The sequence below is a fragment of the Pseudomonas chlororaphis genome (genome assembly GCA_001023535.1).
In the GTDB taxonomy this organism is placed as follows: domain Bacteria; phylum Pseudomonadota; class Gammaproteobacteria; order Pseudomonadales; family Pseudomonadaceae; genus Aquipseudomonas; species Aquipseudomonas chlororaphis_E.
Genome location: CP011020.1, coordinates 3,499,697 through 3,557,367, shown reverse-complemented (window position 1 = coordinate 3,557,367; position 57,671 = coordinate 3,499,697). Strand labels below are relative to the sequence as shown.

At 64.5% G+C, this 57,671-nt stretch carries 44 protein-coding genes (2 of these 44 running past the window's edge); 31 read left to right on the top strand and 13 right to left on the bottom strand.

The features are described from left to right. The 4 genes from VM99_15735 to VM99_15720 form a co-directional block, all read left to right on the top strand. Positions 1–11,589: the 3' portion of a peptide synthase gene (locus VM99_15735; protein AKJ99447.1), read on the top strand. Its footprint begins 1,398 nt before the window's first position; only the last 11,589 of its 12,987 coding nucleotides appear in the window; the start codon falls outside the window, past its left edge; it ends in the stop codon at positions 11,587–11,589. A gap of 193 nt (positions 11,590–11,782) precedes the next feature. After that, positions 11,783–12,589 carry a 2-succinyl-6-hydroxy-2,4-cyclohexadiene-1-carboxylate synthase gene (locus VM99_15730; protein AKJ99446.1) on the top strand — a complete coding sequence of 269 codons (807 nt, stop codon included), beginning with the start codon at positions 11,783–11,785 and terminating at the stop codon, positions 12,587–12,589. A 64-nt stretch (positions 12,590–12,653) separates the two neighbouring features. Continuing rightward, complete coding sequence (locus VM99_15725; GenBank protein AKJ99445.1) at positions 12,654–12,950, top strand: transposase; 297 nt, start codon at positions 12,654–12,656, stop codon at positions 12,948–12,950. Further along, positions 12,947–13,801 (top strand): integrase, encoded by an 855-nt coding sequence (locus VM99_15720; GenBank protein ID AKJ99444.1) that lies wholly within the window; start codon positions 12,947–12,949, stop codon positions 13,799–13,801. Before VM99_15725 ends, VM99_15720 begins: the two co-directional genes overlap by 4 nt. A 430-nt stretch (positions 13,802–14,231) precedes the next feature. Here VM99_15720 and VM99_15715 read toward each other — a convergent pair whose 3' ends face one another. Genes VM99_15715 through VM99_15705 form a run of 3 tightly spaced genes read right to left on the bottom strand, consistent with a single transcriptional unit; the run spans position 14,232 to position 17,574 of the window. Then, positions 14,232–14,999: a dihydroneopterin aldolase gene (locus tag VM99_15715; GenBank protein ID AKJ99443.1), complete on the bottom strand. Its 768-nt coding sequence runs from the start codon at positions 14,997–14,999 to the stop codon at positions 14,232–14,234. Then, positions 14,975–15,844 (bottom strand): peroxiredoxin, encoded by an 870-nt coding sequence (locus tag VM99_15710; GenBank protein AKJ99442.1) that lies wholly within the window; start codon positions 15,842–15,844, stop codon positions 14,975–14,977. Before VM99_15710 ends, VM99_15715 begins: the two co-directional genes overlap by 25 nt. Continuing rightward, positions 15,844–17,574: a thiol:disulfide interchange protein gene (locus tag VM99_15705; protein ID AKJ99441.1), complete on the bottom strand. Its 1,731-nt coding sequence runs from the start codon at positions 17,572–17,574 to the stop codon at positions 15,844–15,846. The genes VM99_15710 and VM99_15705 overlap by 1 nt, the downstream gene beginning before the upstream one ends. A gap of 178 nt (positions 17,575–17,752) precedes the next feature. Here VM99_15705 and VM99_15700 point away from each other — a divergent pair, with 178 nt between their 5' ends. From VM99_15700 to VM99_15685, 4 genes are all read left to right on the top strand, one after another. Further along, the gene (locus VM99_15700; protein ID AKJ99440.1) at positions 17,753–18,433 is read left to right on the top strand and encodes a transcriptional regulator; all 681 of its coding nucleotides are present in this window, start codon (positions 17,753–17,755) and stop codon (positions 18,431–18,433) included. Further along, positions 18,430–19,761 (top strand): histidine kinase, encoded by a 1,332-nt coding sequence (locus tag VM99_15695; GenBank protein AKJ99439.1) that lies wholly within the window; start codon positions 18,430–18,432, stop codon positions 19,759–19,761. The genes VM99_15700 and VM99_15695 overlap by 4 nt, the downstream gene beginning before the upstream one ends. Before the next feature lie 105 nt (positions 19,762–19,866). Next, a complete protein-coding gene (locus tag VM99_15690; protein ID AKJ99438.1) occupies positions 19,867–21,279 on the top strand; it encodes a 2,4-diaminobutyrate 4-aminotransferase in 1,413 nt (470 codons plus the stop codon). An 84-nt stretch (positions 21,280–21,363) separates the two neighbouring features. Further along, entirely contained in the window at positions 21,364–21,591 is a 228-nt protein-coding gene (locus VM99_15685; GenBank protein AKJ99437.1) for an antibiotic synthesis protein MbtH, read from the top strand. Positions 21,592–21,777: 186 nt separating this feature from the next. Here VM99_15685 and VM99_15680 read toward each other — a convergent pair whose 3' ends face one another. Further along, positions 21,778–22,596 (bottom strand): PEP synthetase regulatory protein, encoded by an 819-nt coding sequence (locus VM99_15680; protein ID AKJ99436.1) that lies wholly within the window; start codon positions 22,594–22,596, stop codon positions 21,778–21,780. A gap of 14 nt (positions 22,597–22,610) precedes the next feature. Beyond that, positions 22,611–22,817 (bottom strand): hypothetical protein, encoded by a 207-nt coding sequence (locus VM99_15675; protein AKJ99435.1) that lies wholly within the window; start codon positions 22,815–22,817, stop codon positions 22,611–22,613. Here VM99_15675 and VM99_15670 point away from each other — a divergent pair. From VM99_15670 to VM99_15635, 8 genes are all read left to right on the top strand, one after another. After that, positions 22,776–25,151 carry a phosphoenolpyruvate synthase gene (locus VM99_15670; protein AKJ99434.1) on the top strand — a complete coding sequence of 792 codons (2,376 nt, stop codon included), beginning with the start codon at positions 22,776–22,778 and terminating at the stop codon, positions 25,149–25,151. The genes VM99_15675 and VM99_15670 overlap by 42 nt on opposite strands. Before the next feature lie 157 nt (positions 25,152–25,308). Then, entirely contained in the window at positions 25,309–26,298 is a 990-nt protein-coding gene (locus VM99_15665) for an EstX protein (protein AKJ99433.1), read from the top strand. Between the two features lie 126 nt (positions 26,299–26,424). Beyond that, entirely contained in the window at positions 26,425–26,916 is a 492-nt protein-coding gene (locus VM99_15660; protein ID AKJ99432.1) for a ribonuclease activity regulator protein RraA, read from the top strand. A 25-nt stretch (positions 26,917–26,941) separates the two neighbouring features. Then, positions 26,942–27,937 carry a CmaX protein gene (locus VM99_15655; GenBank protein AKJ99431.1) on the top strand — a complete coding sequence of 332 codons (996 nt, stop codon included), beginning with the start codon at positions 26,942–26,944 and terminating at the stop codon, positions 27,935–27,937. 63 nt (positions 27,938–28,000) lie between these two features. Next, on the top strand, positions 28,001–28,246 hold the full coding sequence (locus VM99_15650; protein AKJ99430.1) for a CrfX protein: 246 nt from the start codon (positions 28,001–28,003) through the stop codon (positions 28,244–28,246). A gap of 2 nt (positions 28,247–28,248) precedes the next feature. Continuing rightward, a complete protein-coding gene (locus VM99_15645; protein AKJ99429.1) occupies positions 28,249–29,073 on the top strand; it encodes a transporter in 825 nt (274 codons plus the stop codon). Between the two features lie 91 nt (positions 29,074–29,164). Beyond that, positions 29,165–29,755, top strand: coding sequence for an RNA polymerase sigma factor SigX (locus VM99_15640; GenBank protein AKJ99428.1), 591 nt, complete (start codon positions 29,165–29,167; stop codon positions 29,753–29,755). 107 nt (positions 29,756–29,862) lie between these two features. Next, positions 29,863–30,897, top strand: a complete 1,035-nt coding sequence (locus VM99_15635; protein AKJ99427.1) for a porin — start codon at positions 29,863–29,865, stop codon at positions 30,895–30,897. A gap of 216 nt (positions 30,898–31,113) precedes the next feature. Here the strand turns inward: VM99_15635 and VM99_15630 are convergent, their stop codons facing one another. The 8 genes from VM99_15630 to VM99_15595 form a co-directional block, all read right to left on the bottom strand. Next, positions 31,114–31,869 (bottom strand): uroporphyrin-III methyltransferase, encoded by a 756-nt coding sequence (locus VM99_15630; protein AKJ99426.1) that lies wholly within the window; start codon positions 31,867–31,869, stop codon positions 31,114–31,116. Positions 31,870–31,879: 10 nt separating this feature from the next. Continuing rightward, complete coding sequence (locus tag VM99_15625) at positions 31,880–34,606, bottom strand: nitrate reductase (GenBank protein AKJ99425.1); 2,727 nt, start codon at positions 34,604–34,606, stop codon at positions 31,880–31,882. Beyond that, entirely contained in the window at positions 34,606–34,923 is a 318-nt protein-coding gene (locus VM99_15620; GenBank protein AKJ99424.1) for a nitrite reductase, read from the bottom strand. Before VM99_15620 ends, VM99_15625 begins: the two co-directional genes overlap by 1 nt. Then, positions 34,920–37,373: a nitrite reductase gene (locus VM99_15615; protein ID AKJ99423.1), complete on the bottom strand. Its 2,454-nt coding sequence runs from the start codon at positions 37,371–37,373 to the stop codon at positions 34,920–34,922. The genes VM99_15620 and VM99_15615 overlap by 4 nt, the downstream gene beginning before the upstream one ends. A 446-nt stretch (positions 37,374–37,819) precedes the next feature. Beyond that, entirely contained in the window at positions 37,820–39,490 is a 1,671-nt protein-coding gene (locus tag VM99_15610; GenBank protein ID AKJ99422.1) for a protein kinase, read from the bottom strand. Positions 39,491–39,499: 9 nt separating this feature from the next. After that, a complete protein-coding gene (locus VM99_15605) occupies positions 39,500–40,711 on the bottom strand; it encodes an MFS transporter (protein ID AKJ99421.1) in 1,212 nt (403 codons plus the stop codon). Positions 40,712–41,114: 403 nt separating this feature from the next. Continuing rightward, positions 41,115–41,690 carry a histidine kinase gene (locus tag VM99_15600; GenBank protein ID AKJ99420.1) on the bottom strand — a complete coding sequence of 192 codons (576 nt, stop codon included), beginning with the start codon at positions 41,688–41,690 and terminating at the stop codon, positions 41,115–41,117. Between the two features lie 14 nt (positions 41,691–41,704). Next, the gene (locus VM99_15595; protein AKJ99419.1) at positions 41,705–42,916 is read right to left on the bottom strand and encodes a nitrate transporter; all 1,212 of its coding nucleotides are present in this window, start codon (positions 42,914–42,916) and stop codon (positions 41,705–41,707) included. A gap of 225 nt (positions 42,917–43,141) precedes the next feature. Between VM99_15595 and VM99_15590 the strand changes: the two genes are divergently transcribed. The 15 genes from VM99_15590 to VM99_15520 all read left to right on the top strand — a co-directional run. Beyond that, positions 43,142–43,873, top strand: a complete 732-nt coding sequence (locus VM99_15590; GenBank protein ID AKJ99418.1) for a transcriptional regulator — start codon at positions 43,142–43,144, stop codon at positions 43,871–43,873. A gap of 4 nt (positions 43,874–43,877) precedes the next feature. After that, the gene (locus VM99_15585; protein ID AKJ99417.1) at positions 43,878–45,512 is read left to right on the top strand and encodes a protein InvG; all 1,635 of its coding nucleotides are present in this window, start codon (positions 43,878–43,880) and stop codon (positions 45,510–45,512) included. Beyond that, positions 45,509–46,615: a type III secretion regulator InvE gene (locus tag VM99_15580; GenBank protein AKJ99416.1), complete on the top strand. Its 1,107-nt coding sequence runs from the start codon at positions 45,509–45,511 to the stop codon at positions 46,613–46,615. Before VM99_15585 ends, VM99_15580 begins: the two co-directional genes overlap by 4 nt. A gap of 23 nt (positions 46,616–46,638) precedes the next feature. Next, positions 46,639–48,687: a type III secretion system protein InvA gene (locus tag VM99_15575; protein ID AKJ99415.1), complete on the top strand. Its 2,049-nt coding sequence runs from the start codon at positions 46,639–46,641 to the stop codon at positions 48,685–48,687. Positions 48,688–48,702: 15 nt separating this feature from the next. Next, positions 48,703–49,989 carry an ATP synthase gene (locus VM99_15570; protein AKJ99414.1) on the top strand — a complete coding sequence of 429 codons (1,287 nt, stop codon included), beginning with the start codon at positions 48,703–48,705 and terminating at the stop codon, positions 49,987–49,989. Further along, on the top strand, positions 49,973–50,428 hold the full coding sequence (locus VM99_15565; protein ID AKJ99413.1) for a type III secretion protein: 456 nt from the start codon (positions 49,973–49,975) through the stop codon (positions 50,426–50,428). The genes VM99_15570 and VM99_15565 overlap by 17 nt, the downstream gene beginning before the upstream one ends. Further along, positions 50,425–51,246, top strand: a complete 822-nt coding sequence (locus VM99_15560) for a hypothetical protein (protein ID AKJ99412.1) — start codon at positions 50,425–50,427, stop codon at positions 51,244–51,246. Before VM99_15565 ends, VM99_15560 begins: the two co-directional genes overlap by 4 nt. Further along, on the top strand, positions 51,243–52,166 hold the full coding sequence (locus tag VM99_15555) for a flagellar motor switch/type III secretory pathway protein (GenBank protein AKJ99411.1): 924 nt from the start codon (positions 51,243–51,245) through the stop codon (positions 52,164–52,166). Before VM99_15560 ends, VM99_15555 begins: the two co-directional genes overlap by 4 nt. Further along, the gene (locus tag VM99_15550; GenBank protein ID AKJ99410.1) at positions 52,159–52,818 is read left to right on the top strand and encodes a type III secretion system protein; all 660 of its coding nucleotides are present in this window, start codon (positions 52,159–52,161) and stop codon (positions 52,816–52,818) included. Before VM99_15555 ends, VM99_15550 begins: the two co-directional genes overlap by 8 nt. A 9-nt stretch (positions 52,819–52,827) precedes the next feature. Next, positions 52,828–53,082 carry a type III secretion system protein SpaQ gene (locus tag VM99_15545; GenBank protein ID AKJ99409.1) on the top strand — a complete coding sequence of 85 codons (255 nt, stop codon included), beginning with the start codon at positions 52,828–52,830 and terminating at the stop codon, positions 53,080–53,082. Between the two features lie 4 nt (positions 53,083–53,086). Beyond that, complete coding sequence (locus VM99_15540; protein ID AKJ99408.1) at positions 53,087–53,890, top strand: type III secretion system protein SpaR; 804 nt, start codon at positions 53,087–53,089, stop codon at positions 53,888–53,890. Continuing rightward, on the top strand, positions 53,865–54,899 hold the full coding sequence (locus tag VM99_15535; protein ID AKJ99407.1) for a type III secretion system protein SpaS: 1,035 nt from the start codon (positions 53,865–53,867) through the stop codon (positions 54,897–54,899). The genes VM99_15540 and VM99_15535 overlap by 26 nt, the downstream gene beginning before the upstream one ends. A gap of 287 nt (positions 54,900–55,186) precedes the next feature. Next, entirely contained in the window at positions 55,187–55,669 is a 483-nt protein-coding gene (locus tag VM99_15530; GenBank protein AKJ99406.1) for a chaperone protein SicA, read from the top strand. A gap of 2 nt (positions 55,670–55,671) precedes the next feature. Continuing rightward, complete coding sequence (locus VM99_15525; protein AKJ99405.1) at positions 55,672–57,432, top strand: cell invasion protein SipB; 1,761 nt, start codon at positions 55,672–55,674, stop codon at positions 57,430–57,432. A 28-nt stretch (positions 57,433–57,460) separates the two neighbouring features. Next, positions 57,461–57,671 carry the 5' end (the start) of a cell invasion protein gene (locus tag VM99_15520; protein AKJ99404.1) on the top strand. It continues 842 nt past the right edge of the window, so 211 of the gene's 1,053 nt are visible here — the first part of the coding sequence; the start codon lies at positions 57,461–57,463; its stop codon lies beyond the right edge, outside the window.

Genomic DNA, 57,671 nt, shown 5'->3' with positions numbered 1-57,671 from the left:
CGCGAGGTCGAGGCGGTGCGCAAAGGCCGGGTGGCAGCGTTCGCGGTCGATGACCACGGTGAGGAAGGCATTGGCATTGCCGTGGAAATCAGCCGCAGCGTGCAGAAACTCCTGGCGCCCGACACCTTGATCAAGGCCATTCGCCAAGCCGTGGCGGAGGCCTGCCAGCAAGCCCCGAGCGTGGTGGCGCTGCTCAACCCCGGCGCCTTGCCCAAGACGTCCAGCGGCAAGTTGCAGCGCTCGGCCTGCCGTGCCCGGTTGGCGGACGGCAGCCTCGACAGCTATGCGCGGTTTCCGTCGCAGGCCACGGAGGCGGTCGCCGAGGCCGGGCCGTCAACGTCCCTGCAAACGCGGATCGGCCAGCTCTGGTGCGAGCAGTTGCAGGTCGAACAGGTCCAGGCCGACGATCATTTCTTCCTGCTGGGCGGCAACTCCATCGCCGCGACCCAGGTGATTGCACGGTTGGGTGAAGCCCTGGGAATGGCACTGAACCTGCGGTTGCTGTTCGAGGCCCCGACCCTGGCCGCCTTCACCGCCGCGGTGGCCAGCCTGCCCTCGGCCAATGGTCGGGCCCAGGACCCCATCGGCACCTTGGCGCGCCACCACGCGCTGCCGCAGTCCCTGGCGCAGAACCGTTTGTGGATCACCTGGCAGCTCGATCCCGCGAGCAGCGCCTACAACATTCCCGGCGCCTTGCACCTGCGCGGTGAGCTGGATGAAGACGCCGTGCGTGGCAGCTTCCAGCACCTGATCGAGCGCCACGAATCGTTGCGCACGCGGTTCCTGGAACGTGACGGCGTCGCGCTGCAACAGATTGATCCGGCGGTGGAGTTCAACGTGCCGGTATTCGACCTGCGCGACCTGCCGAGGGACGCGCGCGACGCCCGCGCACGCCAGATCCGGGAGGAAGAAGCCAGCACCCCGTTCGACTTGGAAAAGGGCCCGTTGCTGCGGGTCCGCCTGGTGCGTCTGGACGACGAGGACCACCACCTGCTGGTGACGCTGCACCACATCATCGCCGACGGCTGGTCGATGAACATCCTGGTCGATGAGTTCTCGCGGCTGTACGCGGCGGCCTGCCAGGGGCAGGTTGCCGCGTTGGCGCCGCTGCCGTTGCAGTACGCCGACTACGGCAACTGGCAGCGCCAGTGGCTCGCCGAGGGCGAGGCCGAACGCCAATTGACCTACTGGCGGCAGCAACTGGGCGATGAGCACCCGACTCTTGCGCTGAGCACGGATCATCCCCGCCGCGCCCACTCTCGGCGCAGTGCCGCGCGGCATGGCTTGCGCCTGGAAAAGGCCCTGAGCGACGCAGTACGGCAAACGGCCCTGGCCCACGACGCGACGCCATTCATGTTGTTGCTGGCGGTTTTCCAGGTCCTGCTGCAGCGTTACACCGGCCAGGCCGACATCCGCATCGGCGTGCCCAATGCCAACCGGCCACGCCTGGAAACCCAGGGTCTGGTCGGCTTCTTCATCAACACCCAGGTGCTGCGCGGACAGGTGGATTCGCGGCAGCCGTTCGCCGCGTTGCTGGGCCAGGCGCGGGAGGCCACCCTGGGCGCCCAGGCCCACCAGGACCTGCCGTTCGAGCAACTGCTGGAAGCGTTTCCCCAGGCTCGGGAGCAGGGTCTGTTCCAGGTGATGTTCAACCATCAGCAACGCGACCTGGGCGCCTTGCGTCGCCTGCCGGGGCTGCTGGCCGATGAGTTGCCGTGGCACAGTCGCGAAGCCAAGTTCGACCTGCAATTGCACAGCGAAGAGGATCGCCACGGCCGGCTGACGCTGTCGTTCGACTACGCCGACGACCTGTTCGAGGCCTCGACCATCGCTCGCCTGGCCGAGCATTACGGCAACCTGTTGCGCGCGGTCTGTGCCGATGCGCAACAAGCCATCGGCGAACTGCCGTTGCTCGGCGCCGATGAATACGCCCAGCAACGGCAGTGGAGCGCGGCGCCGTGCGCGCCGGCCAGCCAGTGGTTGCCGGAGCTGTTGAACGAACAGGCCCGGCGCACGCCGCAGCACACAGCGTTGCTGTGGGACGGCGGTCGCCTGGACTTCGCCGAGCTGCACACCCAGGCCAATCGACTGGCGCACTACCTGCGCGACAAAGGCGTTGGCCCGGATGTCTGCGTGGCGATTGCCGCCGAGCGTTCGCCGCAGTTGCTCGTCGGCGTGCTGGCGATCATCAAGGCCGGCGGTGCCTATGTGCCGCTGGATGCCGATTACCCGGCCGAGCGCCTGGCCTACATGCTTGAGGACAGTGGTGTCGAACTGCTGCTGACCCAGAGCGCCTTGCTCGATCGTTTGCCCGCCTGCGCGGGCGTCAGCGTCATCGCCCTGGACGCCCTGCACCTGGAGCAATGGCCGAGCAACCCACCGGGCCTGCACCTGCATGGCGATCACCTGGCCTACGTGATCTACACCTCCGGCTCCACCGGCCAGCCCAAGGGCGTGGGCAACACTCACGCGGCCCTGGCGGAGCGCCTGCAATGGATGCAGGCCACCTATGGGCTGGATGAAACCGATGTGCTGATGCAAAAAGCGCCGATCAGCTTCGACGTGTCGGTGTGGGAATGCTTCTGGCCGCTGCTCACCGGCAGCCAATTGGTGCTTGCCGGCCCGGGGGAACACCGCGACCCGCACCGCATCGCCCAACTGGTGCAACAGTTTGGCGTGACCACGCTGCACTTCGTGCCGCCGCTGCTCAGCCTGTTCATCGACGAACCGCTGAGCACCCGTTGCACCAGCCTGCGTCGCGTCTTTTGCGGTGGCGAAGCCTTGTCGGCCGAGCTGCGCAACCGGGTGCTGGCGCACCTGCCGGCTGCGCAATTGCACAATCGCTACGGCCCGACTGAAACAGCCATCAACGTCACCCACTGGCACTGCACCGAGGCCGATGGCGAGCACTCGCCGATCGGTCGGCCACTGGGCAACGTGCTGTGCCGCATCCTCGATGACGAACTCAATCCCGTGCCGGCCGGTGTGCCGGGCGAATTGTGCATCGGTGGCCTGGGATTGGCCCGTGGTTACCTTGCCCGTCCCGGCCTGAGCGCCGAGCGCTTTGTCGCCGACCCGCTGGGCGAGGCGGGCACGCGGCTGTACCGCACCGGCGACCGGGCGCGCTGGAACGCCGAGGGCGTGATCGAGTACCTGGGTCGCCTCGACCAACAGGTCAAGCTACGAGGCTTTCGCGTCGAGCCCCAGGAAGTCGAAGCGCGGCTGTTGGCCCAGGCCGGTGTCGCCCAGGCTGCGGTGTTGGTGCGGGACACCTCGGTGGGCCCGCAACTGATCGGCTACTACACCGCCCCCGATGTCTCCGAAGACCAGGATGCCATCCACGCCCGGCTCAAGGCCGCCCTGGCCGCCGAGTTGCCGGACTACATGGTGCCGGCCCAACTGCTGCGCCTGGACGCCATGCCCCTGGGCCCGAGCGGCAAGCTCGACCGGCGCGCCTTGCCCGAGCCGCACTGGCAGGTGCGCGAACACGTCGAGCCGACCAGCGCCCTCGAACAACAGATCGCCGGAATCTGGCGCGACGTCCTGGGGCTTGCACGGATTGGCCTGCGGGATGATTTCTTTGCCTTGGGCGGCCATTCGCTGCTGGCGACCCAGATCATCTCCCGCACCCGCCAGGCCTGCGACGTCGAGCTGCCGTTGCGGGCCCTGTTCGAGGCCAGCGAGGTGGGGGCCTTCGCCGAGCAGGTGCGCTTGATCCAGGCCAGTGGCCAGACCAACCGCCAGCCCCCCATCGAGCAGGTCGACCGCGGCCAACCGGTGCCGCTGTCCTATTCCCAGCAACGCATGTGGTTCCTCTGGCAGATGGAACCGGACAGCCCGGCCTACAACGTCGGCGGCATGGCGCGCCTGCGCGGGGTGCTCGACGTCGGGCGCTTCGAGGCGGCGTTGCAGGCGTTGATCCTGCGCCACGAAACCTTGCGCACCACCTTCCCGAGCATCGACGGGGTTGCCCGGCAACAGGTGCACGCCGAGACAGGCCTGCGCATGGACTGGAAGGACTTCTCGACCCTGGCCGCCGACGTCCGTGAACAACGCGTGCAACAACTGGCGGACAGCGAGGCCCACCGGCCTTTCGACCTGGAAACCGGGCCATTGCTGCGCGCCTGCCTGGTCAAGACCGGCGAGCGTGAACATTACCTGGTGCTGACCCTGCACCACATCGTCACCGAAGGCTGGGCGATGGACATTTTCGCCCGCGAATTGAGCGCGTTGTACGAAGCGTTTGTCGATGACCGCGAGTCGCCCCTGGAGCCCTTGCCGGTACAGTACCTGGACTACAGCGTCTGGCAGCGCCAGTGGCTGGAGTCCGGCGAGCGGCAACGCCAACTGGACTACTGGACCGCGCAACTGGGCGACGAACACCCGCTGCTGGAGTTGCCCGGCGATCGTCCGCGCCCACCAGTGCAAAGCCATCGCGGCGAGCTGTTTCGTTTCGACCTCAGCGATGACCTGGCGGCGCGGGTGCGTGCCTTCAATGCCGAACACGGCCTGACCCTGTTCATGACCATGACCGCCGCCCTCGCGGTGCTGCTCTACCGCTACAGCGGCCAGACCGACTTGCGCATCGGCGCGCCGGTGGCCAACCGCATTCGCCCGGAAAGCGAAGGGCTGATCGGCGCATTCCTCAACACCCAGGTGCTGCGCTGCCAACTCGACGGGCAGATGACCGTGAGCGAGTTGTTCGAGCAGGTGCGGCACACGGTGATCGAAGGCCAGTCTCACCAGGACTTGCCGTTCGATCACTTGGTCGAAGCCCTGCAACCGCCACGCAGCGCCGCCTACAACCCGCTGTTCCAGGTGATGTGCAACGTGCAGCGCTGGGAGTTCCAGCAGCGCCGCACGTTGGCCGGGATGAGCGTCGAATACCTGGCCAACGACGCCCGGGCCACCAAGTTCGACCTCAACCTGGAGGTCACCGACCTCGATCATCGCCTGGGTTGCTGCCTGACCTACAGCACCGACCTGTTCGACGAGCCGCGCATCGCCCGCATGGCCGGGCACTGGCGCAATCTGCTGGAGGCGCTGCTGGCCGACCCGGCCCGGTGCCTGGGTGAACTGCCGCTGCTGGCCGCCGAGGAACAGCAACAGTTGCTCGACAGCCTCGGGGTCGAACCCGGTGAACATCGTCTGGACCAGTGCCTCCACGGGTTGTTCGACAAACAGGTCCAGGCCCGTCCCGAAGCGCCGGCCCTGACCTTCGCCGAGCAGACCCTGAGCTACGGCGAGCTGGACCGCCGCGCCAATCGCCTGGCCTGGGTGCTGCGTGAGCGCGGCGTCGGGCCGCAGGTGCGGGTGGGCCTGGCGCTGGAGCGTTCGCTGGAGATGGTCATCGGCCTGTTGGCGATCCTCAAGGCGGGCGGTGCCTACGTGCCGCTGGATCCGGAGTATCCGCTGGACCGCTTGCACTACATGATCGAGGACAGCGGCGTCGGCTTGCTGCTCAGTGACCGGGCCCTGTTCCAGGCCCTCGGTCCGTTGCCCGACGGCGTGGCGTGCTGGTGCCTGGAAGACGACAGCCCGGCGCTGGCGCAATACCCGGACCAGGCGCCGCCGTCGAACACCTTGCCGCAGCACCCGGCCTACCTGATCTACACCTCTGGTTCCACCGGCCAGCCCAAGGGCGTGGTGGTGTCCCACGGGGAAATCGCCATGCACTGCCAGGCCGTGATCCAACGCTTCGGCATGCGCCCGGACGATTGCGAGCTGCATTTCTATTCAATCAACTTCGACGCCGCCACCGAGCGCCTGCTGGTGCCGCTGCTCAGCGGTGCCCAGGTGGTCTTGCGGGCCCAGGGGCAGTGGGACGCCGAGGGCATCTGCGGGTTGATTCGCGCGCATCGGGTCAACGTCCTCGGCTTCACCCCCAGCTATGGCAGCCAGTTGGCGCAATGGCTGGCGAGCCACGGGCAAACCCTGCCGGTGCGCATGTGCATCACCGGTGGCGAAGCGCTGACGGGGGAGCACCTGCAACGGATCCGGGCGGCATTCAGCCCGAGCCTGTTCTTCAACGCCTACGGCCCGACCGAAACCGTGGTGATGCCGTTGGCGAGCCTGGCGCCGGAGCGATTGGAGGAGGGCGTTGCGAGCGTGCCGATCGGCAGCGTGGTCGGCGCGCGGGTGGCCTACATCCTCGACGCGCACCTGGCACTGGTGCCCCAGGGCGTCACGGGCGAGTTGTATGTGGGCGGTGCGGGGCTGGCCCAGGGGTATCACCAGCGTCCGGGCTTGACCGCCGAGCGCTTCGTCGCCGACCCGTTCGCCACTGCTGGCGGGCGCCTGTACCGCACCGGCGACCTCGTGCGCCAGTGCGCCGATGGCCAGGTGGAGTACCTCGGGCGGATCGACCACCAGGTGAAGGTCCGGGGGTTCCGCATCGAACTGGGGGAAATCGAAACCCGCCTGCTGGAACACCCGGCGATTCGCGAAGCGGTGGTGCTCGCCCTTGACCTGCCAGGAGGCAAGCAACTGGCGGCCTATCTGGTGAGCGATATCGCCGAACAGGACGCCGGGCAACAGGCGGCATTGCGCGAAGCCTTGCGCAGCCAGCTCAAGGCACAACTGCCGGACTACATGGTGCCCACGCACTTGATCCTGCTGGCGAACATGCCACTGACCGCCAACGGCAAGCTCGACCGCCGCGCCTTGCCGGCGCCGGACCCGGAGCTCAACCGCCAGCACTATGTGGCGCCGGCCAGTGCCCTGGAGCAGACCCTGGCGACGATCTGGGGCGAGGTGCTGAACGTCGCGCAGGTCGGCCTCAACGACAACTTCTTCGAACTGGGCGGCGATTCGATCCTGTCCATCCAGGTCGTCAGTCGCGCCCGGCAGCAGGGCATTCATTTCACGCCCCGGGACTTGTTCCAGCACCAGACCGTGCAGACCCTGGCGGCCGTGGCCAGTCATGTCGAGCAGGTGCGCGCCGAGCAGGGCCTGGTGAGCGGTGAGTCGGCGCTGACGCCGATCCAGCATTGGTTCTTCGAAACGCCGATGCCGAACCGTCATCACTGGAACCAGGCGCTGTTGCTGGAACCGACCAGCGCCCTCGACCCGCAGTGCCTGGAGCAGGCGCTGCGCAGCGTAGTGGAACAGCACGATGCCTTGCGCCTGGGCTTCGACGCCACCACCGGACACTGGCGCGCCGCACACCAGCCGCTGGCCGAGGCGCGGTGGCTGGAGTCTGTCCAGGTCACGTCCCTGGAAGCCTGCGAGAGCTTGTTCGCCGAAACGCAGCGCAGTCTGGAGCTGCCCACCGGGCCGTTGCTACGCACGCTGTTGGCGCAGTTGCCCGAAGGCCGGCAACGGCTGTTGATCGTCATCCATCATCTGGTGGTTGACGGTGTGTCGTGGCGGGTGCTGATGGACGATCTGCAAACCGCCTACCGCCAGCTGGCCGCCGGCCAGGCGCCGCAGTTGCCGGCCAAGACCAGCCCGTTTCGTGACTGGGCGGCGCGCCTGCAGGCTTACGCCGGCAGCGAATCCCTGCGCGAAGAATTGGACGGCTGGCGAGAACGCTTGAGTGGCCCGGCGCAGGCGCTGCCGTGCGCGCACCCTGACGGCGGTCGCCTGGAGCGTCACGCGCAAACCGTCAGCGTGCACCTGGACCGCGAGCTGACCCGGCAACTGCTGCAACAGGCGCCGAGTGCCTACCGCACCCAGGTCAATGATCTGTTGCTCACGGCGTTGAGCCGGGTGCTGTGCCGTTGGAGCGGCCATGAGTCGGTGCTGGTCCAGCTCGAAGGGCACGGCCGCGAAGCGCTGTTCGATGACCTCGACCTGACCCGCACCGTGGGCTGGTTCACCAACGTCTACCCGCTGCGCCTGCGCCCCGAGGTCAACGACCTGGGGGCCTCGATCAAGGCCATCAAGGAACAGCTGCGCGCCGTGCCCCACAAAGGTCTCGGCCATGGCGTGCTGCGCTACCTGGCCGACGAGGCCTCGCGCGAGGCCATGGCCGTCTTGCCGCGAGCGTCGATCACCTTCAACTACCTGGGCCAGCTCGACCAGACCCTGGGCCACGACGCACTGTTCCGAGCGCTGGACGCACCCCTGGGGGCGATCCACGACGCCGACGCGCCGCTGCCCAACGAACTGAGCGTCGACAGCCAGGTCAGCGGTGGCGAGTTGGTGGTGCGCTGGACCTACAGCCGCGAACGCCACGACGAACACGCGATCGCCCACCTGGCCGAGGCCTACCTCGATGAGCTGCGGCAACTGATCGCCCATTGCCTCTCGGATGAAGCGGGCGGCCTGACGCCCTCGGATTTCCCCCTGGCGAAACTGACCCAGGGCCAGCTCGACAGCCTGCCGGTTCCCGCCGCGCAGATCGAGGATGTCTACCCGCTGACGCCGATGCAGGAAGGCATGTTGCTGCACACCTTGCTGGAACCAGGCACCGGCCTGTACTACATGCAGGACCGTTACCGCATCAACAGCGAACTCGACCCGCAGCGTTTTGCCCAGGCCTGGCGAGCGGTCATCGCCCGGCACGAAGCCCTGCGCGCCTCGTTCTGCTGGAACGTGGGCGAAGACATGCTGCAAATCATCCACAAGCCCGGTCGCACGCCGGTGGATTACCTCGATTGGAGCGAGGTGTCGCCAGACCAGCAGGAAGCCAGGCTGCAAACCTTGCTCAAGGACGAGCGCGAGGCCGGTTTCGATCTGTTGAACCAGGCGCCGTTCCACTTGCGCCTGATCCGGGTCGGCGCGGCGCGCTACTGGTTCATGATGAGCAACCACCACATCCTCATCGATGCCTGGTGCCGTTCGCTGCTGATGGACGATTTTTTCGAGCTCTACACGGCCCTCGGTGAGGGCCGCGAACCCCGGCTCGCCGTGCCGCCGCGCTACCGCGACTACATCGGTTGGTTGCAGCACCAGAGCCTGGCCGAGGCCCGGCAGTGGTGGCAGCGCAACCTGCAAGGCTTCGAGCGGACCACACCGATCCCCGCCGACCGGCCGTTCCTGCGCGAACACGCCGGTGACAGCGGCGGCATGATCGTCGGCGACTGCTACACTCGCCTCGATGTCCGGGACGGTGCGCGCCTGCGGGAACTGGCCCAGGCCCATCAACTGACGGTCAACACCTTTGCCCAGGGCGCGTGGGCCCTGGTGCTACGGCGTGTGAGCGGCGACCGCGACGTGCTGTTCGGCGTCACCGTGGCCGGGCGTCCGGTGGAACTGCCGCAGATGCAGCGCACCGTGGGCCTGTTCATCAACAGCGTCGCCTTGCGGGTGCAGATGCCCGAGGACCATCAGCCGTGCAGTGTGCGCCAGTGGCTCGGCGGCCTGCTGGACAGCAACATGCAGTTGCGTGAGTACGAATACCTGCCGTTGGTGAGCATCCAGGAGGCCAGCGAGCTGCCCAAGGGCCAGCCGCTGTTCGACAGCCTGTTCGTGTTCGAGAACGCGCCGGTGGAGGTCTCGGTACTGGACCGCGCCCAGAGTCTCAACGCCACCTCGGACTCGGGCCGCACCCACACCAACTTCCCGCTGACCGCGGTTTGCTATCCGGGGGATGACCTGGGTCTGCACCTTTCCTACGACCAGCGCTACTTCAACGAATCCACCGTCCAGGGCTTGCTGGCGGAGTTCAAGCGCCTGTTGCTGGCCTTGATGGACGGGTTCCACGGGGACATGGCCGAGCTGCCGCTGATTGGCGCCCAGGAACGGGACTTGCTGGTGCATGGCTGCAACCGGAGCGAGCGGGCCTACCCGCTGGAACACAGCTACGTCGAACTGTTCGAAGCCCAGGTGGCGACCCATCCGCAGCGCATCGCCGTCAGTTGCCTGGACGTGACGCACACCTATGCGCAACTGAACGCCCGCAGCAATCGCCTCGGCCATGCGCTGGTGGCCGCCGGCGTTGGTTTCGACCAGCCGGTGGCGTTGCTGGCCGAGCGGGACGCGGACCTGTTGGGCATGATCATCGGCAGCTTCAAGGCTGGCGCCGGCTATCTGCCCCTGGACCCGGGCCTGCCGAGCCAGCGCCTGGAGCGGATCATCGAGCTGAGCCGCACGCCGTTGCTGGTGTGCAGTCAGGCCTGCCGCGCCCAGGCGTTGGCCCTGCTGGACGCATTCGCTTGTTCCGGGCGGCCGAAGCTGTTGGTGTGGGAAGAGGTGCAGGCCAGCGCTGCGTCGGTGCAAAACCCTGGCATCTACAGCGGGCCGCAACACCTGGCCTACGTCATCTACACCTCCGGCTCCACCGGATTGCCCAAGGGCGTGATGGTGGAACAACGGGGTATGCTCAACAACCAGCTCAGCAAGGTGCCGTACCTGGCGTTGAGCGAAGCCGACGTGATCGCCCAGACGGCGTCCCAGAGCTTCGACATTTCGGTGTGGCAGTTCCTCGCCGGGCCGCTGTTCGGCGCGCGGGTGGACATCGTGCCCAATGCCATCGCCCATGACCCGCAAGGCTTGCTGCAACACGTGCAGCACAAGGGCATCACAGTGCTGGAAAGCGTGCCGTCGTTGATCCAGGGCATGCTCGCCCAGGAGCGCATCGGCCTGGATGGCCTGCGCTGGATGCTGCCCACCGGCGAGGCGATGCCACCGGAGCTGGCCCACCAATGGCTGTTGCGCTACCCGGCCATCGGGTTGGTGAACGCCTACGGTCCGGCGGAGTGCTCCGATGACGTGGCGTTCTTCCGCGTGGACCTGGCCTCGACCCGTGGCACCTACCTGCCGATCGGCACGCCCACCGACAACAACCGCTTGTACCTGCTCGACGGCGCGCTGGACCTGGTGCCGTTGGGCGCCGTCGGCGAGTTGTGCGTGGCTGGCACCGGGGTGGGGCGCGGGTATGTCAGCGATCCTTTGCGCACCGCGCCGGTGTTCGTGCCGAATCCGTTCGGGGCGCCGGGAGAGCGGCTGTACCGCACCGGCGACCTGGCCCGGCGGCGCCCTGACGGGGTGTTGGAGTACGTCGGGCGCATCGACCATCAGGTGAAGGTGCGCGGCTATCGCATCGAACTGGGGGAAATCGAGGCGCGTCTGCACGAACAACCCGAGCTGCGCGACGCGGCGGTGGGTGTGCAGGAAGGCGTCCATGGCAAGCATTTGGTGGGTTACCTGGTGGCCGCCGATTCGGCGCTGAGCCCCAGCGAGCGCCTGGAGCGCATCCAGCAGCGGCTGCGGGCCGAACTGCCGGAGTACATGGTGCCGCTGCACTGGCTGTGGCTCGAGCGCCTGCCGCTCAACGCCAACGGCAAGCTCGACCGCAAGGCCTTGCCGGCCCTGGAGATCGGCCAGTTGCAAAGCCAGGACTACCAGGCGGCCGGCAATGAACTGGAGCAGACCCTGGCGGACATCTGGGCCGAGGTGCTGAAGGTCGAGAGGGTGGGGGTACGCGACAACTTCTTCGAGTTGGGCGGGCATTCGCTGCTGGCGACGCAAATCGCTTCACGGGTGCAAAAGGCCCTGCAACGCGAGGTGCCGCTGCGGGCGATGTTCGAATGCAGCACGGTGCAAGCGCTGGCCCGTTACATCGAGGGGCTGGCGGCCAGTGAAATCACCGGGGAGAAGGTGGATCGGCTGAACGACTTGATGGCCGAGCTGGAGGGGCTGTAGGGCGGCGGTGGCGGTGAGGGCCTCTTCGCGAGCAAGCCCGCTCCCCCTCCAGGCTTGTGAACACTGAGCCCCTGTGGGAGCGGGCTTGCTCGCGAAGGCGGTCGTGCGTGATGCGCCGCAACCCGAGGTTGACGCCTCGCCTTGCACGGCCCAGTCTCTCCAGGCCTTTTTCATTCATACAAGGAGGTCGCCGATGCCTTTTGCAACCGTTGACGGACAACCGCTTCATTACCTGGATCAGGGCCATGGCCCGGTGGTGCTGCTGGGCAGCAGCTATTTGTGGGACCACACCATGTGGGCGCCGCAGATCGAGGCGTTGTCCCGGCATTACCGGGTCATCGCCATGGACCTGTGGGGCCATGGCCAATCCGGGCGGCTGCCCGAAGGCATGACCTCGCTGGACGACCTGGCTCGCCAGGCGTTGGCCTTGATGGATCACCTGCAGGTCGACGGCTTCGACCTGGTGGGGCTGTCGGTGGGCGGGATGTGGGGCGCGCGGCTGGCGCTGGCGGCGCCGACGCGGGTCAAGTCCCTGGTACTGATGGACACCTACGTGGGCGTCGAGCCGGAGCCGACCCGCCAGTACTACTTCTCGCTGTTCGACAAGATCGAAGCCAGCGGCAGCATTCCCGAACCGCTGTTGGACATCGTCGTGCCGATCTTCTTCCGCCCTGGCATCGATCCGCAGTCCTCCTTGTACCAGCAGTTTCGTGCGACCCTGGCGGCGCTGCCGACCGAGCGCCTGCGCGACAGCATCGTGCCGCTGGGCCGGATCATTTTTGGCCGGGACGACATCCTTCCGCGCCTGACTGAACTGGACGCCGGGCGCACGTTGGTGATGTGCGGCGACCAGGACAAGCCGCGCCCGCCGTCCGAAGCGCTGGAGATGGCCGAGCGGATCGGCTGCCCCCACGTGCTGATCCCGGAGGCGGGGCATATCTCCAACCTGGAAAACCCGGAGTTCGTGACGCAGGTATTGCTGGAGTTCCTGCGCCGCTGACTGAGCTGGTCTAATAGCCCCGGACACCTCAATGGGTGAAACTACACTCATTGAGGAATATTCCATGACTAAGAAGTACAGAAAATTCGACGCCGAGTTCAAGCTGAAGGTCTGCAAGATGGTTGTTGATCAAGGTCTGAGCGTGAACTCGGTTTGTACCGATTTAGGCCTGAGCGATACCGCCGTGCGCCGCTGGGTTCAGCAGTATCAAACCGAGCAGTCGGGCGGTACGGGGATTGGCAAACCATTGACCAGCGACCAGCAGCGTATTCGCCAGCTTGAACAGCAAGTCCGCGAACTGAAGACGGATAATGACATATTAAAAAAAGCTACGGCCTTCTTTGCCCGCGAGTTGAAGTGATCCACCAGTTGGTTCACCAAGTCCAATGCAAGGCCTACCCGGTGGCGCGTATCTGCCGGGTGTTGCGGATCAGTCGTTCGGGGTTTTACGAAGCTCGTCAGCGGCGTTTGAAGCCAAAACCTGTGTGCTCGGTTTCCGCTCAGCTCAAGGCTGCCTTCGTGTCCAATGAACACTGTTATGGCAGCCGTCGTTTGGTGAAAGCGCTGCGTGACACTGGCGTCTCCGTTGGACGGAACAAGGTCCGCCGCCTGATGAAACAACAGGATTTGCGTCCGATTTGGAAGCGCAAGTTCGTTCATACCACTGACAGCAATCACAATTTTCCGGTGGCTGAGAACCTGCTCAATCGCCAGTTCAATCCCGAGCGCATCAACCAGTCGTGGGTCGCTGACATCACCTACATCCGTACCCGCAGCGGCTGGCTGTACCTGGCGGCCGTCATGGACCTGTACTCACGCAAAATCGTGGGCTGGGCCATGGCACCCCACATGCGAGCAGAGTTGGTATGCAGTGCGATGCAACTGGCCATCGCGCAGAGACAACCTGAACCGGGCTTGATCGCTCATTCGGATCGAGGCAGCCAGTATGCCGGTACGGATTACCAGAACTTGCTGACGCGACATGGAATGCGTTGCAGCATGAGTCGCAAGGGCAACTGCTGGGACAATGCGGTCATGGAGCGCTTCTTCTTGAATCTGAAGATGGAGCGTGTTTGGCGCAAGGATTACGCCAACCATGGCGAAGCGATCAAAGACATCACGGACTACATCGTGCGGTTCTATAACGGAAGGCGAATCCATTCATCCTTGGGCTATTTGCCGCCCAATCAGTATGAGCGGCAAGCAGCCTGAAAAACACCGATTGAGGTGTCCGGAAAAAATTGACCACCTCAGTTCAAACAATCTGCGCCTGGCAAATATCCCTGTGGGAGCGGGCTTGCCCGCGAAGGGGCCCGCCCGGCCAGCATCACCGGCACAGATAGACCGCTATCGCGAGCAAGCTCGCTCCCACCATTAATGGGGGATGTTCACATAATCTGCGCCTGATAAAGATCCCTGTGGGAGCGGGCTTGCCCGCGAAGGGGCCCGCCCGGCCAGCATCACCGGCACAGACAGACCGCTATCGCGAGCAAGCCCGCTCCCACAATTAATGGGGGATGTACACACAATCTGCGCCTGGCAAAGATCCCTGTGGGAGCGGGCTTGCCCGCGAAGGGGCCCGCCCGGCCAGCATCACCGGCACAGACAGACCGCTATCGCGAGCAAGCCCGCCCAGCCGACATCACTTCGGCCCGAGGATCTTCACCAGTTTGTCCGGCGAAGGCGCGCCTTGCTGTTGTTGCAGTTCGCCTTTGTCGTCGAGGTAGAAAATCGCTGGGGTCGCGGTCAGTTCCAGTTCGTCCATCAACTGCTGGTTGGCGTCCATTTTCGCCTGGATGGCCGGCGGGATGTCCTTGAGGGGCTTGAGGGCGCTGCCCTTGCCGGCCTTCTCGTGGGTCTCCAGGGCTTTCTCCGGGGCCTTGGCCGCCAGCAGTGCCGCGGCTTTGCCTGGGCTGTCCTCGCGGATGATCCCCACCATGATGTGGCGCAGTTGCACCTTGCCGGCCTTGACCCAGGGCCGCGCCTGCTCCCAGAACATGTTGCAGTACGGGCAGTTCGGGTCGCTGAACAGGTACACCGTGCGCGGCGCGTCCGGGTTACCGTCGGCGATCCAATGGCTGGCGGCCATCTTCGCCCACATAGCCTTGGCCATCGGCGCATACACCAGCTTTTGCAGCGGTTCCACGCTCAGGTCCTTGCCGTCGGCGTCATACAGGTTGCCCAGCAGCACGTGCTGGCCGTCCGGCGTCAGGTACAGGGCCATGCCTCGGTTCTGGTATTGCGCCGCGTAACCGCGCAGGCCGTCCGGGGCGTCGAAGGTGCCGATGATCTTCGCGCCCTTGGCTTCGATCTTCTTGATCGCCGCTGGCAGCTCTTCGGCCTGGAGCAGTGGTGCTTGCAGCAACGCGGCCGAAAAGCCCAGGGTCAGCAGGTGGCGGAGGCGGGGCATGGCGATTTCCTTGTGACAGGGTGGGGCGGCACGGGCGAACCCGGCGCTTCAAAATTTTCCAGGGCGCGGGCCAGGCTCGCTTCCGACAGCTCGCCTAGGTGGCTGCCCAGCAGGCGACCGTCGGCGCTGTAGAACAGCGTCGTCGGCAGGGCCATGGAGCCCACGGCCTGGCCGAGGCGACCGCTGCCGTCGAACAGCACGTTGTCCAGGCTCAAGCCCTGGGTGGCGAGGTAGGTGCTCACGCTCTGCATGCTTTCGGCCTGGTTGACGAACAGGAACGTCAGGTCCGGACGCCGCTGTTGGGCTTCTTCCAGTACCGGCATTTCACGCCGGCAGGGCGGGCACCAGGTGGCCCAGAGGTTGATCACCAGGGGGCCGCCCTGATAGTCGCCGAGCTTGACGGTCTGCCCGTCGGCGCTGCGCAGGTCGATGTCCGGCAGCCGCGTGCCCTGTTCGTAGATCGTCAGCGACAGGGACGCCACCAGCCAGAACAGCAAGCCACTGCCGACGCCGAAACCCAACGGCCGGCGCAGGGCCGGGCGCCGCCGCGCCCACAGCAATGCGCCGATTAACACCGCGACGACCCCCGGCCAGGCCAGGAAACCGCCGTCGCGCAGGTCGACGATTTGCCAGGCATCGTCCTGGTAATGGTTCCAGTAGGCGACGACAAAGCCGACCCGCGCGGCCAGCAGGCCGAGCAAAAACAGCACGAACAGCACCGACTCGGGGTTCTCGCCACCGCGCTTGGCGACCCGCCAGCCCACGAAGGTCGCCAGCGCCAAGGCGCTGATCAGCAGCAGGTGGTTAAGGGCGATGGCAAAAGTGCCGAGGGTGAGCGTGAGCATCAGCGGGCATCCCTGGTGACGTTCCAGCGTTCCAGGAAGGCCTTGGCATCGACTTCCCCGGTGATCCGCTGGCTGCGGCGTTCTTCACCGTCGGCGCCGATCCACAACAGGCTCGGCGGCCCTGGCACCTGGTAGCGGCCCAGTAACGCGCGGCTGGCGGCGTTGTCAGTGGTGACGTCCAGGCGCAGCAGGCGCACGCCGTTCAAGGCGTCCTGCACGTCGGCGCGGCCGAACACCTGTTTTTCCATGATCTTGCAGGACACGCACCAGTCGGCGTAGTAGTCCAGCAGCACCCATTGGTCTTGGGCCTTGGCCTCGTCCAATTGCTGTTGCAGGGCCGCCGGCTCACTGACCGTGACGAAGGCGTCATGGGCCTTGGCGACCGAGCCGCCCGGCGCGGTGGTGGTGTAGACCTTGAGCGGCTGGAAGAAGTCATCGCTGCCGCCCGCCGCACCGACCACCAGGACGCTGCCCCACAGGCCGAACAGCAACGAGGCGCTGCCGCAGGCATAGGCGGCGCGGCCAAAACCTTCGGTCTGGCGCCAGGCACTGTACGCGGCGATCAACAACAGCGCGCCCCACAGCCCGATCCACAGCGAGCCATCGATCACCGGGCGAATCATCAACAGGGCCGTGCCCAGGAACAGGAAGCCGAACAAGCCCTTGAGCAGGTTCATCCAGGCGCCGGGCTTGGGCAGGAAGCGATTGCCCACGGTCACCAGCAGCAACAGCGGCAGGCCAATGCCCAGGCCCATGGCAAACAGGATCAGCCCACCGTGCAGCGCATTGCCGCCCTGGGCGATGTACAACAGCGCGCCGGCCAGCGGGGCGGTCATGCACGGCCCCACCAACAGACCGGACAGTGCGCCGAGGATGCCGGCGCCCACCAGGCTGCCACCGCGGCGCTGGCGCCCGGCGTTTTCCAGGCGGTCGCGCAGGGCGGCCGGCAACTGCAACTCGAAGAAACCGAACATCGGCAGCGCCAGCAGCACGAAGATCGCCGCGAACGTGCCCAGCAGCCACGGCTGCTGCAGCAACGCCTGGAGGTTGGCGCCCAGCAACGCGGCCAATACGCCCATGGCGGCGTACACCAGGGCCATGCTGATCACGTAGCTGCCGGCCAGCGCCAGGCCGCGCCGCGGGCCGGCGCCGCTGCCCACCACCAGGCCCGCCAGAATCGGTAGCATGGGCAGGGAGCACGGGGTGAACGCCAGCAACAGTCCCAGGCCAAAGAACACCAGCAGGCTCCAGCCCAATGCCCGTTGTTGCAGGCCGCTGGCCAGGGCCTGGTCCGGCGCCTGGTTGCCGGCGGCCATAGGTGCGGCGCCGCCCAGATCGACGATTTGCGTCTGGGGTGGGTAACACAGGCCCGCGTCGGCGCAGCCCTGGAAGCCGACCTTGACCTTGCCGGTGGCACCGGCCGGGATCTTCAGTTCCAAGGCCTGGCGATAGACCTGCTGGTCGCCGAAGAACTCGTCGCTGTGGGCTTCACCCTCCGGCAGCCTGGGTTTCTGCGCCTCGGCCAGGCCGTCGAACTTGAGCCGTTGCTGGTACAGGTAGTAGCCATCGGCGATCTGCCAGAACAGCTGCGTTTCGCCGGAATCCAAGCGTTCGGAGGTGAACACGAAGGCCTTTTCCACCGGCAGGAAATCGGGTTTGGTCTCGAAGGGATTGGCGGCCTGGGCCAGGCCCGAAATCAGTAACAGCCACAACAAAAACAATCGACGCATGGATAAAGCCTTAGAACGAAGCAAGTGGAATGCACAATGGCGGCCGGCGATTAACCGTCGATTAACCCGGCGGCAACCGGGCCCCGACCGCAATGATCGCCCAAATCGGGCGGACTCGTCGCATAATGTCGGCTTAATCGGCCGGCGGCCTAATGTACCTTTTTCCACGGGGCTTACCATGCACGTACTGGTCTGCGAAGACGATGAGTTGATCGCCAGCGGCATCGTCGCCGGCCTTACGGCCCAGGGCCTGACCGTCGAGCATGTTGCCACGGCGTCGGCGGCGCGGGCGATGGTCGGCGTGGCCGAGTTCGACGTCATGGTGCTGGACCTGGGGCTGCCCGACGAGGACGGCCTGAAACTGCTCAAGCAACTGCGCCAGCAAGGCCTGGAGATCCCGGTGTTGATCCTCACCGCGCGGGACTCGGTGACCGATCGGGTCGACGGCTTGCAGGCCGGCGCCGATGACTACCTGCTCAAGCCTTTCGACCTGCGCGAACTCGCGGCGCGCCTGCACACCCTGTTGCGGCGCGTGGCGGGGCGCAGCGTCAACCTGATCGAACACGGCCGGTTGACGTACGATCCCAGCAGCCGGGAAACCTTGCTGGACGGCCAGCCGGTGGACTTGTCCCGGCGCGAGCAGTCGTTGTTGCAGGCCCTGCTGCACAGTCGCGGCCGGGTGTTGTCCACCGAGCAACTCAAGGACAGCGTCTACGGTTTCAACGACGAACTGGAGAGCAACGCCCTCAATGTCCATATCCATCACCTGCGGCGCAAGCTGGGCAACGGGATCGTCGAGACCGTGCGCGGGTTGGGTTATCGCCTGGGGCCTGCCGATGGCGGGGAGTCTTCCAAGTGATGAGCCTGCGATTGCGCCTGAGCCTGACCCTCGGCGCGGCCTTCGCCCTGATCTGGGCCCTGGCGGCGGCGTGGATGCTCAGCGACCTGCGCAACCAGATGATGTTTTCCCTCGACCAGCGCCTGGTGGCGTCGGCGCGGATGGTCGCCGGCCTGCTGGAGCAGTTGCCACCGTTGCCCAGCAAGGGCGACGGCACGCACTTCAGCGCCGAGCAGTTGAGCATCCCCGGGGGCATGGCCTGCCAGGTCAGTTCCTTGCGTGGGGAAATCCTGGCGCGCAGCCATGGCACCCCGGAGCAGGCCCTGGAAGCGGAGAAAATGGGTTTCCATGACCAGATGATCGACGGCGCGCCCTGGCGCAGCTTCACCCTGGCCCGAGGTGACGTGCGTATCACCACCGCCGACCGCCAGATCGAGCGCGAGGCCCTGAACATGTCGATCCTCCTGGCGGCCTCGGTGCCGGTGGGCGTGGCGCTGCTCGGCTGCCTGTGCCTGTTGTGGCTGGGCATCGGCCAGGGCCTGGCGCCGCTCAATCGCATGCGCGACGCGTTGATGCGGCGCAACGCCGATTCCCTGGAGCCGCTGCAGATCCATCCGCTGCCCAGCGAACTGCGGCCGCTGCTGGAGACCCAGAATCAGTTATTCCAGCGCATTGGCAAGACCCTCGAGCGCGAGCGGCGGCTGACCGGCGATGCCGCCCACGAACTGCGCAGCCCGTTGACGGCCATCAAGACCCACCTGCAGGTCGCGCGCATGACCGAAGGCGCCGCTCGCGACCAGTCGCTGGCCCGGGCCGAGGAGGGCGCCGACCGCCTGCATCGAACCCTGGAGCAGTTGCTGCTGTTGGCGCGGGTGGAGGGTAGCCTGTCGTTCGACGATGGCGTGCAGTGCAATGCCGAGCAGGTCGCGCGGTTGGCGATCCAGGACGCGGCCAGCCATGATTCCCGGCGGATCAAGCTGCAACTGGCCCCAGGGGTGTCCGAAGCGCCGGTGCAGATGCCGGCGGTGCTCTCCATCGCCGCCGTGCGCAACCTGCTGGATAACGCCTTGCGCCACACCCCCGGCGATACCGAGGTGCAGTTGAACCTGGAAATGGTCGGCCAGCGGGTTCGCTTCCAGGTGCGCGACCATGGGCCGGGCATCGCCGCCGACGACATCCAGCACCTGACCCAACGCTTCTGGCGCAACGGCCAGAGCACGGGCTGCGGGTTGGGCCTGGCGATTGTCCAGGCCATCGTCCAGCGTTGCGGCTGCGGCCTGCATTTCGACAGCCGGACGGACGGGTTGCGAGTCGAGTTGACGGTGCCGGTGCAGTCGTTGCCGGGCTGACCCCCTTACCTGGGACGAGCTTTTTCTCCACAGGCTAAATCCCGGCCTCGCTGGTGCGTTTCCACATCAGGAAACCTGCACATGTGTGCACAGCGAGGTCGAGAGATGCCAGTCGCCAACAGCCTTATCGAAGCACCACCGGCCCGGCTCAGCCCGGAGCCGGCCGAGACACTCTATCAATTCAATGAGTCGCCGCTGCTGGCCCGCCAGAGCCGCCAGGAGTCCAATGCCCGCAGCTATCCCCGGCGCCTGCCCCTGGCCCTCAAGCGTGCCCGCGGCTTGCATGTCGAAGACGTCGAGGGGCGTACGTTCATCGATTGCCTGGCCGGCGCCGGCACGCTGGCGCTGGGGCACAACCACCCGGTGGTGATCGAGGCGATCCAGCAGGTGCTGGCGGATGAATTGCCCCTGCACACCCTGGACCTGACCACGCCGGTCAAGGATCGCTTCGTCCAGGACCTGTTCGGCCTGCTGCCGGCGGCGCTGGCGGCCGAGGCGAAGATCCAGTTCTGCGGCCCCACCGGCACCGACGCGGTGGAGGCCGCCCTCAAACTGGTGCGCACCGCCACCGGACGCAGCACCGTGCTGTCGTTCCAGGGCGGTTACCACGGCATGAGCCAGGGCGCGCTGAGCCTGATGGGCAGCCTGGGGCCGAAGCGACCCCTGGGTGCCTTGCTCAGCAATGGCGTGCAGTTCATGCCGTTCCCCTACGATTACCGTTGCCCGTTCGGGCTGGGCGGCGCGCAAGGCGTGAAGGCCAACCTGCATTACTTGCACAACCTGTTGAACGACCCCGAGGCCGGGGTGCAATTGCCGGCGGCGGTGATCGTCGAAGTGGTGCAAGGCGAGGGCGGGGTCATACCGGCCGACCTCGACTGGCTGCGCGGCTTGCGGCGGATCACCGAGCAGGCCGGCGTGGCGCTGATCGTCGATGAAATCCAGAGCGGCTTCGGTCGGACCGGCAAGATGTTCGCGTTCGAGCATGCCGGGATCATCCCGGACGTGGTGGTACTGTCCAAGGCCATCGGCGGCAGCCTGCCGCTGGCGGTGGTGGTCTACCGCGACTGGCTCGACACCTGGTTGCCGGGCGCCCACGCCGGGACGTTCCGGGGTAACCAAATGGCGATGGCCGCCGGCTCGGCGGTCATGCGCTATCTGGTGGAGCATGACCTGCCGGCCCACGCGACCGCCATGGGTGAGCGCCTGAGCGAGCACCTGCGCATTCTGCAGCGCGACTTTGCGCAATTGGGTGATATCCGCGGTCGTGGCTTGATGCTTGGCGTCGAGCTGGTTGACCCCCACGGCACGCCGGACGCCCAGGGCCATCCGCCGGTGGATGGCCGCCTGGCGCCACGGGTGCAGCGCGAGTGCCTCAAGCGCGGGCTGATCCTGGAACTGGGCGGACGCCAGGGCGGCGTGGTGCGATTCCTGCCACCGCTGATCGTCACCGCGGCCGACATCGACCGGATCGCCGACATTTTCGGGCGCGCCTTGAGCGCGGCCGTCAGCGACGCCTAATTTTCATCCGGCCCCAAACGTTCCTTTCATACCCTGGCTGCGCATGCGCCGCAGTGAACCTCGAGCAAAGATGGAGAGACACCCATGACTTCAGTATTCGACCGCGAGGACATCGTCTTTCAGGTCGTGGTCAACCACGAAGAGCAGTATTCGATCTGGCCGGACTACAAGGCCGTTCCCGAAGGCTGGCGTACCGTCGGCAAGAGCGGCTTCAAGAAGGAATGCCTGGCCTACATCGAAGAAGTCTGGACCGACATGCGCCCGTTGAGCCTGCGCAAGAAAATGGAAGAACAGGGGGCTGGGGTTCATTGAGGTAGAACCTGTGGGAGCTGCTTTCCACAGGAGGAAAGCAGGGGAATACAATCCTGCAGTCATACCAGAACCCATGTGGGAGCGAGCTTGCTCGCGATTGGGAAGTGTCAGGCAACATTCATGCGGCTGACACACCGCTATCGCGAGCAAGCTCGCTCCCACAGGTTTTGGTTTCAGGCCTCTACATCACTTGAACCGCCGCTCCACCCCTTTCTCCACCAGGATCTTCGCCGATATCTCTTCCACGGAAAAATGCGTGGAATTGATATGCGGAATATTTTCCCGCCGGAACAGATTTTCCACTTCGCGCACCTCGAACTCGCACTGGGCATAGCTCGAATAGCGGCTGTTGGGCTTGCGCTCGTTGCGGATCGCGGTGAGGCGGTCCGGGTCGATGGTCAGGCCGAACAGCTTGTGCTGGTGGGCGCGCAGGGCGCTGGGCAGTTGCAGGCGCTCCATGTCCTCTTCGGTCAGCGGGTAGTTGGCCGCGCGGATGCCGAACTGCATCGCCATGTACAGGCACGTCGGCGTCTTACCACAACGCGACACGCCCACTAGGATCAGGTCGGCCTTGTCGTAATAATGCGTGCGGGCGCCGTCATCGTTGTCCAGCGCGAAGTTGACCGCCTCGATCCGCTCCATGTAGTTGGAGTTGTGCCCGATGGAATGGGACTTGCCGACCGAGTAGGAGGAGTGTTCGCTCAGTTCCTGCTCCAGGGGCGCCAGGAAGGTCGAAAAGATGTCGATCATGAAACCATTGGACGTTGCGAGAATCTCACGGATGTCCTGATTGACGATGGTGTCGAAGATGATCGGGCGGAAACCGTCGGTTTCGGCGGCTTTATTGATTTGCTGTACCATGGCCCGCGCTTTGTCGACGCTGTCGATGTACGGACGTGTCAGCTTGGTGAAGGTAATGTTTTCGAATTGCGCCAACAGGCTTTGACCTAAGGTTTCGGCCGTGATGCCGGTGCCGTCGGAGATAAAGAAAGCAGATCGTTTCATTTGCGCCTTGGGCCCTAGTGAGCTAGTGACGATTCTTGGATATGATAGGCGCGATTTGCCGGCCGCCAGTGGCCCGCATTCTCACTTATTTTCCAGGTCCAGGCCATATCGCCGGCAATCGCTCCCCTGGAGCCGTCGGTGCCTTGAGCTTTTCCAACACAGTTAGTGGAGAGATCACCTTGGTAGAGTACGTAGTTTCCCTCGATAAGCTCGGCGTCCATGATGTGGAGCATGTGGGGGGCAAGAACGCATCCCTGGGCGAGATGATCAGTAACCTCGCCGGTGCCGGCGTATCGGTGCCAGGTGGCTTCGCCACGACCGCTCAGGCTTATCGTGATTTCCTGGAACTGAGCGGCCTGAACAAGCAGATCCACGATGCGCTCGATGCCCTGGACGTCGATGACGTCAATGCCCTGGCCAAGACCGGCGCCCAGATCCGCCAGTGGATCATGGAAGCCGAGTTCCCCGAGCAACTGAACAGCGAGATCCGCACCGCTTTCGCCAAGCTGTCCGAAGGCAATCCCGACATCGCGGTCGCCGTACGTTCCTCGGCCACCGCCGAAGACCTGCCGGACGCGTCCTTTGCCGGCCAGCAGGAAACCTTCCTGAACATCCGTGGCGTGGAAAACGTCATCCGCGCCGCCAAGGAAGTCTTCGCTTCCCTCTTCAACGACCGTGCCATTTCCTACCGCGTGCACCAGGGCTTCGACCACAAGCTGGTCGCCCTGTCCGCGGGTGTGCAGCGCATGGTCCGTTCCGAAACCGGCACCGCCGGCGTGATGTTCACCCTCGACACCGAGTCGGGCTTCCGTGACGTGGTGTTCATCACCGGCGCCTACGGCCTGGGTGAAACCGTCGTACAAGGCGCGGTCAACCCGGACGAGTTCTACGTCCACAAAGGCACGCTGACTGCCGGCCGCCCGGCCATCCTGCGCCGCAACCTGGGCAGCAAGGCCATCAAGATGATCTACGGTGACGAAGCCAAGGCCGGTCGTTCGGTCAAGACCGTCGACGTGGACAAGGCTGAGCGCGCGCGTTTCTGCCTGACCGACGCCGAAGTCAGCGAGCTGGCCAAGCAGGCGATGATCATCGAGAAGCACTACAAGTGCCCGATGGACATCGAATGGGCCAAGGACGGTGACGACGGCAAGCTGTACATCGTGCAGGCCCGTCCGGAAACCGTGAAGAGCCGCACCCAGGCCAACGTCATGGAGCGCTACCTGCTCAAGGAAACCGGCACCGTGCTGGTGGAAGGCCGTGCTATCGGCCAGCGCATCGGCGCCGGCAAGGTGCGGATCATCAACGACGTCTCGGAGATGGACAAGGTTCAGGCCGGCGACGTCCTGGTGTCCGACATGACCGACCCGGACTGGGAACCGGTGATGAAGCGCGCCAGCGCCATCGTCACCAACCGCGGCGGGCGCACCTGCCACGCGGCGATCATCGCCCGTGAGCTGGGGATCCCGGCCGTGGTCGGTTGCGGCAATGCCACCCAACTGCTCAAGGACGGCCAGGGCGTGACCGTGTCCTGCGCCGAGGGCGATACCGGCTACATCTTCGAAGGTGAGCTGGGCTTCGACATCAAGAAGAACTCCGTGGACGCCATGCCGGAGCTGCCGTTCAAGATCATGATGAACGTCGGCAACCCGGACCGCGCCTTTGACTTCGCGCAGTTGCCGAACGCCGGCGTGGGCCTGGCCCGCCTGGAGTTCATCATCAACCGCATGATCGGCGTGCACCCCAAGGCGCTGCTGAACTACGACGGCCTGCCGCCCGAGATCAAGGACAGCGTCGACAAGCGCATCGCCGGCTACGACGATCCGGTCGGTTTCTACGTCGAGAAACTGGTAGAAGGCATCAGCACTCTGGCAGCGGCGTTCTACCCGAAAAAGGTCATCGTGCGCCTGTCGGACTTCAAGTCCAACGAATACGCGAACCTGATCGGCGGCAAGCTCTACGAGCCGGAAGAAGAAAACCCGATGCTGGGCTTCCGCGGCGCTTCGCGCTACATCAGCGAATCGTTCCGTGATTGCTTCGAGCTCGAGTGCCGCGCCCTCAAGCGTGTGCGCAACGAGATGGGCCTGACCAACGTCGAGATCATGGTGCCGTTCGTACGTACCCTCGGTGAAGCGAGCCAGGTGGTCGACCTGCTGGCCGAGAACGGCCTGGCCCGTGGCGACAACGGCCTGCGCGTGATCATGATGTGCGAACTGCCGTCCAACGCCATCCTGGCGGAAGAATTCCTCGAGTTCTTCGACGGTTTCTCCATCGGCTCCAACGACCTGACCCAGTTGACCCTGGGCCTGGACCGCGACTCGGGGATCATTGCGCACCTGTTCGACGAGCGGAACCCGGCGGTCAAGAAGCTGCTGGCCAACGCCATCGCCGCCTGCAACAAGGCCGGCAAGTACATCGGCATCTGCGGCCAGGGCCCTTCGGACCACCCGGACCTGGCCAAGTGGCTGATGGAACAGGGCATCGAAAGCGTTTCGTTGAACCCCGACTCCGTGCTGGAAACCTGGTTCTTCCTGGCCGAGGGGCAGGGCGCGGTCTGATTGAGTGAAGGGGCCTCACCGGTGATTTAAGCCGGGTAACCTTTGTGGGAGCGAGCTTGCTCGCGATAGCGGAGTGTCAGCCAAGATTATTTTGCTGATCCACCGCCATCGCGAGCAAGCTCGCTCCCACAGTTGTCTTTTTTTGTGCAAGAGCATTATGCAAAGCAGCAGCAACCTTTTTCCTGTCGCCCTGATCAGCGCCGAGCGACGCGGTGATCTGAGCGAAGACGTCTATCGCCTCAAGCCCGGTAACAGCCCGGACTACAGCGTCGAACTGGCCGTCACCCGCCTGGGCATGGCCGACGCCGGCCAGACCCGCGGCGTTCCCGTGATCCTGTTGCACGGCAGCTTCTCCAACCGCCGCTTCTGGTATTCCCCCAAGGGTCTCGGCTTGGGGGCGTACCTGACGCGCCTGGGTTTCGATGTCTGGATTCCGGAGATGCGCGGCCATGGGCTGTCCCAGCGCAACCAGGACTACCGCAACAACCGTGTAGCCGATTACGCCCGCTACGACCTGCCCGCCATCGGTGCTTTCGTGCGCGAGCAAAGTGGGCAAGTGCCGCACTGGATCGGCCACTCCCTGGGCGGCATCACCCTGGCGGCGGCGCTAGGCGGCCATTACCTGGGCGAGCCGGCCGTGGCGTCGGCGGCGTTTTTCGGCACCCAGGTCAGCCGCACCTACTGGCCGCTGAAGATCCCGCCGGTGGAATGGAGCGGGCGTTTCATTCTCAAGCGCTTTGCTCAACTGTCCGGCTCACGGCTCAAGCGTGGTCCGGAGGACGAGCCCATCGGCCTGGCCCTGGAAAGCATGCGCTGGTATGGCCTGTTCGGGCGCTTCGGCGATGCCGAGAAGAACTGGTGGGCCGGTTTGGCCGATGTCCAGGTGCCGGTGCTGGCAGTGAGTGCCGCGGGCGATCACCAGGACCCGACCTGGGCCTGCCGCAAGCTCTTCGAACAGATCGGCTCCGAGCACAAGCAATTTGTCTGCCTGGGCCGGGCACAGGGGTTCAGTGAAGATTTCGGGCATGTCGAGATGCTGGTCAGCAAGGCCGCGCACACGGATGTCTGGCCGTTGGTGGCGCGCTGGCTGGAAAACCCCTGTGCGCCGTTGATGGCAGAACAACCCAGTCTGGCCGAGGCGGTTTGAGGCGAAGGCCCTGACAAGAGCATTTCGCTCTGGTCGGCTTGCGGCTAAGATATGACGCTTGAAGCGGTTTCGGTCACAAACGGTTGCTCATTCAGTCTGACGTTCCAGCCTTACAGGAGTTGTTCGATGAACCATTACCTCACGCCCGACCTGTGCGATGCCTACCCGGACCTGGTTCAGGTGCTGGAGCCGATGTTCAGCAATTTCGGCGGCCGCGATTCCTTCGGCGGCGAAATCGTGACCATCAAGTGCTTCGAAGACAACTCGCTGGTCAAGGAGCAAGTCGAGCAACCGGGCGCCGGCAAGGTGCTGGTGGTGGACGGTGGCGGCTCTCTGCGTCGGGCCTTGCTGGGTGACATGCTGGCGGAAAAAGCCGCGAAGAGTGGCTGGGAAGGGCTGGTGATCTACGGGTGCATCCGCGACGTCGACGTCATCGCCCAGACCGACCTCGGCGTCCAGGCCCTGGCCAGTCATCCGATGAAAACCGACAAGCGCGGCATCGGCGACCTCAACGTAGCGGTGACCTTTGCCGGCGTGACGTTCCGTCCGGGCGAGTATGTGTACGCGGACAACAACGGCGTGATCGTCTCGCCAAGCCCGTTGAAAATGCCTGAATGAAGCGCTACAGCCATAAGGGATGAGGATGTTCGAGGAAGAAAACGCGCAATGGGGGCTGGTGCATGCCCTGGTGTTGGACGGTAAGGGCGGCGCGCGTTCCATTGCCCGGACCGACCTCGACGAATTGCAGTTGCAGGCCCACGAAAGCCTGTGGCTGCACTGGGATCGCAGTCATCCGCAAACTCACACCTGGTTGCGCAAATCCAGCGGCCTGAGCGAATTCAACTGCGACCTGCTGCTGGAAGAGAACACCCGTCCGCGCCTGCTGCCCCTGCCTAACGCCGAGCTGCTGCTGTTCCTGCGGGGGATCAACCTGAACCCGGGGGCCGAGCCGGAAGACATGGTCTCGGTGCGGATCTTCGCCGCTGCCCAGCGTGTGATCTCCCTGCGTTTGCGACCGCTGCGTGCCACCGATGAGCTGTTGGCGCAACTGGCCGAGGGCAAGGGGCCGAAGACCGCGTCGGAACTCATCCTTTATATGGCCCAGTACCTCACCAACAAGGTGCAGGACCTGGTCACCTGTCTCTCGGAAATCGTCGATGGCGAGGAAGAAAAACTCGATACCGACGAACGGTACACCCCCGAGCACGACGCCATTTTGCACATCCGTCGAAGGGCGGCCGGGTTGAAGCGGTTCCTGGCGCCGCAGCGGGACATTTTCGCCCAGATGACCCGGCTGAAACTGCCGTGGTTCGTCGAAGACGATGGCGATTACTGGAACGAATTGAACAACAGCCTGACCCGTTACCTCGAGGAGCTGGAATTGACTCGCGAGCGCGTGGGGCTTGTGCTGGAGGCCGAAGACCGGCGCCTGTCGGTGCGCATGAACCGCACCATGTACCGCTTCGGCATCATCACCGGAATTTTCCTGCCGATGAGTTTCCTGACCGGCCTGTTGGGCATCAATGTGGGCGGTATCCCGTTCTCGGCGAGCCCCTACGGTTTCCTGGTCGCGTGCTTGCTGATGGTCTGTGTGGCGCTGGGACAGTGGTGGCTGTTCCGGCGTCTGCGCTGGGTGTGATGAGGCTTCATGTGACCCGACGAAATCTGATCGCGTCTTCCACAGACATCACGAGAGGTGCGTATGCACGATCCGTTTGAACAGTCTTTGCGCGACATGCTCAAGGCTTCGCCGTCCAGCCGGGACGACGACGCATGCCTGGGACGTGTACTGAAAACCGCCAACCGCCAGGTCGGCGCCAGTGATCTGTTCAGCCTGCTGGGCCGTTGGCTGCCCGCGCTGATGATCGCCTTGAACAACGGGTCGGCCCATGTCGCGCCGGTTTCCCGCCGTAAACCTGTTACTCGCACCGCTGATAAGGCTGATTGAATATGGAACTTGATCTCTGGACCCAGAGCCTCGTCACGGCAATGACCGCGTTGTGGACCAAGGTGGCCAACTTCATCCCGAACCTCTTCGGCGCCCTGGTGGTGCTGTTGCTCGGTTTCGTCGTGGCCAAATTGCTGGACACGCTGCTCTCCAAACTGCTCGCCAAACTGGGCCTCGATCGCCTGATGGGCGGCACCGGCCTGACCAAGTTGCTGTCGCGAGGCGGCATCCAGGTGCCCATTTCGACCCTGGTTGGCAAGATCGTCTATTGGTTCGTATTGCTCATTTTCCTGGTTTCGGCGGCTGAATCCCTTGGACTTGAGCGAGTTTCAGCTACGCTGGACATGCTTGCGCTGTATTTGCCGAAAGTATTCGGCGCCGCGCTGGTGCTCCTGGTGGGTGTCCTGTTGGCCCAACTGGCCAACGGGCTGGTGCGTGGCGCCGCCGAAGGCGTGGGGCTGGACTACGCCGCCGGCGTTGGGCGAATCGCCCAGGGCCTGGTGATCATCATCAGTATCTCGGTTGCGATCAGCCAGTTGGAGGTCAAGACAGACCTGCTCAACCACGTGATCGTGATCGTTTTGATTACCGTTGGTCTGGCCGTTGCGCTGGCCATGGGGTTGGGAAGCCGGGAAATCGCCGGCCAGATTCTCGCGGGAATCTATGTGCGTGAATTGTATGAGGTTGGGCAACAGGTGCGTGTTGGCGAGGTCGAAGGTCAGATCGAAGAGATCGGCACGGTGAAAACCACATTGCTGACCGACGAGGGCGAACTGGTGTCGCTCTCCAATCGGATCCTGCTGGAACAGCATGTGAGTAGCCGCTAACCCGGCAAACCCTGCTAATGTATGCCGCCGCAAAATGCCTGCTATTCCAGGCTGCGGCGCACATTGACCTAGACTGTCGGCCCGACCTGTTTTGAACAAACCCCAATCGCTGTCCACGCGCTACGACCCCCGTGATCTCTCCGATGAGGAGTTGGTTGCCCGCGCGCATACGGAGCTGTTCCACGTAACGCGCGCCTATGAAGAGTTGATGCGCCGCTACCAAAGGACATTATTTAACGTTTGTGCACGGTACCTGGGGAACGATCGCGATGCTGACGATGTCTGTCAGGAGGTGATGTTGAAGGTGCTGTATGGGTTGAAGAACTTCGAGGGGAAATCGAAGTTCAAGACCTGGCTCTACAGCATCACCTACAACGAATGCATCACGCAGTACCGTAAGGAACGGCGAAAGCGTCGCTTGATGGACGCTCTGAGCCTGGACCCTCTTGAAGAAGCGTCTGAGGAAAAGGCGCCCAAACCCGAGGAGAAGGGTGGACTCGATCGCTGGTTGGTCCATGTAAACCCGATTGATCGGGAAATTCTGGTGCTACGATTTGTCGCAGAGCTGGAGTTCCAGGAGATCGCAGACATAATGCACATGGGTTTGAGCGCGACAAAAATGCGTTACAAGCGCGCTCTTGACAAATTGCGTGAGAAATTTGCAGGCATTGCTGAAACTTAGTTCGGCGCAAATATCTCTTACGTGTAGGCAAGTTCTGATAGACTTGCCGCCGAGTTGTCCCCCGGTTTGCGGGACTGCTTCACAATCACCAGATGGGGATTTAACGGATGAAACTGAAAAACACCTTGGGCTTTGCCATTGGTTCTTTGATTGCTGCCACTTCGTTCGGCGCTCTGGCACAAGGCCAAGGCGCAGTTGAAATCGAAGGCTTCGCCAAGAAAGAACAATTCGACAGCGCTCGTAACTTCAAGAACAACGGCAACCTGTTCGGCGGTTCGATCGGTTACTTCCTGACCGACGACGTTGAACTGCGTCTGGCCTACGACGAAGTGCACAACGCACGTACCGACGACGGCACCAACGTCAAGGGCGCCAACACTGCCCTGGACGCTCTGTACCACTTCAACAACCCAGGCGACATGCTGCGTCCTTACGTCTCGGCCGGTTTCTCCGACCAGAGCATCGACCAGAATGGCAGCAACGGTCGTAACCGTTCTACCTTCGCCAACGTTGGTGGCGGCGCCAAGCTGTACTTCACCGAGAACTTCTACGCCCGTGCTGGCGTTGAAGCTCAATACAACATCGACCAAGGCGACACCGAGTGGGCGCCAAGCGTTGGTATCGGTGTGAACTTCGGTGGCGGCTCCAAGCCTGCTGCTGCTCCAGTTCCAGCTCCGGCTGAAGTCTGCTCCGACAGCGACAACGACGGCGTGTGCGACAACGTCGACAAGTGCCCAGACACCCCTGCCAACGTCACTGTTGACGCTGACGGCTGCCCAGCCGTTGCTGAAGTTGTACGCGTTGAGCTGGACGTCAAGTTCGACTTCGACAAGTCGGTCGTCAAGCCTAACAGCTACGGCGACATCAAGAACCTGGCTGACTTCATGAAGCAGTACCCATCCACCACCACTACTGTTGAAGGTCACACTGACTCCGTCGGTCCTGACGCTTACAACCAGAAACTGTCTGAGCGTCGTGCAAACGCCGTCAAGCAAGTTCTGACCAACCAGTACGGTGTTGAATCGTCCCGCGTTCAGTCCGTTGGCTACGGCGAATCCCGCCCAGTTGCTGACAACGCCACTGAAGCTGGTCGTGCTGTTAACCGTCGCGTAGAAGCGCAGGTTGAAGCCCAAGCTAAGTAATTAGCCCACAGCTTTGGAAGAGCCCGGCTTAGGCCGGGCTTTTCTTTGCCTGGGATTTATGAAAATGAGGGGGGCGTTGCCGCAAAACAGTTGGTTAAACACAAAACCTGTGGGAGCGAGCTTGCTCGCGATAGCGGTGTGTCAGCCAGTATTGATGCTGCTGACCCGATGCTATCGCGAGCAAGCTCGCTCCCACATTAGGCTAGGTGTTGTTTGTTACAGCGCCGAAGCCTGAACCCACGCAGGCTGTGATGCGGTGAGTTCGGCAGCACCGGCCACCGCACCGATCACCAGGATCGCCGGGCTCTTGAGCTGGAAGGCGCTGGCATCGGCTTCCATCGACGCCAGGTCGCTGCGGCAATCACGCTGGTGGGGCAGGGAGGCGTTTTCGATCATGGCCACGGGCGTGTTTGCCGCCAGGCCACCGGCCAGCAACTGCTCGCGGATCTCGCTCAGCTTCGCCACGCCCATGTACACCACCAGGGTCGTACCGCTTTGCGCCAGCGCCTGCCAGTTCAGGCTACTGCCATCCTGGGTGTGGGCGGTCACCAGGGTCACGCCCCGGGCGACGCCGCGCAGGGTCAGCGGGATGTCACAGCGGGTGGCCCCGGCCAGGCCCGCCGTGATGCCATTGACCAACTCCACTTCGACACCTTGCGCCTGCAGCCACTGTGCTTCTTCACCGCCACGGCCAAAGATGCACGGATCGCCGCCCTTGAGGCGCACCACGCATTTGCCCTGGCGGGCATAGCGCAGCATCAGTCGATGGATGAACGCCTGAGGGGTGGAGCGGCAGCCACCGCGTTTGCCCACGGCGATGACGCGGGCACCGGGACAATGTTCCAGCACCGCCTCGTTGACCAGATCATCGATCAACACCACGTCGGCCTCGCGCAGCGCGCGCACGGCCTTGAGGGTCAGCAACTCAGGGTCGCCAGGACCTGCACCCACCAGCCAGACTTTTGCGTTCATAGTGTTTTCCTCACGAGAGAGCGGCCATCGGTTGCGCTGAGGCAACCAGCAGGCGCTTGATTTCCGGTACGCAGGAACCGCATTGCGTGCCACAGCCCAATTCCTTTTTCAGCCCCTGCAAGTCCAGGCCGCGTTCGATGCCGGCGCAGATCGCGCGCTGGCTGACGTTCAAGCAGTTGCACAGTGTCTTGCCGCCGCTACCGCCACCCACCGCCGCGCCGACATTGCCTGGCGGAGCGCTCAATGGCGCCAGCAGCCAGCGGCGCAGTTGTTCATCGCTGCGACCTTCCTGCCACAGATTCTGCAACCAGTGCCGGGCGAGGGTTTCGCCGGCCAGGCGGATGGCGGTGATGCGACCGTTCTCGATCCGCACCCGTTTGCCGATGGCACGACGCGGATCGTCGTAGGCCAGCACCGGGCCGTCGATCAGCCCCAGTTGCTCGTCGATGGCCTGCAGCAGTTCGGGATCGGGCGCTGCGGCGCTGGCCGCGCGAATCACCAGCGCCGGGCGTTCACGGCCGGTTAGGCTGAGGCTGACGTAGGCAAACGCCTCACAGAGCGGTCGAAGCGTCTCCAGATGCTGTTGAACATCGCCCTCGATCAATGTGAACAACTGCCAAGGCAGGTTCACCGGTTCCAGGCGTACGCCGCTGTGCTTGAGTTCCGGCTGTTTCGACAACGGGTCGAAGGCCGGTTGGGTCAGGCGGTTGACCCCACCCTTGAGGAACCGGTCACCCCAGTGCATGGGCAGGAACGCCTGGCCGGGACGCACGCTTTCGTCGCTGTCCACGGCCACGACCACCGCGCCGCGCCGGCTTTTCAGGCTGACCAGGTCGCCGGCCTGCAAGCGATGGCGCTGCAGTTCGTCAGGGTGCAGGCTGAGGACGGCTTCATTCACATGACCGAACAATTGTGCGGCGGTGCCGGTGCGGCTCATGCCGTGCCATTGATCGCGCAGCCGCCCGGTGTTCAGGGTCAAGGGGTAGCGTGCGTCGCGCAGCTCCCTGGCGGCACGATACGGTTCGGCGACAAATCGCGCGCGCCCGCTGTCGGTGGGAAAGATCCCGTCTTCGTACAGGCGCGCGGTGCCGGTCGTGGCGCCTTCCGGGAAGGGCCATTGCTGGGGGCCGAGTTCATCGATCAGGGCATGGCTGATGCCGGACAGATCGAGGTCGCGCCCGCGGGTCAGGTGTTTGTATTCGTCGAACACCTGGGCCGGGCTGGCAAAGTCGAACAGGCTGGGCTGGCCCGGCCGCAGGCGTTGTTCCAGGCGCTGGGCGAAGTCCACGGTAATCGCCCAGTCCGGGCGTGCTTCACCGGGCGCGTTGACCGCCCGGCGAACGTGGGAAATACGCCGTTCGGAGTTGGTCACCGAACCCTCTTTCTCGCCCCAGCTGGCCGCGGGCAGCAGCAGGTCGGCGAAGGCGGCGGTCTCGGTGGTGCGGAACGCTTCCTGCAACACCACGAACGGACAGGCTTGCAGCGCGTCCCGTACCGCCGTCTGGTCCGGCATCGATTGGGCCGGGTTGGTGCAGGCGATCCACAAGGCCTTGATCTTGCCGCTGCGCACTTCGTCGAACAACTCGATGGCGCTCAGGCCCGGGTTGGCCGGCAACTGCTCGACGCCCCAGTAGCGGGCGACCTCATCGCGGTGTTCCGGGTTGTTGGCTTCCCGATGACCGGGCAACAGGTTCGACAGGCTGCCGGTTTCCCGTCCGCCCATAGCGTTGGGCTGGCCGGTCAGCGAGAACGGCCCCGCGCCCGGACGGCCGATTTGCCCGGTGGCCAAGTGCAGATTGATCAACGCGCTGTTCTTCGCACTGCCGGCGGTGGACTGGTTCAAGCCCATGCACCACAGCGACAGGAAACTCGGCGCGTTGCCAACCCATTCGGCGCACTGGTGCAGTTGTTCGACACTGATGCCGCACACCTGGGCGACCATGGCCGGGGTGTAGTCGCGCACCAGGTTCTTCAATTCAGCCAGGCCTTCGGTGTGGGCCTTGATGAAATCGCGGTCGACCCAGTCTTCCCACAGCAACAGGTGCAAAATCCCGTGGAACAAGGCGACGTCGGTTCCCGGCAGGATCGCCAGGTGCAGGTCAGCCAGGTCGCAGGTGTCGGTGCGCCGAGGGTCGATGACGATGATTTTCATCTGCGGACGGCGGGACTTGGCTTCTTCGAGGCGACGAAACAGGATCGGATGCGCGTAGGCCATGTTGCTGCCGACGATCATCACGCAATCGCTCAGTGCCAGGTCTTCATAGTTGCAGGGCGGGGCGTCGGCACCGAGGCTGCGCTTGTAGCCGACCACGGCCGAAGACATGCACAGGCGCGAATTGCTGTCGATGTTGTTGGTGCCGACCAAGGCCCGGGCGAGTTTGTTGAACGCGTAGTAGTCCTCGGTCAGCAACTGGCCGGAAATGTAGAACGCCACGCTGTCGGGGCCGTGCTCGGCAATAGTGGCCGCGAAGACGCTGGCGGCATGCTCCAGGGCGCTGTCCCAGTCGGTACGGGCGCGGGCCAGGCCCTTGCCCAGGCGCAGTTCGGGGTACAGGGCGCGGGCGGCGAGGTCGCCGGTCAGGTGCAGGGTCGAGCCCTTGCTGCACAGTTTGCCAAAATTGGCCGGGTGGGTGGGGTCGCCACTGACGCCGAGAATGCGCTCGTCGTCATGGTCGATCAGCACGCCGCAACCGACCCCGCAGTAACAGCAGGTCGAGGCAGTGGTTTGGTGGCTCATCAGCTTGCGTCCCGTAGCGCCAGCAGGACCCGGCCGTTTTCGACACGGGCCGAATGATGATGGGCGCAGCCCACATCCGGCGCCTGGGCCTCACCGCTTTGCAGGTCGATCTGCCAGTTGTGCAATGGGCAGGCCACGCGTTTGCCGTAGATCAGTCCCTGGGACAACGGCCCCCCTTTGTGCGGGCAACGGTCGTCGAGTGCGAAGACTTCATCGTCGCTGGTACGAAAAATCGCGATATCGCCTTTCGGGCCCTGGATGATGCGTGAGCCCAGGGCGTTGATCTCTTCCAATGCGCAGATATCCAGCCAGTTCATGCCGGCACCTCCAGGTTCTTCACGGGGATGACTTCGAACTCTTTTTTCAGCTGGGGTTGTTCCAGGCGCTGTTTCCATGGGTCCTGTTCCAGGGCCAGGGAAAATTTCAGGCGTTCATGCAGCGCTTTGCGGCGGGCCGGGTCTTCCAGCACGGCTTTCTTGATGTGCTCCATGCCGACCCGCTGCATGTAGTGCACGGTGCGCTCGAGGTAGAAGGCTTCTTCGCGGTACAGCTGCAGGAATGCGCCGTTGTATTCGCGGACTTCTTCGGCGGTCTTGAGCTTGACGAAGAACTCGGCGACTTCGGTCTTGATCCCGCCGTTGCCACCGATGTACATCTCCCAGCCGGAGTCGACGCCGATGATGCCGACGTCCTTGATGCCCGCCTCCGAACAATTGCGTGGGCAGCCCGAGACCGCCAGCTTCACCTTGTGTGGCGACCACATGTTGAACAGGTCGTGCTCCAGTTCAATGCCCAGCTGGGTGGAGTTCTGCGTGCCAAAGCGGCAGAACTCGCTGCCCACGCAGGTCTTCACGGTGCGGATGGACTTGCCGTAGGCGTGGCCGGACGGCATGTCGAGGTCTTTCCAGACACCCGGCAGGTCGTGCTTCTTGATGCCCAGCAAGTCGATGCGTTGCCCGCCGGTGACCTTGACCATGGGCACGCTGTATTTATCGGCGACGTCGGCGATGCGGCGCAGCTCCGCCGGCGTGGTCACGCCGCCCCACATCCGCGGCACGACCGAGTAGGTGCCGTCTTTCTGGATGTTGGCGTGGGCGCGTTCGTTGATCAGGCGCGACTGTGGGTCGTCCTGGGCTTCGCCGGGCCAGGTGGAGATCAGGTAGTAGTTCAGGGCCGGGCGGCAGGTGGCGCAGCCGTTGGGGGTGCGCCAGTTCAGGTAGCTCATGGTGCCGGCGATGGTCAGCAGGTGTTCGTCGCGGATCGCCTGGCGGATCTGGCCGTGGTTGAGGTCGCTGCAGCCGCAGATGGCTTTCTCGCTTTTCGGCTTGACGTCCGCCGCACCGCCCACGGTGTTGATCAGGATCTGCTCCACCAGGCCGGCGCAGGAGCCGCAGGAACTGGCGGCCTTGGTGTGTTTTTTAACGTCATCGACGCTGAACAGCCCGTGTTCCTGGATCGCCTTGACGATGGTGCCCTTGCACACACCGTTACAGCCGCAGACTTCGGCGCTGTCGGCCATGCTCATGGCTTTGTCCTGGCCCTGGTGGCCGACATCGCCCAAGGCGTTTTCACCGAACATGAGGTGATCGCGGATTTCGCTGATCCCGGCGTTTTCACGGATCTGGCGGAAATACCAGCCGCCGTCCGCCGTATCGCCGTACAGGCAGGCGCCGACCAGCACGTCGTCCTTGATCACCAGCTTCTTGTAGACGCCGCCAATCGGGTCAGAGAGGGTGATGGTCTCGGTGCCTTCGCCGCCCATGAAGTCACCGGCGGAAAACAGGTCGATGCCGGTGACCTTGAGCTTGGTCGAGGTCACCGAACCCTTGTAGGTGGCGAAGCCCAGTTGCGCAAGGTGGTTGGCGCAGACCTTGGCCTGTTCGAACAGCGGGGCCACCAGGCCATAGGCCGTGCCGCGATGGTTGGCGCATTCGCCGATGGCATAGATGCGCGGGTCGTAGGTCTGCATCGTGTCGTTGACCAGGATCCCGCGGCTGCACGGAATGCCGGACTTTTCCGCCAGCTCGGTGTTGGGGCGGATGCCGGCGGCCATCACCACCAGGTCGGCGGGGATGATGTCGCCGTTCTTGAACTGGACCGAGCCGACCCGGCCGTTGCCGGCGTCGTGCAGGGCCTGGGTCTGCTCGTTGAGGCGAAAGGTCAGGCCACGCTCTTGCAGCGCGCTTTGCAGCAATTGGCCGCTGGTCTTGTCCAGCTGCCGCTCCAGTAGCCAGTCACCGAGGTGCACCACGGTCACGTCCATGCCCCGCAGCTTCAAGCCGTTGGCGGCTTCGAGGCCCAGCAGGCCGCCGCCGATCACCACGGCGTGCTTGTGGGTCTTGGCGGTGTCGATCATGGCCTGGGTGTCGGCGATGTCGCGGTAGCCGATGACGCCTTCGAGCGTGTGGCCAGGGATCGGCAGGATGAACGGCGTGGAGCCGGTGGCGATCAGCAGGCGATCGTACTCGGCCTCGGTGCCGTCCTGGGCGATGACCCGGCGCTTGACCCGATCGATCTGCACCACCTTGCGGTTGAGCAGCAGGTTGATGTGATTGTCCTGGTACCAGCTCAGGTCGTTGAGCACGATCTCTTCGAACGTCTGCTCGCCGGCCAGCACCGGCGACAGCAGGATACGGTTGTAGTTGGTGTGGGGCTCGGCGCCGAACACCGTGATGTCGTACAGCTCGTTGCTCAGCTTGAGCAATTCTTCAAGGGTCCGAACCCCGGCCATACCGTTGCCGATCATCACCAGTTTGAGTTTTTTCATCAGGGTTCTCCGCGAGCTCATGCCCGTTTCATCACGGCGATCGGGCTGACTCGGCCATTTTTTCGAAAACAAAAAAGGCGTCCCGCTAGCAAGCTAGCGAGGACGCCTTTGTCCTGGTCCCGTTCTCTCGGGAGGCACCGCCCTCATCGTTGGAGGCGTTGCCTTATGTCTGTTGCCAGGGGTTATGCAGTGGTTGTGCCAAGTGGGCCAAGGGTGTGGATTTATTGGGCGGGCCGCTGGTCGGGCGCGCAATGGCGGGATTTATTGCACCGAATCAAAGCGTATTGCCCGGTAATGGAGCGTTGGGGCTGGCGCATCGCGGCGCAAGCTTTGCTCCTGCATTGGATCGATTGTGGGAGCGGGCTTGCCCGCGAAAGCGGTGCGTCAGTCAACATCCATGCTGAAGGTGCTGACGCCTTCGCGGGCAAGCCCGCTCCCACAGGATCTCAGCTGTGAAATACCAGGAACAGCAGCACGATGTTCACCACCAGAGAAACCAGCGCCAACGTGCGCCAGACCTTCAGCGGCTCGCGTTCCAACAGTGGCCGGGGCCTTACGCTCAAGCTGCGACGTTCGCCCTGTTCCAGCAACAGCAGCCATTCCTCGGCGGTTTCGAAGCGCTCGTCCGGGTCTGCCGCCACGGCCCGTTCCAGGCTTTGCCCGAGCCATTCGGCCAGGTCCGGCCGATAACGGTGGGCACTGACCGGCACGCCAAAGCGCGGCCGCTGGAACGCCTCGATCTCGCCATAGGGGTAGTGGCCGGTCAGCAGGAAGTACAGGGTCACGCCCACGGCGTACAGGTCTTGCCGAGCGGTCGGCGCGTGGCCGGCGAAGGCTTCCGGGGCGATGTAGCTGGGCGTTCCGGGCAAGACGTTGGCCTGGTCTTCGGACAGCCCCGGGCAGTAGGCCAGCCCGAAATCCAGCAGGCGCAATTCGCCATCGTCCCCCAGGTGCAGGTTTTCCGGCTTGATGTCGCGGTGGTAGATCTGCCGTCGATGCAGGAGCCCCACCGCGCGCACCAGCCGTTGCGCCAGGTCTAGCCATTGTGCCAATGGCAACGGGCCGCCCTGGTCGAACAGCTCGGCCAGGGTCAGGCCGGGGTATTCGCGCATCACGTAATACAGGTGCTGGCGCTGGGGCACGCCATGGACTTCCGGAAATTGTCGACCGGCGACCCGCCTGAGAAACCATTCCTCGGAGAGCAGCGCTTGCCCGGCCCGACTGTCGTCCCGGAGCTGGCCGGGCAGGGTTTTCAACAGCCATGGCTGGCCCTGGCCGTCGTGCACCCGGTAGAGCAGTGATTGCTGGCTTTGACCGAGCAAAGCTTCGACCTGCCACCCCTCGAAGGCCTGGCCTGCTTTCAGCGCTGGGGGCAGGGGCCATTGCTGCAACTGGATCAGCGCGTCGCCGATGCTCGCTTCGCCCAAGGCGTCGACGCGCACCAGCAAGGCGCTGGCGTTGTCCTGGCTGCCGGCCAGGTGCGCGGCGTTGACCAGGGTCTGCGCTGCGCGATCGAGGTCCGGTTGGTCGCGCAGGACGCCGGCGATGGCCGTGTCCCCCAGGGCGGCCCAGACGCCGTCGCTGAGCAGGACGAAAGTTTCGTCGGGGCGCAGTTCGCCATCGAGGAAATCCAGCACCAGGTGTTGATCCAGCCCCAACGCCCGCTTGAGCACATGTTGCATGCCCTGTTGGTCCCAGACGTGGTCTTCGCTGATGCGATGCAGATGATCGGCGTGCCAGCGGTAGACCCGGCAATCGCCGACATGGGCGAGGGTGAAGCGACGGCCCCGCAGGACCAGCGCGCTGACGGTGGTGAGCAGCGGTTGCCCGCCACCGTTGGCTTGCAGCCAGCGATTCTGCGCCAGCAGCAGGCGATCCAGTGCCTGGGCCACGCCCCAGGTTTGTGGCGTGGCGTAATAGTCCAGAGCCAGCGCCTGCAAGGTCGACCGGGCCGCCAGCCCGCCGTCGGCGCATTGGCTCACGCCGTCGGCGATGGCGAACAGGTAGCCCTTGCTGGCGGCCAGGGCCGGGGCTGGGGTGACCAGGCGCAGGGCGTCCTGGTTTTCGTCCCGTGGGCCGATGGCGCTGGCTTCGGCAAAACTCAGTTGCAGGCTCATGGGGTTGGCTTACACCCGGGCGGCGGTGACGGCAGCCGAACCCCAGGTGGTTCTCCAGCGACGCTTGACGCCGTACAGGCCGAACCAGGCCAGGACGCCGAGGCTGGCGAACAACCACAGCGCCATCTGGTAGCTGCCGGTGCTCTGCTTGATCGCACCCATGCCCGCCGCCAGGGCGAAACCGCCGATGCCGCCGGCCATGCCGATCAGCCCGGTCATCACGCCGATCTCGCGACGGAAGCGTTGCGGCACCAGTTGGAACACCGCGCCGTTGCCCGCACCCAGGCCGAGCATGGTGCAGACGAACAGGGCCAGGGCGGCGTAGGAGTTCGGCAGGTTGAAGCCCACCGCGGCAATGCAGATGGCCGCGACGGTGTACATGCCCAGCAAGGTGCGGATGCCGCCGAAACGGTCGGCCAGGGCGCCGCCCAAGGGCCGCATCAGGCTGCCGCCAAAGACGCAGGCGGCGGTGTAGTAGCCGGCCGTCACCGGGCTCAGGCCATACTGGTCGTTGAAGTAGCCGGGCAGGGCGCTGGCCAGGCCGATGAAGCCGCCGAAGGTCACGCTGTAGAAGAACATGAACCACCAGCTGTCACGGTCGCCCAGGGCCTTGAGGTAATCGGCCATGGATTTGGCTTTGGGGCGCTCGGGAGCGTTCTTGGCCAGCCAGGCGAAGAGGACCAGGGTCAGCGCCAGGGGGATGAGGGCGAAACCGAACACGTTGGTCCAACCGAACGTCACGGCCATGATCGGCGCGATCAACGCGGCGAGCACGGTGCCCGAGTTACCGGCACCGGCGATGCCCATCGCCTTGCCTTGGTGCTGGGGCGGATACCACTGCGAGGCCAACGGCAGGGCCACGGCGAACGAAGCCCCGGCCACCCCCAGGAACAGGCCCAGCAGCAGGGCTTGTTCATAGCTGTGGATGCCCAGCTTCCAGGCGCAGAACAATGCGCTGATTACGATCACTTGACCCACCATGCCGGCAGTCTTTGGCGAAATCCGATCGGCCAGAAGGCCCATGAACAGGCGCAGCACCGCGCCGGCCAGGATCGGCGTAGCGACCATCAGGCCGCGTTGCTGAGTGGTCAGGTGCAGGTCGGTCGAGATCTGCACCGCCAATGGGCCGAGCAGGTACCAGACCATGAAACTCAGGTCGAAATACAGGAAGGCCGCGAACAGGGTCGGGGTGTGGCCGGATTTCCAGAAGCTTGAATTCATCGCGCACCTCAGCGGTTAAAGTCTCGAAAATGAGTCAGTGCTTCGAGGTGGTGCGCCACAACGGCGACCCCCACCGACCCCGGACGTTGGGGCCAAAGCAAAAAAACGCCGCAACCCGAGTCGCCAAGCCAGGCGAAAAGGGTGTGCGACGTCTTTGTCGTAGGTGGGGCAACCGCCGTTGGTTACCTGTGAGGTTGCTTAAGCGAGATCTGTGCCAACCTGTGAGGGCTATCGCGAGCAAGCTCGCTCCCACAGGTAACTTGGGGGGCTCACAAAGGCAGTGTTCACCCTAAAGCCCGCTCCCACAGGTGACTTGGGGTGTTCACAAAGGCAGTGTTCACCCTAGAGCCCATGTGGGAGCGAGCTTGCTCGCGAAGGCGCCAGGCCAGGCGCCGCGGGGCGTTCAGCCGAGCAGTTCGTTCATGGCAATGATCTGCTCGGCCACCTGGATCAGCTTCTGCTGGCGGCTCATGGCCTGGCGGCGCATCAGGGTGTAGGCCTGTTCTTCGTTGCAATCCTTCATCTTCATCAGCATGCCCTTGGCCAGTTCGATGCGCTTGCGTTCGGCCAGTTGCTGGTCGCGGGCCAGCAGTTGGGCGCGCAGGGCCTGGTCGCTTTCGAAGCGGGCCATGGCCACGTCGAGGATCGGTTGCAGGCGCGCGGCGTGGATGCCTTCGACGATGTAGGCGCTGACCCCCGACTTGATGGCCTGGCGCATCACATCAGGGTCGTGCTCGTCGGTGAACATGACGATCGGTCGTGGCTGGTCGCGACTGACCAGCACCACTTGCTCCATCACATCGCGTCCGGGTGACTCGGTATCGATCAGAATCACGTCCGGACGCACCGTTTCGACGCGTGCGGGCAAATCGATGGTCAGGCCGGATTCGTCGATCACCTCGAACCCGGCTTCAATCAGGGCCGCTTTCAGGCGCCCGACTTTTTTCGCGGTGTCATTGATCAGCAGGATACGCAGCATGTGGAAGGCTCCTGTCAGCGACTGGCGAAAAGGGCGGTGGCATCGCTCAAGGCGTGCAGCTTGAAGCTTTTGGCATACCCGGCCGGGTCCGTGCCGTCCCAGGTGGTGCCGTCGATCAACAGGCTGCTGCGCATGTCCGGCAGCGGGGCGGGGATGTCCAGCGCCGCGCAGGCTTCACGGTACAGCGTGAGTTGCTGGACTTGCCGCGCCACGTCCAGGTAGTCCGGGTCCTCGCGCAGCAAGCCCCAGCGGCGGAATTGGGTCATGAACCACATGCCGTCGGACAGGTACGGCAGGTTCACCGCGCCGCCCGCATGGAAGCGCATGGCGTGAGGATCCTGCCAGCTGTTGCCCAGGCCGTCGGCATAGATCCCCAGCAAGCGCGGTTCGATGCAGTCCAGCGGGGCGTCGAGGTATTGCGGCGCACTCAACAGTTGTGCGGTGCTGCGGCGGTTCTCGCTGCTCTGCTCGATGAAGCGGCTGGCCTCGAGGATCGCCATCACCAGGGCCCGGGCGGTGTTGGGGTACTGCTCGACGAACGCGCGGGTGCAGCCCAGGACTTTTTCCGGGTGGTCGGGCCAGATGGTCTGGGTGGTTGCCAGGGTGAACCCCAGGTTCTGCTTCACCGCGCTGGCGCACCAGGGCTCGCCGACGCAGAAGCCGTCGATCCGCCCGGCCTGCAAGTGGGCGATCATCTGGGGCGGCGGCACCACCACGCTGTCGACGTCGGTCAAGGGGTGGATGCCCTGGGCCGCCAGCCAGTAATAGAGCCACATGGCATGGGTGCCGGTGGGAAACGTCTGGGCGAAGGTCAGTTTCGGGCGAGATTGGTGCACATGCCGTTCCAGTGCCTCAGGACTGGTCACGCCCTGGGCCTGCAAGCCGTGGGACAGGTTGATGCTCTGGCCGTTCTGGTTCAGCCCCATCAGCACGGCCATGTCGGTGGGCGCCACGCCGCCGATGCCCAAGTGCACCGCGTAGACCAGGCCGTACAAGCTGTGGGCGGCGTCGATTTCACCACTGACCAGCTTGTCCCGCAGGTTGGCCCAGGATGCCTGGCGCTTGAGGTTCAGGGTCAGGCCGTAGGGCTGGGCGAACCCCTGGGTGGCGGCCACCACCAGGGGGGCGCAGTCGCTCAGGGCCATGAAGCCAAGATTGACCGCGCTCTTTTCCGGGGCATCGCTGCCATTGACCCAGGCCAGGGGGTTGGCTGGAACTTCATTCATCGCGCATCACCTTCCACATGAAAGCGCCGCCATCCGGCTGGATGACGGCGCCCTTGTCCTCAAAACCGTGTGGCACTCATCCCGGCAACGGCATGGGCACCGATGAACGAAAAGGGTGCAAGGCATATGCCAGCCCGGTGCTCATCATCTTTGCATCAAGATTTCAGGCGCCGCGCCTTTCATCCTGTCGCTCCTTCCATTCGCCACGTTGCAGAGGAGACACCGGTGCAGGACACATCATCTCGCTCCACGGTATTGACTGACCCGCGCGAGCGGGTGGTGCACCTGCGGGTCGTCCAGGGCGCGGTGGCGCTGGACAGCGCAGGGGGCGGGCAGCGGCAGGCCCTGCCGAGCGGTTGGCAAGGGCTGGTGGTGCTGCGCGACCCGTTGCGGTTTTCCGGTGACCAATTGCACGTGCTGCCGGTCTGCCCGGCGCCGCTGGTGAAGTTGCAGGCGTTCTTCGACATGAGCGATGCCTTCGCCGCGAAAAGAACCGAGGTCGCGCCATGGGCCTTGTTGCCGGTGGCGGATGACGTCGTGCGGACTCCGGCGCGGCTCGAGCGCTGGTTCATTGAACAGGCGCTGGGTGGCACCCCGGGTTATCACGCCGTTGCACCGTTGTTGCGCCAGCATGAAAGCTACGGCCTGGTGCGTTTTTTGTTGGAGCAAGGCACCCGCAGCGAAAAGCTCAACACCCTCGCGCAGCGCTACGGGGTGTCGGTCTCGCACTTTCGCCGGCTCTGCCGGCAGGCCCTGGGCAGCGCGGCCAAACCGGCCTTGCGCGGGTGGCGCACGGCCCAGGCGTTGTTGGACATGAGCCTGGGCAACGGTTCGCTGACCGACGTCGCGCTGGCGTTCGGCTTTGCCTCTTCCTCGCATTTCTCCAAAGAAGTGCGCGAGCTGGTGGGGTTCGCCCCCAGCAGCCTGGCCGACATCACCTACCTGCCGGGCAAGTGAACCGATGAGCCGTCGCGCGTTGTCCCTGTCCTTGCTCCTGCTGCTCGCACCCCTCGCGGCTCGGGCCGACGTCTACAGCTTCGAAGCTCGCGAGCAGAGCGCACGAACGTTTTTCAGCGAGCTGTCAGGCGTGCTCGGCAAGCCTGTCATCGTCAGCAAGGTGGCGGCGGCCAAGCGGGTGGGCGGCACCTTCGACTTGCGTACGCCACAGCAGACGTTCGAGCGCATCAGCGCGCAAATGGGCCTGATCTGGTACAGCGACGGTCAGGCGATCTACCTGTACGACGGCTCGGAAATCAAAAGCTCGATGGCCTCGTTGCAGACGCTGACGGTGGCCAAGCTGCTGGCGTTTCTCAAGCAATCCGGGCTGCACGACCCACGCTACCCGTTGCGTAACGATGGCCTGCGCACCTTTCACGTGTCCGGGCCGCCGATCTACGTCGACCTGGTGCTACAGGCCGCGCAGTTGATGGACAACCAGCGTTCGGAGCTGTTGTTGGGCAAGCAGCAGATCGGCGTGATCCAGGTGCGCAATACCTTCGTCAGCGATCGCCAGTACGAATTGCGCGATGACAAGGTGACGCTGCCGGGGTTGGCCAGCGTGATCGAGGCGTTGTTGCGCGGTGAGCCGCAGCCGGTCGAGCCCACGGTGGCCCAGGCGCCCGGGCCGCGGTCGCGGGCGATGATGCCGGTGTTTCCCCTCGAAGGCCTGGCGAACACGGCCTCGGAACACGACCCCACCGCGCCGCGCATCCTCGCGCGGGAAGTGGCCGCCGGCAACATTCGCGTGGTGGCCTACCCGGACACCAACAGCCTGCTGGTCAAGGGGCTGCCGGAACAGGTGCGCTTTATCGAGAACCTGGTGAACGCGCTGGACACACCCAAGCGCCACGTCGAGCTGTCGTTGTGGATCATCGACCTGCACAAGGATGAACTCAACCAACTGGGTATCAACTGGCAAGGCGCGGTGAAATCCGGCGGTACGTTCAGCGCCTCGCTCAACGCCGGTTCGGCGACCACCCTCGACGGTGCGTCGTTCGTCACCCGCGTACTGGCCCTGGAGCGCACCCAGCGGGCCAACGTCGTGTCGCGCCCGGTGATCCTGACCCAGGAAAACGTCCCGGCGATCTTCGACAACAACCGTACCTTCTATGCGCCGCTGGTGGGGGAGCGCAGCGTCGACCTGCAACACGTGACCTACGGCACCCTGGTCAGCGTACTGCCGCGCTTCGCCCAGGCCGACGAGATCGAGATGTCGCTCAACATCGAGGACGGCAACGAGGTCGAGCGCCCAGCCCAGGACGAGCGCCAGGGCGCGTTGCCGACGGTGGGCCGTACCCGCATCAACACGGTGGCGCGGGTGCCCCAGGGCAAGAGCCTGCTGGTGGGTGGCTTTACCCGTGACGACCACGGCGAGCAGATCGGCCGGGTCCCGGTGTTGGGCTCGATCCCGTGGCTCGGCAGGTTGTTCAGCTATCGCCAGAGCCGCTCGGCCAACACCGTGCGGGTGTTCCTGATCCAACCCCAGGAAATTCGCCAGGCCCTTGAACCTGACACGAGCGAGCCGGGCGGCCCATTGCTCACCCCGGAGCAGCACGAGCGCTTGCGGCGTTCTTACTTCAGGCTGTCGCAACCATGAGCCTGCCGCCGGTTTCCATGGGCGGACGCTCCGCCCAGGCCCGCCTGAACAGCGAGAAGGCCGCCGAGCATCCGCAGCCGTCGGTCGACGCCTGGGCGGACGCGGACGACAGCGCCACGGCGGCGGTGGCGCAGCGCATGGTGCAGATCAGCGACGAGCTGTCGGCGGCGCTCACCCAATTCCGTGGCCGGCGCTTGTTCGAGCTCAAGTCCGAAACGCCGACCGACACCTTCGAACGCGTGCTGGAGGACGACACCGTGCCCAAGGCGCGGCAGGTGCTGAGCCTGGCGCGGCTGGCGGACAAACCGGTGGCCTGGCTGCTGGACATGGCGCGGCAACTGTTCCCCGACGACAGCGACCTGGCCCTGGTGCTGCGGGCGTTGTTGCGCCGACACAACCTGCAAAGTCCGACCCGCCAGCGCCTCGAAACGCTGTTGCAGACGGTGGTTGCCCAAGGCTCGCCCAAGCGCATGAACGCCGGGATCAACGCGGCGCTCAAGGCGCGGATGTTCGGCGCGAGCATGGCGGTGCGGGCCGGCCTGCTGCGGGAAACCTACCGCGACTTTCTCGAATCCGACGACGGCCCGCTCAATGCCTACCAGGATTGGATCGCCCTGTACGGACCGTCGCAGCGCATGAACGTGCTGGCCTTCATCGAGGCCGCGTTGCTCACCGACATCAGCGCCCAGGACCCCAGTTGTTCCCACGCCGAGTTCGGGCAACTGCTGGGACGACTGACCGACCTCAAGCACCTGCGCTCGACCGACGGGCTGTTCATCGACGCGTTGCTGGGCGATGCACTCGTCTGCCGGCACAACGCCGATGAGGCCGACTGGCTGGTGTTCCTGTTCGGCGTGCTGGCCTACCCCGATGACCTCGACCAATGGCTGCTCGGTGCGGTGGGCGAGCCGGTGCTGCTCAGTTCCCACCGTGACCGTTCGGCGCTGTTGCAGACCGTGCGCCGGCTCAGCCTGCGCTTGCCGCCGTCGTTGTTCGTCGATGAAGACGCGCCGGTGCGCCTGGCCCAACAGTTCACCCGCCTGGCCGATGTCGCCTATGCCCATGAATGCCTCGAACAGCGCCGCGCCGGCGGTTGCCCGTGATGCCGTCCCGGAGCCTGGCCTGAATGCTTAATGTGTTTTTGCGCAACGTCAGCGCGCGCCCGGAACTGCTGATCCTGAGCCTGATGGTGATGATCATCGCCATGCTGATCATCCCGTTGCCCACGGTGCTGGTGGACGCGCTGATCGGCCTGAACATCGTCATTTCGCTGCTGGTGTTCATGGGCTCGTTCTACATCGAGCGCATCCTCAGCTACTCGACGTTCCCGGCATTGCTGTTGCTGACGACGTTGTTCCGCCTGGCATTGTCGATCAGCACCAGCCGGCTGATCCTGAGCCAGGCCGACGCCGGCGAGATCATCGCCTCGTTCGGTGACTTCGTGATCGGTGAAAGCCTGGTGGTGGGCTTCGTGATTTTTTCCATCGTCACCATTGTCCAGTTCATCGTCATCACCAAGGGCTCGGAGCGGGTGGCCGAGGTGGCCGCACGCTTCTCCCTGGACGGCATGCCGGGCAAGCAGATGAGCATCGACGGTGACCTCAAGGCCGGCGCCATCGATGCCGCCCAGGCCCGGGAAAAACGCAGCGTGCTGGAGCGTGAAAGCCAGTTGTACGGCTCCTTCGACGGCGCGATGAAGTTCATCAAGGGCGATGCCATCGCCGGCATCATCATTATCTTCGTCAACTTCATCGGCGGCATGGCCATTGGTGTCGGGCAATTGGGCATGGACATGTCCATGGCCCTGTCGACCTACACCCTGTTGACCATCGGCGATGGCCTGGTGGCGCAGATTCCCGCGCTGCTGATCGCCATCGGCGCCGGGTTCATCGTCACTCGGGTCAACGGTGACGACAGCAACCTGGGTCGCAACATGCTCAGCCAGATGCTCGGCAACCCGTTCGTGCTCGGTGTCACCGCGTTGCTGGCGGTTGGCGTCGGCCTGCTGCCGGGTTTTCCCTTGCTGACCTTCCTGGCCATCGCCAGCGCGCTCGGGCTGGTGGTGTTCGTGCGCCAGCGCAAGGCCTGGCGCCAGGGCTCGGCCGAACAGCGCGCCGAACCCGCCGGCCAGGACGCGCCGCAGGCCGATTCTGGCTTGCTCGAAGACGTCGACCACATCGCCACGGAGACCGTCGCACTGATGCTGCTGGTGCCCGCCGCACGTTTGCCGGCGCTGGAAAAGCAGCGGTGGGCCGCGCGCTTTCGCAGCCAGTTCTTCGTCGACTACGGCTTGCGCATTCCCGAACCCCGGCTGCGGGCCAGCGAAGCGCTGCCGGCGCATCAAGTGGCGGTGCTGATCAATGAGGTGCGCGCCGAACAATTCGACATTCACTTCGACCACTGGCGCCTGCTGGACTATTCGCCCGAGCTTGAGCCCCTGGGGTTCGCCCTGGTGCGCGGCAACGACAGCAATCGCCAGGGCGGGGTCTGGGTTGGCGCGGCCGACCGCGAGCGGGTGCAGCAACTGGGCTATCACCTGCGCCCGGCGGACGAGGAATGCTATCGCTGCCTGGTCACGTTGCTGGCGCGCAACATCCGCGAGTTTTTCGGTGTGCAGGAAACCAAGCAACTGCTCGACGAAATGGAAAGCCGCTATCCCGACCTGCTCAAGGAAGTGTATCGCCACGTCACCGTGCAGAAGATCGCCGAAGTGCTGCAGCGCCTGATCGGCGAGCGCATTTCCGTGCGCAACATGAAGCTTGTCCTTGAATCGCTCGCACACTGGGCCTCCCGGGAAAAAGACGTGTTGGCGCTGGTGGAACACGTGCGCGGGGCCATGGCCCGCTACATCAGCAACAAGTTCGCCCAGGGCAACGACTTGCGCGTGCTGCTGTTGTCGCCGGAGTTCGAAGAGGGAGTGCGCCGAGGCATCCGGCAAACCTCCGGCGGCAGCTTCCTCAACCTCGAGCCGGCCGAATCGGAAGAGCTGATGGACCGCCTCAGTGTTGGCCTGGACAGCCTGCACATCGCCCACAAAGACCTGGTGCTGCTGTGCTCGGTGGATGTGCGGCGCTACATCAAGAAACTGATCGAGGGCCGCTTTCGGGAGCTGGACGTCATGTCGTTCGGCGAAATCTCCGAGACCGTTTCGGTCAATGTCATCAAGACGCTGTAGGGAGATCGTTCGTCAATGAACCTGCGCCTGGAACGACACGCCGCCCATCCCCTGCGCCTGAGCGGCCCGCTGATCGAGGCGGCGCTGGGCGAGGTGGTGGTGGGGGAGGTCTGTGAAGTGCGTCGGCACTGGCGCTCGCCCGAGGTGGCGGCCCGGGCGCAGGTCATCGGCTTCAAGCCCGGCGCCGTGCTGCTCAGCCTGCTGGGCGAGGCGAAAGGCCTGTCCCGGGAGTCGATGATCGTGCCCACTGGCGCCACCTTGCAATTGACCTGCAGCGATGCCTTGCTCGGCAGTGTGGTCGATCCCCAGGGCCGCATCGTCGAGCGCCTGGCACCGTCGACGGCCGTGGCGCAACGGGACTGCCCGGTGGACGCCGACCCGCCGTCGTACCAGCAGCGGCGCCCGGTGGCGCAGCCGTTGCCCACCGGCATTCGCGCCATCGACGGCCTGCTGACCTGCGGCGTCGGCCAGCGCCTTGGCATCTTCGCCGCGGCCGGGTCCGGCAAGACCACCTTGATCAACATGCTGATCGCGCACACCGATGCCGAGGTCTTCGTGATCGGCCTGATCGGCGAGCGTGGGCGGGAGGTGACCGAGTTCATCGCGCACCTGCGCCAGTCGCCCCAGCGTTCGCGCTGCGTGGTGGTGTACGCCACCTCGGATTTTTCCTCGGTGGATCGTTGCAACTCGGCGCTGCAGGCCACCACCATCGCCGAGTACTTTCGTGACCAGGGCCGGCGCGTGGTGTTGTTGCTCGATTCACTGACCCGCTACGCCCGCGCGCGCCGCGACCTGGCCCTGGCGGCCGGTGAAGCGCCGGCGCGGCGCGGTTTTCCGGCCTCGGTGTTCGATGCCTTGCCGCGCCTGCTGGAACGCCCCGGCGTGACCGCTGGCGGCAGCATCACCGCGTGGTACACGGTGCTGCTGGAAAGCGATGACGAACCGGACCCGATCGCCGAGGAGATTCGCTCGATCCTTGACGGCCACGTCTACCTCAGCCGTGCGCTGGCGGCCAAGGGGCATTACCCGGCCATCGACGTTTTGCGCAGCGTCAGCCGCGTGGCGACACAAGTCACCACGCCGCAGGCTCGGCAATTGGCCGCGTCTGCCCGGGACACGCTGGCCCGTCTCGAACAGTTGCAGGTGTTTGTCGACATGGGCGAGTACAGCCCAGGGGCGGATGCGGCCAACGACCGGGCGATGCAATGCCGCGACGCCCTCGAGCAGTGGCTGCGCCAGCCCACGGATGAGCGCTGCGAGCCCGATGAAACCCTGCGCCGCCTGCATGACATCCTCGCTTGATGGGCGCCGCCTGCTGGCCCTCAGTCAGTGGCGCCAACAGCGCGGTGAGCACGCGCTGCTGCGCGTCCAACGGCAATTGCAGCCGCTGTTGCAGGAACGGCGCGACTTCGAGACGCAAGAGGCGGCGCTGCTTGAGCTGTTGGCCAGCCACCGCGCGAATGACTGCGTGCTGGATCACGGGCAACTGTTGGCGCTGCTGCGTACCCAGGCCGTCATCCGGCGACGGATCGATCTGCTGCGAGTCGAGCGTGACCGCGTCGACCAGCAGTGCGGGGCGGTTGAGCAACAGGTGCAAACCCAGCGCGAGTGCCTGCGTTCGTTGCAGCGCAAGCACCTTCAGCTTCAGGGTGCGGTCGAGCAGCAACGCCGCCGGCAACGGCTGGCGCAGATACGCCAGGAAGAACGGGAGCAGGAAGACATGACGGGGATGAGGCGATGAATCAGATTGTCGGGGCGCCCGCTCGGCCGGTGCAAACGTTGGAGCCCGTTGGCGAAGGGCGACTGGACGAGCGGCAGGACATGCTCGTCCCGGTGCAGGAAGAGGACTTGCCCCAGGGGGTGCTGGACCTACTGGCGGCGTTGCCGGGTTTTCCCCGACGGCAGTTGGACAGCGGTCGGGGGTTGGCTCGGCATGCGATGCCTATCGTTCAGGAGGGCGACGCCGTCCAGCACCGCGACGCGTCGCTGAGCGGCACGGTCGCGAGAGATGTCGTGCATGAGCGAAGCGTGACCGCGAAGCCTTTGCCACAGGCGAGCCCGTTGTCCGAGGCGATGTCAGTGGCGGTGTCGTCACGGCTGGAAATGGCCGTTGAGTACACGAATCTACCCATGCAGGCGGCACCGATGGAGCCGGCGCCGGCCGAGCCGTTCGCGGCTGTCGAGCAAGCGCTGCGCATGTCCGCACCGAATTCGCAGGTTGTCCGCCTTGTGCCCGGCGCCACCCCGGCGCCGCTTGCTCCCGTGGTCATGCCGACAGCGCCGGACGCAGGGGGGATGACCTCGCCGGGATTACTGCAGGTGCCGTTCAACAACGGTGCGGCCAGCGGCCAGGTGACGATCCATCGGCTGCCGGATGAGTCCGCTCGCCTGATGCTCAGCCCCAGCAATGCCTTGGTCCTGGAGCAACTCAAGGAGCCTTTCGCCCAGGCGCGGGAGCCGGCCTGGCGATTGACCGACAGTGACGGCGAACAACCGCGCCAGGGGTCGCAGCAGACGCCGGATGACGATCAGGATGAAGCGCCGGAACGTCCAGCGTGAGGGCTTTGAAACTGCGGCGGGTCGATTCCCGCCTGCACGCCTGCACGCAAGCGATCGAGCGTTGGCGCCGGGCCGGTCGGGCGGCTGGGTTGGGCCGGGTGCCTGACCGCTCGGGCCTCATCCAGTTTCGCGCGCAGGGCGACGGCGGGGACTGGCACGGGCTGATCCTGGCCCATGACTGGCTGCATCGAGCGTTGCCGAGCTCGCCGTCGTGGGTGGGGCGGCAGAGCCCGTTGTCGAGCATCGTCGCTTTGTTCCGTGCGGTGCCTCGGCCCTTGCCGTTGGCGGTGGATGAGCTGCGCTACAGCCGGCTGACGGATATCGAAGGCATTGAAAGAGCGTGGTCTCCGACGCACGACGTGCCCTGGTTGGACACGCCTCGCGGGCGCGTGTGGGTCACGCGCTTGCCGCCATCGGGCAGCGTGACCGAGCCCCTCGGGCCGGACACCTGGCTCAAGTCATTGCCGATGCGCCTGTTGTTGCAGTTGGGCGTCAGTGAGCTGCGCGCTGCAAGGCTTCGGCGCCTGCACAAAGGCGATGTCCTGCGCATCACCGAGCGGACTCAGCACGGTTTGCTGGCAAACCGTTGCCTGGGCGTTTTCACATTCACCGAAGAGGGCTTACACATGCAACCGAGCGTGGCCGATGCCGATCCACCGATCCCCCTGTCACCTGGCCCGGCCGTCGATCCGAGCGCGCTGATGGTGCGCCTGGAGTTCGTCCTCGCGACCCACGACATCGACTTGGCGCAACTGTCGCGGTTCATCGACGGGCAACTGATCCCACTGGCCGCCGATGCCGCGCGGCACATCGAGATTCGCGCCAATGGCCGGCCCGTGGCCGTGGGGGAGTTGGTGCAAATGGAGGCGCAGTTGGGCGTCGAGCTGCTTAAGGTCTATCGGGACGGCAGCGATGAATGACGTTTCGCTGATCGCGCTGCTGGCGTTCGCTTCGCTATTGCCGTTCCTGGTGGCGGCGGGCACGTGCTACCTGAAGTTCTCCATCGTCTTCGTCATCGTGCGCAACGCCCTAGGGTTGCAGCAGGTGCCTTCGAACATGGCGCTGAATGCGATCGCGCTGATGCTGGCGATCTTCGTCATGACGCCGGTGATGAAGCAGGGCCATGACTATTACAAGCACGAGGCGGTGGCCTTTACCGACCTCGAGTCGGTGGTGAATTTCGCCGAGAACGGCCTGGGCAGCTACAAGGATTATTTGCGTCGGTACACCGACCCGGAACTGGCGCTGTTCTTCGAGCGCGCCCAGGCGGGTCAGGTCGATGCCGACGCGGACCGGTATGCCGAGGATGACCTGGCGCCGTCGTTGTTTTCGCTGCTGCCGGCCTATGCGCTGAGTGAAATCAAAAGCGCCTTCAAGATCGGCTTCTACCTGTACCTGCCGTTCGTGATCGTCGACCTGGTGATCTCCAGCATCCTGCTGGCGCTGGGCATGATGATGATGAGCCCGGTGATCATCTCGGTGCCGATCAAACTGGTGCTGTTTGTCGCCCTCGATGGCTGGGCGCTGCTGTCCACCGGACTGGTCAAGCAATACCTGACCTTGCTGGCATAGGGGCGGACGATGAACGACCTGGTCTATGCCGGTAACAAGACCCTGTACCTGATCCTGTTGATGGTGGCCTGGCCGATCATCGTCGCCACGGTGGTCGGCCTGGTGGTGGGGTTGATCCAGACCGTGACCCAGTTGCAGGAGCAGACCCTGCCGTTCGGGTTCAAGTTGTTGGCGGTCGCCGCGTGCCTGTTCCTGCTCTCGGGCTGGTACGGCGAAACCCTGCTGGATTTCAGTCGCGAAGTCATCCGCCTGGCGTTGGACTAGGCCGATGTCGATGACCTTGTTCTTTGAGCTGTACGCCGGGTTTGCCGCCGCGCTGCTGGGCGTGGCGCGCCTGGCGCCGATGTTCTTCATGCTGCCGTTTCTCAACAGCGGTGTGCTCACCGGCGTGCCGCGCCAGGCGGTGATCGTGCTGGTGGCGCTGGGGTTCTGGGCCTATGTGGGCGTTCCCGTGCCCACCCTCGATAGCCTGGCATTTCTTGGTTTGATGCTGCGCGAGGCGAGCATTGGCGTGCTACTGGGCGGGCTATTGTGCTGGCCGTTCTGGGTGTTGCATGCCATGGGCAACCTGATCGACAACCAGCGCGGCGCGATGCTCAGCAGCACGGTGGACCCGGCCAACGGCGTGGACACCTCGGAGCTGGCGAACTTTCTCCAGTTGTTCGCCGCGGTGGTCTACCTCGAAGGTGGCGGCCTGCTGTTGATGCTTGAAACCGTTGCCCAGAGCTATCGTCTGTGCGCGCCGGCGAGTGGTTGCGCGATGAGCCTGCCGGCCATCCATGCCTTGCTGGACATGCTGGTGGGCAAGACCCTGGTGATCAGTGCACCGGTGGTGGCCGCGTTGCTGGTCAGCGAAGCCCTGCTTGGCTTGCTTTCGCGCTATGCGCCGCAGATGAACGCGTTCTCGGTGTCGCTGACGGTCAAGAGCCTGGTGGCGCTGGTGGTGCTGATGCTGTACTTCGGCGTGCACCTGCCGGATGAAGTGCTGCGCATGGGCAGCACGTCCGCAGGCCTGGCCGACTACCTGGATGTTGAAGAGGGCGGGCATGTCGTCCAGCGCCTCGAAGACTGAAAAACCCACGGCCAAGCGGCTCCGGGATGCGGCCCGCAAAGGCCAGACGTTCAAGGCCAAGGACCTGGTCATCAGTTGCCTGACCCTGTGCGGCATCAGCTACCTGGTCTTCAACAGCTCGCTGGTCGAGGTCATGGAGGTCTACCGGCGGATCATCGACAGCGGCTTTGACGCCGACCTGCAAGCGTACTCGATGATGTGGGTGCTGCTGGGCCTGGAAGCGTTGCTGCCGCTGTTGCTGGTGTGCGTGCTGACCAGCGCCGTGCCGGCCTTGCTGCAAAGCGGTTTTGCCTTGGCCAGCGAAGCGTTGAAACTCAATTTTGGCGCGTTGAACCCGGTCAATGGCTTCAAGAAGCTGTTCAGCCTGCGCACCGTCAAGGACACCGTGAAGGCGCTTTTGTACCTGGGCAGTTTCGCCCTGGCGCTATGGGTCGTCTGGGTCACGCAACGGCCGCTGCTATTTGCCCAACTGTTCGCCCAGGCCCCCGATCTGTTCGCGATCTGGGGACGTTTGTTGCTGGTGCTGGTGCTGGCGTTCCTGGCCTGTGTCGTGTTGATCGTCGTGCTCGATGCGCTGTGCGAGTACGGGCTGTTCATGAAGGACCAGATGATGGACAAGGACTCGGTCAAGCGCGAACACAAGGAGCAGGACGGCAACCCGCAGATCAAGGGCCGCCGCCGCGACCTGCACATGGAACTGCTGTCGGAACAGGTCAAGTCCGACGTGCGCAGCTCGCGCATGATCATCGCCAACCCGACCCACATCGCCATTGGCGTGTACTTCCGCCCGGAAATCACCTTGCTGCCGTTCATTTCCCTGATGGAAACCAACCAGCGCGCCCTGGCCGTGCGGGCGTACGCCAAGGAGGTCGGGGTGCCGGTGATCAACGACGTGGCCCTGGCCCGGCGCATCTTCAAGACCCACCAGCGCTACAGCTTTCTCCAGGTGCAGGAAGTGGAGCAAGTGCTGCGCTTGCTGATCTGGCTGGAGCAGGTGGAGCAGGCGTGAGGCCGATGTGCGCCCAGGCTCATGCACAACCCTGTGGCGAGGGGATTTATCCCCGCTGGGCTGCGCAGCGGCCCTAAACCAGACAACGCGGTGCGTCATGTCAATTGAGTTTGCCGTTTTGGGGCTGCTGCGCAGCCCAGCGGGGATAAATCCCCTCGCCACAAAAGATTTCTGCCGACCAGGGGAAGGCACTCACCGCAATGAGCGCAATTTGGCAGCGCCCCCCACCCGCGGTTTGGCTCAATGCACCCGTCAGCGACGCTGGCATTTTTTCAGGAGTGGGGCCGATGAGTCGCAACAACAAACAAGACGAGCAGGTGGCCCTGGAGGTCGTCGATGCGGTGCTCGCGGGCGCGGCGTTGAAAGACGTGCAAGGCATCAGTGACGAACACATGGCCAGCCTCTATGCCTTCGCCTTCGAGTTCTACGAGCAGGGGCGCCTGGACGATGCGCAGAAGTTCTTCCACTTCCTGTGCATCTACGACTTCTACAACAGCCATTACTGGATGGGACTGGCGGCCGTGCACCAGCTCAAGCAAGACCACCAGAAAGCGATCGACCTGTATGCGATTGCCTTCGCCCAAGGCAAGGACGACTACCGGCCAATGCTCTACACCGGCCAGTGTCACTTGGCCCTGGGCAAGGTTGGCAAGGCCCGGTTGTGTTTCGAGTATGTGCTTGAGCAAGCCACGCAAGACGATCTGCGCGAGCAGGCCAAGGTGTATCTCGACACCTTGGCCCACATGGAACAGCAATGTTCGGAGGACTGAACATGAGTGAGATTACCCGCCCCGCGTACCCGGGCGTCACGATGAACCGCGCCGAGGCCTTTGAGCGCTACGGCGCCGCCGCCAGCCAGGCCGCCAGGACCACGCAGTACCGCGAGGCGGGCCAGAAGGCGCTGGAGGACCTGATGTCGGTGCGCTACGAAGGCCAGGGTGGCCCGTCCACCTCCAGCCTGGGCCGGCCCGTGCTGCATCCGCCGCTGCGAGCCGACGGCAACAGGCAGGAGACCAATGGCGACCTGTTCACCTTGTTGATGGCGATGATCAGCGAGCTGATCGGTGAAGTCGACGTCAACAAACTGAAGAACCGCCTGGCGATGCTGCAGAGCATGGCGAGCGCCCGGCAGCAGGGGCTGGAAAGCCTCTCGGCCGATTACGCCGCGGCACTCCAGGCCTGGGCGGCGGCCGAAGGGCAGGTCGGCAGCAGCCAGGAGCATCTCGAGCAATTGCATGAGCGGCTCGTGCATGCGCAGGGCTTGCTGGCCGAAAGCGAAGCCCGGCTGGCGCAGTTGGACCCAGGGTCCGCCGAGTACGCTGAAGAACTGAGCCGCCATGATCAGCTCAAGGGCGAGTTGGCGAGCCACACCCAAGCCTTTAGCGCGGCGACCGAGGCCCACCTGAAATTGATCGGCATCGCCAATGCCTTTGCCAACACCTTGAGCGGTTTGGTCGCTAGGGTAGTGGTGTCCGGCATGAGCGGCTCCGCCACGCAAGAGACGGATGAAAAAGCCCTCAGCAGCAGCGCGCTGGCGTTGCTCAATCGCCTCAAGATCATCGAGTTGCTGGGCGAGGCGGCGCAGAACAAAGAGGAACTCAGCCAGGAGCTGTTCCAGGAATTGCAGGCCAAGCTTCAGGAGCACATGAAGCGTGAGTCGGATAAATATCTGGAGGAAGTCCGCAAGGCCGAGGCACTCCAGAAAACCATGGGCTGCATCGGCAAGATCATCGGTGCGCTAGTGGCCACTGTCACTATCGTTGCCGGGGTCATGACCGGCAACTTGCCGTTGATCGTGGTCGGGGTGGTTGGCATGGTTGTGATGTTTGCCGATGTGGTGGTAGAGGCAAAAACCGGCAAGTCGTTCATGGCCGAGGCCATGAAACCGTTGACCGACGCGATGCAGGAAGCCATCAAGCGGTTCACCGAGCTCTACACCCAGCTCTTGATCGATTTCGGCGTCGATCCCGAAAAGGCCCGGGACATCGCGCAGATCGCCGGCATGATCCAGGGCGTGATCTCGACCCTGGCAGCGGTGGCCCTGGTCGCCATTGTCGGCGTGCAGGTGATCGGGCCAATGGTGAGTGCCGTCGCTTCGAAACTCGCTTCCGTGGCCGCCCAGGCAGCACCCGCCGCCGTGCAAGCCATGAAGCAGATGGCGTCGTCGGTCGGTAACGCCCTGACGCAGGCGCTGAGCCAACTGCGTGGTTTCATCACCCACGGCGCCGATCCGGTGACGCTGGCCCGTTATGCCGCGAACCTGGAGATCGCCCAGGCCCTGACCGAATTCGGCAGCGTGGCGGTGCAGGGCGGGTTGCAGATCCAGAGCGGCAAGCACCAGGCCCAGGCCGCCGTGCACCTGGCGGACGTGCGGGTGCGCATGGCGATCAGCGAGGAAATCAGCCGGTACCTGACCCAGGTGGTCGAGGACTACGGGCAAGCGATGCGCGACAGGACCCGACAGATCGAGCAGGTCTTCGCCGACCTGCAACGCAGCCATGCCGTGAGCCTGAGCATGGTTCGGCATGTTTGAAATCAATCACTGACCACAGGTATCCGAGATGATCAATCCTTACGCTACGAGCGGGATCGCCCCTGCACGGGTCGATGCCAACCCAGAGCACCCGTCCAAAACGTATCGCTCCGGTTCCGCGGTGTTCGACGCGGCCACCGCCAGTCAGGTACTCGAACGCGACAGCTTCATCGCGCCGACTGAGCTCGAACGCAGAATCAACGCCTATCAGCCCACCGAAGCGGATGGGCAAAATTTCA

What these genes read in the sequence shown, in the direction of transcription:
- VM99_15710 (AKJ99442.1), bottom strand. Translation starts at nt 15,844, where the DNA reads ATGCTCACGCTCACCCTCGGCACTTTTGCCATCGCCCTTAACCACCTG.
- VM99_15620 (AKJ99424.1), bottom strand. Translation starts at nt 34,923, where the DNA reads ATGAACTGGCTGGATATCTGCGCATTGGAAGAGATCAACGCCCTGGGC.
- VM99_15560 (AKJ99412.1), top strand. Translation starts at nt 50,425, where the DNA reads ATGAATCAGATTGTCGGGGCGCCCGCTCGGCCGGTGCAAACGTTGGAG.
- VM99_15715 (AKJ99443.1), bottom strand. Translation starts at nt 14,999, where the DNA reads ATGCCCCGCCTCCGCCACCTGCTGACCCTGGGCTTTTCGGCCGCGTTG.
- VM99_15675 (AKJ99435.1), bottom strand. Translation starts at nt 22,817, where the DNA reads ATGGACGCCGAGCTTATCGAGGGAAACTACGTACTCTACCAAGGTGAT.
- VM99_15630 (AKJ99426.1), bottom strand. Translation starts at nt 31,869, where the DNA reads ATGAACGCAAAAGTCTGGCTGGTGGGTGCAGGTCCTGGCGACCCTGAG.
- VM99_15570 (AKJ99414.1), top strand. Translation starts at nt 48,703, where the DNA reads ATGAACCTGCGCCTGGAACGACACGCCGCCCATCCCCTGCGCCTGAGC.
- VM99_15700 (AKJ99440.1), top strand. Translation starts at nt 17,753, where the DNA reads ATGCACGTACTGGTCTGCGAAGACGATGAGTTGATCGCCAGCGGCATC.
- VM99_15595 (AKJ99419.1), bottom strand. Translation starts at nt 42,916, where the DNA reads ATGAATGAAGTTCCAGCCAACCCCCTGGCCTGGGTCAATGGCAGCGAT.
- VM99_15680 (AKJ99436.1), bottom strand. Translation starts at nt 22,596, where the DNA reads ATGAAACGATCTGCTTTCTTTATCTCCGACGGCACCGGCATCACGGCC.
- VM99_15635 (AKJ99427.1), top strand. Translation starts at nt 29,863, where the DNA reads ATGAAACTGAAAAACACCTTGGGCTTTGCCATTGGTTCTTTGATTGCT.
- VM99_15665 (AKJ99433.1), top strand. Translation starts at nt 25,309, where the DNA reads ATGCAAAGCAGCAGCAACCTTTTTCCTGTCGCCCTGATCAGCGCCGAG.
- VM99_15660 (AKJ99432.1), top strand. Translation starts at nt 26,425, where the DNA reads ATGAACCATTACCTCACGCCCGACCTGTGCGATGCCTACCCGGACCTG.
- VM99_15625 (AKJ99425.1), bottom strand. Translation starts at nt 34,606, where the DNA reads ATGAGCCACCAAACCACTGCCTCGACCTGCTGTTACTGCGGGGTCGGT.
- VM99_15725 (AKJ99445.1), top strand. Translation starts at nt 12,654, where the DNA reads ATGACTAAGAAGTACAGAAAATTCGACGCCGAGTTCAAGCTGAAGGTC.
- VM99_15650 (AKJ99430.1), top strand. Translation starts at nt 28,001, where the DNA reads ATGCACGATCCGTTTGAACAGTCTTTGCGCGACATGCTCAAGGCTTCG.
- VM99_15685 (AKJ99437.1), top strand. Translation starts at nt 21,364, where the DNA reads ATGACTTCAGTATTCGACCGCGAGGACATCGTCTTTCAGGTCGTGGTC.
- VM99_15540 (AKJ99408.1), top strand. Translation starts at nt 53,087, where the DNA reads ATGTCGATGACCTTGTTCTTTGAGCTGTACGCCGGGTTTGCCGCCGCG.
- VM99_15615 (AKJ99423.1), bottom strand. Translation starts at nt 37,373, where the DNA reads ATGAAAAAACTCAAACTGGTGATGATCGGCAACGGTATGGCCGGGGTT.
- VM99_15545 (AKJ99409.1), top strand. Translation starts at nt 52,828, where the DNA reads ATGAACGACCTGGTCTATGCCGGTAACAAGACCCTGTACCTGATCCTG.
- VM99_15585 (AKJ99417.1), top strand. Translation starts at nt 43,878, where the DNA reads ATGAGCCGTCGCGCGTTGTCCCTGTCCTTGCTCCTGCTGCTCGCACCC.
- VM99_15535 (AKJ99407.1), top strand. Translation starts at nt 53,865, where the DNA reads ATGTCGTCCAGCGCCTCGAAGACTGAAAAACCCACGGCCAAGCGGCTC.
- VM99_15690 (AKJ99438.1), top strand. Translation starts at nt 19,867, where the DNA reads ATGCCAGTCGCCAACAGCCTTATCGAAGCACCACCGGCCCGGCTCAGC.
- VM99_15645 (AKJ99429.1), top strand. Translation starts at nt 28,249, where the DNA reads ATGGAACTTGATCTCTGGACCCAGAGCCTCGTCACGGCAATGACCGCG.
- VM99_15600 (AKJ99420.1), bottom strand. Translation starts at nt 41,690, where the DNA reads ATGCTGCGTATCCTGCTGATCAATGACACCGCGAAAAAAGTCGGGCGC.
- VM99_15565 (AKJ99413.1), top strand. Translation starts at nt 49,973, where the DNA reads ATGACATCCTCGCTTGATGGGCGCCGCCTGCTGGCCCTCAGTCAGTGG.
- VM99_15580 (AKJ99416.1), top strand. Translation starts at nt 45,509, where the DNA reads ATGAGCCTGCCGCCGGTTTCCATGGGCGGACGCTCCGCCCAGGCCCGC.
- VM99_15655 (AKJ99431.1), top strand. Translation starts at nt 26,942, where the DNA reads ATGTTCGAGGAAGAAAACGCGCAATGGGGGCTGGTGCATGCCCTGGTG.
- VM99_15705 (AKJ99441.1), bottom strand. Translation starts at nt 17,574, where the DNA reads ATGCGTCGATTGTTTTTGTTGTGGCTGTTACTGATTTCGGGCCTGGCC.
- VM99_15525 (AKJ99405.1), top strand. Translation starts at nt 55,672, where the DNA reads ATGAGTGAGATTACCCGCCCCGCGTACCCGGGCGTCACGATGAACCGC.
- VM99_15610 (AKJ99422.1), bottom strand. Translation starts at nt 39,490, where the DNA reads ATGAGCCTGCAACTGAGTTTTGCCGAAGCCAGCGCCATCGGCCCACGG.
- VM99_15575 (AKJ99415.1), top strand. Translation starts at nt 46,639, where the DNA reads ATGCTTAATGTGTTTTTGCGCAACGTCAGCGCGCGCCCGGAACTGCTG.
- VM99_15530 (AKJ99406.1), top strand. Translation starts at nt 55,187, where the DNA reads ATGAGTCGCAACAACAAACAAGACGAGCAGGTGGCCCTGGAGGTCGTC.
- VM99_15730 (AKJ99446.1), top strand. Translation starts at nt 11,783, where the DNA reads ATGCCTTTTGCAACCGTTGACGGACAACCGCTTCATTACCTGGATCAG.
- VM99_15605 (AKJ99421.1), bottom strand. Translation starts at nt 40,711, where the DNA reads ATGAATTCAAGCTTCTGGAAATCCGGCCACACCCCGACCCTGTTCGCG.
- VM99_15550 (AKJ99410.1), top strand. Translation starts at nt 52,159, where the DNA reads ATGAATGACGTTTCGCTGATCGCGCTGCTGGCGTTCGCTTCGCTATTG.